The organism is Actinokineospora spheciospongiae (assembly GCF_003182415.1).
Taxonomy (GTDB): domain Bacteria; phylum Actinomycetota; class Actinomycetes; order Mycobacteriales; family Pseudonocardiaceae; genus Actinokineospora; species Actinokineospora spheciospongiae.
In genome coordinates this window covers 1-56,860 of record NZ_QHCP01000019.1, presented here as the reverse complement: position 1 = coordinate 56,860, position 56,860 = coordinate 1, and the positions used below count along the sequence as shown (strand labels likewise).

The following is a 56,860-nucleotide window of genomic DNA, read 5'->3' as shown; positions in this document are numbered from 1 at the left end:
CGAACACGCCCAGCACCACCAGGACCGCCCACAGGGCGGCGAAGTCGAACTTGTTCTGCGCGTCGCGCAGTTGCGCGCCGAGCCCGCCGTTCGGGGCGAACAGCTCGGCGACCACCACCAGCACCAGCGCCTGCGACAGGCTGACCCGCAGCCCGGCGAACACCTTGGGCAGCGCGGCGGGCAGCACCACCCCGAACAGCCGGACCGACCACGGCACCCGGTACACCAGCGCGGTCTCCACCTGCACCGGGTCCACCGAGCGCACCCCGTCCACGGTCGCCAGCAGCACCGCCCACACCGCGCCGAACACGACCACGGTCAACACCATCCGCGTGCCCAACGTGGTCAGCAGCACGAACACCGGCACCAGCGCGGGCAGCGGCAGCGACCGGAAGAACGCGAACACCGGCCCCGCGGCGACGCTCGCCGACCGCGAGAGCCCCAGCAGCGTGCCGAGCGCGACGCCGAGCAGCGAGGCCAGCGCCCACCCGCCGACGACCCGGCCCAGGCTGGCCAGCGGCCCGTCGACCACGGCCCCGGTGGGGAACCCCCCGGTGAACCACAGGCGCAGCGCGGTGTCCAGGATCTCCGCCGGGGCCGGGAAGAACGGGTGGTACGCGGCGGCGGCGACCCACTGCCACACCCCGACCACGGCGGCGAAGAACCCCCAGCGCAGCGCGAACGCCGCCACCCCCGCGCCGCACCGGGCGCGCGGCGACCGCACCGCCGTGGTCGCGCTCATCCCGCGCCCACCTCGGCGCCGCGCCAACCGAACCAGCGGACCTGCGCCCGCTCCAGGCCCTCGTTGATCAGGTACCCGAGCACCCCGGCGACCACCACCGCGGCCAGCACCCGGTCCATCCTGGTGGCCCCGCTGGAGGCCAGGAGGATGAACTCGCCGATGCCGCCGCTGGTGCCGGTCAGCATCTCCACGCCGACGAGCACCGACAGCGCGATCGCGGCGGACAGCCGCACCCCGGTCAGCACGAACGGCGCCACGCTGGGCAGCGCGACCCGCAGCGCCACCCGCGACCGGCTGAGCCCGAACGCCCTGGCGGTGTCCACGAGCAGCGGCTCCACCTCGTCGTAGGCGTACATGGTGGTGAACAGGACCGGCCAGAGCGCGGCGAAGGCGGTCAGGCCGATCTTGGTCTCCGGTCCGCCGCCGACGGCCACCACCGCCAGCGGGACCATCGCCACGGTGGGGATGGGCCGGAGGAACTCGACCACCGCCCGGCTCGCGGCGCGGGCCAGCGGGCGGGCGGCGAGCAGCAGGCCGAGCGGGACCGCGACCACCGTGGCGATCAGCAGCCCGATCGCCCAGGACAGCACGGTCGCGACGACCCCGAGCAGGAACTCCGGGTCCCCCAGCAGGTGCACGACCTGCGGGAACACCTGGCTGGGCGGGGGGAGGTACCCGTCCAGGAACAGCCCGGAGCGGCCCGCGGCCTCCCATACCAGGAGGACGCAGGCCGCTCCGCAGACCCGCAGCAGGGCGTCGCGCACGCGCTCAGCCCGCGGGGGTGGCCAGCACCATCGGCTTGATGTCGAACGGCTCGGCGATCAGGCCGAACTCCTTGAGCAGGTCCGGGACCCGCTGCAACCGGGTGACGTCGGTGGTGATCGGGTAGTCCGGCAGGTGCAGCACCGGGCCGATCTCCGGCTTGACGTTCGCGTTCTGGATCAGCGCCTGGCGCACGGCGTCGTCACCGGAGCGGGTGGCCGCCTCGCGGTGGGCCTTCTCCACCCCGCGCTGGAAGGCGGCGACGGTCTTGGGGTACTGCTGGGTGGTCTTCTCCAGCGCGGCGTAGCCGTTGAGCGCGATGCCCTCCAGCCGCCCGGTCATGGGCTGGAAGACCGTCCACACCCCGAGCTGCGCCTGGGCGATGGAGAGGAACGGCTCGACCAGGAACGCCGCGTCGATCTCGCCGGTGCCCAGCTTGGGCAGCATGTCCGGGAACTTCATCTGCTGCCACTGGATGCCCGCGGTATCGGCCTTGGCCGCCTTCATGCCCGCCAGCACGGCCAGGTCGGCCATGCTGCCGGTGGAGGTCACCGCGATCTTCTTGCCCTGCAGGTCGGCCGGGCTGCGCAGCGGGGAGTTCTTGGCCACCACCACCGCGGTGGTGTCCGGCTTGGCCGCCGAGGCGTCCGCGACGACCTTGATGTTCGTCGCGCCGCGGCCCTTCTGCTGCGCCTGCACCAGCAGCGGGTAGCTGGCGAAGGCGAAGTCCACGTCGCCGCCGAGCAGGCTGGTGATCACGTCACCGCCGCCGCCCTTGGTCACGAACTCGACCTCGATGCCCTGCTCGGTGAAGTAGCCCTGGGTCTTGGCCACCCACAGCGGCGCCATGTCGGTCGACGGGATGATCGCGACCCGGACCGTGGCCTTCTCGACCGGGCCGGTCGACGACCCGGCGTCGGCGTCGTCGGAGCCGCCGAGCAGCCCGCAACCGGACGCCACCAGGGCCACCGCGGTCACCGCGGCACCCGCCCGCAGCGTCCGGAACAGCCCGCGGGACCGGGCACCGTGCCCGGGGGAGCCGCCGCTTTGCACCACCGTTTGCTCCTCACATGGGAAGACTCATCGACTCGCCGAAACGTGGGTGCGTTCTCCACGCGGCCCAGGGGACTTTAGTCCGCTGTCAAGTCCTGTCGATCACGCTGCGGCATCGATACGCCGTCGAACTGTGGAGCGCGGGTGCATCCAGTCACGACGGTCATCGTGAGAATACCGTCCATTCACGTCCACTCGACACAATCTGAGCTGCGGATATGCGGCTCGTGCAGGGAGAATGCCCAGGTGGTGAATCAGTTGCGAAGCGTCACCGTACATCCGAAAGTGAACAACAGGTTCCTTTCCGGTCAGCACTGCGCCATTCGGGCCAATGATGGTTCGTCAAATCGAGGCGTGACAGTATCTGGCGGTGGAGAGCGCCCGAATCGGCGGCTTGCTTATTCGGAGCAATCCGGGTAACTGAACGCTGACAACGGTGGAGGACTCCACCGACTTGTCGGACGAACGCGCAGCAGAAGCCACCAGCGGAGAGTGCGGACTATGTGGACGAGGTGTCCGGAGACGACACTGCCCGGGGGTTGCGACCGGTGAGCGCCGAGGACGAGACCCGGTCCACCCAGGAGCGCCCCGACGGCGGGCGGGCGGGCGACCCCGCCACCGCCGAGCGCGAGCGCGCCATCCTCGCCCCCAAGCCCCGCGGGCCCAGACCCCGGCGCGACCCCGCCGCGGCGACCGGGGCCTGGCAGCCGAAGAACTGGCGGCTGCGCACCAAGATGACCGTGGTGCTGCTGGTGCCCGCGCTCACCGCGGCCGTCTTCGGCTGGCTGCGGGTGCAGACCGAGCTGGACAACGCCGACGGCTACCAGCGCATCGTCGACCAGGTCGACGTCTCCCAGCAGGTCACCGCCACCGTGCACGCGTTGCAGCACGAGCGCGCGCTGGTCGTCACCCGGGTGGCGGCGGGCGACACGGGGATGGCCGACAACGCGGGCATCCGCGAGCAGTTCACCCGCACGGACGAAGCGGTGTTCGCGCTGCGCCAGTCGCTCGGGGGCCTGCGGCTGCCCGACGCCGAGAAGCGCAACCGCTACCAGCTCGCCTTCGACCAGCTCCGCCAGCTCGACGCGCTGCGCCAGCTCGCCCAGGGCGCGGTGTACCCGGACCTGGCCGTGCTGAGCAGCTACAACACCATCATCGACCCGCTGGTGCAGCTCGGCCGGGAGATCTCGACGTCCGGTTCCGACAGCGGGCCGTCCCGGGTGAGCACCGCGGTGCAGACCCTGGGGCAGGCCAAGGAGCGCGGCGCGCAGCTCGACGCGCTGCTGCTGGTCGCCGCCGTGCACAACACCTTCGGCGCGGGCATCGTGCAGAACCGGGCCCGCTCGGTGGACGCGGGCTTCGACGCCGCCATCGCCGACTTCGTCGCGGTCGCCACCCCGGACGAGCGGCAGACCTACAACGACGGCTACAGCGGCCCGGAGGTCGACCGCCGCCGCGCGATCGCGCAGACCGCGCTGTCCAGCGCCGACCCGGTGGCCCCGCTCGACACCGACGTGGTGATGCTGTCGGACACCTCGGTCGCGGCCAACGACAAGCTGCGCGCGGTCGAGACGAACCTGATCGCCCGGCTGCGCGCGCAGGCCGAGTCCGCCGCCGACACCGCGATCGCCGCGGCCACCCGCGACGCGGCCATCGTGATCGCGCTGCTGGTGCTGGCCCTCGGGCTGATGTTCTACATCGCCTGGTCCATCCTGACCCCGATCCGCACGCTGCGCCGCGAGGCCCTCGACGTGGCCAGGGTGCGGCTGCCGGAGACGGTCAAGCGCATCCTCGACGACCCGGACCCGGTCGCCGCGTCCCGCAACGCCGTCGCCCCGGTCGCGGTCTCCGGCGGCGAGGAGATCGGCCAGCTCGCCCGCTCGTTCGACGCGGTGCACGAGCAGGCGGTGCGCATGGCCACCGAGCAGGCCGTGCTGCGCGACAACGTCAACGCGATCTTCGTCAACCTGTCCCGGCGCAGCCAGGCGCTGATCGAGCGCCAGCTCGCCGAGCTCGACCAGCTCGAGCAGAACGAGCAGGACCCCGACCAGCTCGGCCGGTTCTTCGTCCTGGACCACCTGGCCGCCCGGATGCGGCGCAACAGCGAGAACCTGCTGATCCTCTCCGGCAGCGGCCTGGCCAAGCGGATGGCCCGCCCGGTCCCGGTCGGCGAGGTCGTCGAGTCGGCGCTGTCGGAGGTCGAGCACTACACCAGGGTGCGGGTCAAGCAGGTCCCCGACCTGCTGGTCCAGGGCCGGGTCGTCAAGGACCTGGTGCACCTCATCGCGGAACTGCTGGACAACGCGGCCACCTTCTCCGCCCCCGACACCCAGGTACTGGTCAGCTCGGCCAGGGTGCGCAGCGGCGAGGTCGCCATCCAGATCTCCGACGAGGGCATGGGCATGACCGACGAGGAGCTGGAGGAGGCCAACGAGCGCCTGGCCGACCCGCCGGACTTCGACGTGTCGCTGTCGCGCCGCATGGGCCTCTACGTCGTCGCCCGCCTGGCCCAGCGCCACGCCATCCGCGTCCGCCTGCACGGCGGCGTCGACGCGGGCACCACCGCGGTCATCACCCTGCCCGCGGACCTGATGGCCAAACCCGGCCGCCGCGGCGGCCCGCCCACCAACCCCGGCGCCACCGGCGGCCTGCCCACCGTGGTCGACCCCCTGTCCCCCGCCCAGCAGGCCCCGGGCGGCTTCGCGGGCAACCTGCTGCCCGCCCGCGCCAACCCCGACGCCCCCTGGTTCAAGCCCAAACCCCAGGACTCCCCGGAACCGGCGGCGGCCGAGGAGGACTGGCGCGCGGTCCGGTCCAAACTGGACAACGTCCCGGACAGCGGCCAGGGCCCCGGCGCCCTGCCCCGCCGCTCCTCCGCCGCCCCCGGCGACCGCACCGCCGCCACCCGGGGCCGCCCCCGCCGCACCCTCCCCGACACCCCGTCGACCGGCGGCACCCGGGGTGAGCAGCCGCCGAGCGGACCGCGCCGCCCCCAGCCGGACTCCCCCTCGACCCCGGCGGGCGGCACCCCGACGCCCCGGACCGACCGCGCGAGCGCCCCCGGCGGCCCCCGGAGCAACGACAACGGCTCCCGACGCGGCGCCCGCGCGCTGCCCGGCGGCACGGACGCCACCGACACCCGGTCGCCACGCCCCGAGCGCGACGGTCCGGGCGACACCGGTCCCCGCACCGCGGGCACGGACCACGCGGGTACCTCCGGCAACGGCACCCGGGGTTCGGGCACACGCGCGAGCGCCCACGCCGCCGACGGCACCGGTACCCGAGGCCCGGGCGGCGCGGAAAGCCGGACGGGAGCACCCCCGAGCGCCCGCGGCGGTGCGGGCGGTGCCGGGAACAACGGCCCGGACACGGGCACCCGCGACGGTCGAGGCGGTGTGACGAGCATCAGCGGCCACGCCACCGGGAACAACACCCCGGGCCACCCCGGCTCCGGCGCCCGGAACGGCGGCGCCGACGGCCGCGGCGACGGCACGGGATCGCACAGCAGGCCCGGCGCGGGCGGCTCCGGGCCGCGCGGCACCGCCGAGCGCACCGGCACCCCGCCACAGGGCCTCCCCGCCCAGCGCCCCGCCCCGAACCGCGCGCCGGGCGGCACGGGAACCCACCGCATCCCCGCCACCGACCGCCCCGGCGCCACCGGGTCCGACCCGCGCCCCGCCACACCCCCGCACGGCCTGCCCACCCAGCGCCCGACCCCGGGCGCGACCGGCAACGGCAAGCAGGCAGGCGCCGGGAACGGCGGCGCACCCGAAGCCCCCGCCGAGAGCGGGCGCGGCCGCCGCGCGGGCTCCGACAGCGCCGACCCGACCGGCAACGGGTTCAGCGCAGGCACCGGGAACGGTGCCGGGAACAACTCCGACAGCGGGCGCGGTTCACGGGGCAACAGCCTCAGCGGTGACCTCGGCAACGGCGCGGCGGGCACCCACCCGGCAGGCCCCGGTGCCGCGAACGGCGCCCACGGCACCGCCGGGAACGGCGGCGGCTCCGACCACGCACCCGGCAACGGCAGCGGACCCGGCCGCACCCCCGGCAACCGCAGCGGGTCGGACCGCACACCCGACAACCGCACCGAATCCGGCCACCCACTCGGCAACGGCGCCAGGTCCGGCAACGCACCCGGCAACGGCAACGGGTTCAACCACACACCCGACAACAACGCCAGGCCCGGCCACACACCCGGCAACGGCGCCGGGTCCAGCAACGCACCCGGCAACGGCGCCGGGTCCAGCAACGCACCCGGCAACGGCAACGGGTTCGGCCACGCACCCGGCGGCGGTCCGCGCGGTGGCTTCGGCGGGTCCGCCGAGGACGGCCACCACGGCGCCGACGGGCAGGGCGGCTTCGGGGCGCCCGCGCAGCGCACCCCCGAGGAGACCCGGGCCCGGCTCGCGGGCCTGCAGCGGGGCCTGCGCCGGGCGCGCGGGTCGGACGTGGACGAGGGGCGCGACGATCGGGGCGAGCGGTGACCCGGCCGGGCCGGTCGCGGCGGGTCGAGGCGGCGGTGGCGCGGGCCGGGGTCCGGCACGACGACCTCGGCTGGTTCCTGGCCGAGTTCGTGACCAGGGTGCCCGACGCGGCGCACGCGCTGGTGGTGTCCTCCGACGGGTTGGTGCTGGCGTCGTCGGAGACGTTGCCGCGGGTCAACGCGCAGCAGTTGGCCGCGATCGTGTCCGGGTTGGCCGGGCTGACCGAGGCGGCGGCGAAGTGCCTGGACGCGGGGCGGGTGGTGCAGACCAGCGTGGACATGACGCTGGGGTACCTGTTCCTGATGTCCATGGGCGAGGGGTCGCACGTGGCGGTGCTGGCGGCGGCCGATTGCGAACTGGGCCTGCTGGCCTACGAGATGAGCACGTTGGTCGAGCGGGTCGGCGCCCGGTTGACCCCGGAGTTGCGCGCGTCGCTGGCCGCCGCCGCGCGGGAGTAGCGCCGCACACCTGTCCCATGCCGAGAGAGTGATCCATCGATGTTGCCCGTGCACGTGTTCACCGAAGCTGAGCGGAACTCGCTTCGCACCGCCCTGGGGTCCGTCCGCGCCGACCCGTACGCCGACCGGCCCGCGTTCGCTGCCGGGGTGGCCGGGCTGGTGGAGCGCGGGGAGGTGCCGCCGGTGCTGCTGGGCGTCGCCGAGCGGGTGCGGGCCGAACGCGCGGCGGGGGTGCACGCGCACGCGCTGCGCAACTGCCCGCTCGACCCGGACATCCCGCTGCTGGACCAGGACGACCCGCTGACCGACAAGTACGCGCGGAAGAAGACCTTCATCGGCGAGGCGTTCCTGGAGCTGTTCGGGCAGCTCACCGCCACGCCGCTGCTGTCGTACGCGACCCGGTTCAACGGCGACTTCTACGTCGACGTCATCGCCATCACCCGCTACCGGGGCAAGCAGACCGGCTACAGCGACGGCGAGCTGGCGTTCCACAACGACCGCGCCGCGCACCCGGTGCGCGCCGACCACATCACCCTGCTGGGGATGCGCTGCCCGGACAGCGAGGTCACCTACACCGGTTTCGTCAGCGGCGACGCCCTGCGCGCCTACGTCGGGGAGCACTTGGAAACGTTGCGGCAGGAGCACTTCGTCACCCCGTTCGACGTGGTGTCGCGGGACAACAACAGGGCGTTGACCGTCTCGGAGAAGCACGCGATCTTCTCCGGTGAGCGCACCGTGCGCTACGTGGACACGCACACGACCGTCGCGCCGGACGCGCCGCCGGAGGCGAAGGACGCGCTGATCGCCCTCAAGGACGCGTTGGTGCGCGCGGACAAGAGCAGGCACCGCATCCTCACCGGCGACCTGTTCACCTTCGCCAACCAGGACGGGCTGCACAGCCGCGAGCACCTGGAGATCACCGACCCGGAGCTGGCCGCGACCCGGTGGCTGCTCAAGACCTACGCCTTCCGCGACGAGGCGGCGGCCGCCGCGCACGCCGACCGCTGGGTCGACGGCGTGGTCGGGCGCGTCGGGGACTGATGATGCGCAACGAGCAGGGCGCGCGGCGCGCGCAGACCGTCGCCGTGGTGGGCAGCGGCCCGCGCGGGCTGATCACCGTCGAGCGGATGGCGGCCAGGCTGGCCGAGGAGCAGACCGACCGGCTGGTCGACATCCACCTGATCGACGCCGTCGAGGTGGGCGCGGGCCGGGTCTACCGGACGGATCAGCCCGGGTGGTACCTGATGAACACCGTGGCGGGCATGGTGTCGGCGTTCTCCGGGGTGCCGGACGAGGGCCCGGTGCGGGCGGGCGCGGGGCCGTCGCTGTACGAGTGGTGGGCCGGGGTGGACCCGGAGAACGCCAGCCCGGACGGGTACGCCTCGCGCGCGGACTACGGCCGCTACACCCGTTTCCTGCTGGACGCGGTGGAGCAGAACCTGCCGCGCGGGGTGCGGCTGCTGCGGGTGCGCGCCGCGGTGGAGGACATCGGCCCGGACGGCGACGGCTACCTGCTGCGGCTGTCCACCGGCGAGGACCTGCGCGCCGACCAGGTGGTGCTGACCACCGGGCACACCGTGCCGGAGCTGACCGGCCGGGAGAAGGCGCTGGCCGACTTCGCCGCCGACCGGGTGGGCCCGCGCTACCTGCGCGGCGACTCCGCCGCGGACATGCCGCTGGCCGACATCGCCCCGGGAACCCCGGTCGGGGTGATCGGGCTGGGGCTGTCGTTCTACGACGTGCTGGCCGCGTTCACCCTGGGCCGGGGCGGGCGGTTCGTGCCGGACGGCGACCGGTTGCGCTACCTGCCCTCCGGCCGCGAACCGGTGGTGGTGGCCGGGTCGCGCAGCGGGATGCCGCTGCCCGCTCGCGGGCGCAACCAGAAGCCGCCGAGGTTCGCCTACCGGCCGACGCTGTTCACCCAGGACAACATCCGCGCCCGGGTGCCGTCGGGGCCGCTGGACTTCCGCCGCGACGTGCTGCCCTGGCTGCTGGCCGAGGTGGACCTGGTCGGCTGCGCGACCCGGTTGCGGCTGCGCGACGGGGAGGAGGCCGGGGTCGCCTTCACCCACGCCGTGGCCCGCGCCGTCGAGGGACTGGCCGACCCGGCGGTGCCGCCGGACGTGACCGCGATGGCGGCGGTGCACGGGGTGCTGGTGGACAAGGCCGACCTGGACGCGCTGGCCCGCCCGTTCTCCGGCCGCACCTTCGCCGACCGGGCCGAGTTCGACGCGGCGCTGACCGGGGCGGTGGCCGCCGACCTGGCCGAGGCCGAGCTGGGCAACGTCGACTCCCCGCACAAGGCGGCGATGGACGTGCTGCGCGACTGCCGGGGCATGATCATGCGGCTGGCGGACTTCTCCGGCCTGACCCCGCGCTCGCACCGCGAGGACCTGATCGACTGGTACGGCCCGCGCAGCGCGTTCCTGGCCGCCGGGCCGCCGCCGGTGCGGCTGCGGCAGGTGCTGGCGCTGCTGGAGGCGGGGGTGCTGCGGGTGATCGGCCCGGCGGCCCGGTTCGACCCGGACCCGGGGGCGGGCCGGTTCGTGGTGTCCTCACCGGTGGTCGGCGGCGCGGCGGTGCACGTCGACGTGGTGGTCGACGCCCGCATCCCCTCCCCCGATCTGGACCGGGACCTGAGCCCGCTGACCAGGCGGCTGCGCGAGCGCGGCATTTGGACCGCCTACGCCAACGGGGACTTCCGCACCGGGGGCGTGGCGGTGACGACGAGCCCGTACCACCCGGTGGACCGCGACGGCCGCGCGCACACCGGGCTGCACGTGGTCGGCATCCCCACCGAGCACACCCGGTGGTTCATGCAGGTGGGCAGCAACCGCCCGGGCCTGTGGGGGGACCTGGTGCACGACGCCGACGCGATCGCCGCGCACGTGCTCAAGGGCGGGACCTGACCGTGCCCCGCTCAGCGCGCGTCGGCCGGGGGCAGTGCGGCGTCGACCGTGGTGACCTCGGCGGTGCGGGCGATGATGCGCAGCGCCCACTCGTGCACGTCCGGGTCGCCGGTGGCGGTGGCGTCGGCCAGGACCCGCACGCGGTAGTCGCGGTCGTGCGCCTCGCGGGCGGCCGAGAGCACGACCAGTTCGGTGGCGACCCCGGTCAGCAGCACGGTGTCGACGCCGAGCCCGCGCAGCAGCAGGTCCAGGTGGGTGCCGTGGAACGGGCTCACCCGGCGCTTGACCACGACCGGCTCACCCGGGCGCGGCGCGACCCGGTCGTGCACGGTGGTGCCCCAGGTGCCCAGCGTGGGCTTGTCGTCGTCGGTGCGGGCGCGGAACAGCGGCGAGGCGGCGGGCCAGTCGGCGTAGCCGGGTTCGAAGCCGATCACGACGTAGACCACCGGGATGCCCGCCGCCCTGGCGCGCTCGACGGCGGTGGCGGCGCGGTCGAGGACGCCGCGCCCGTCGACGGCGCGGTGGTAGCCCTCCCCGGCCTTCTTGCCGTCGGGGTGGACCAGGTCGTTCATCAGGTCGAGCACCAGCAACGCGGAACCGGGCAGCACGGCGTCCTCCTCGCTCACACTTGCGACCGGATGCTCGCACAATGGGACGACAAAGGGCACGGTCCGGTGAGGATCGTGGATGACCATGCGGGAAACCGCCCGGGGAGGGCACCGTGAGCACACCGGACGACGACTTCGGCCACCTGGTCCACCGCACACCGGCGCGCGTGGTGCGCGCGGAGCGCACCGAGGACGTGGTGGCGGCCGTCACCGGCGCCCGGGCGGACGGGCTCCGGCTGGCCGCGCGGGGCGCGGGGCACTCGGTCTACGGCCGGTCCCAGGTGGACGGCGGGGTGGTCGTGGACGTGACCGCCCTGCGCCGGGTCGAGGCACCCCGGGACGGGCGGGTCACGGTCGCGGCGGGGGCCACCTGGCGCGCGGTCGTCGAGGAGACCCTGCCGCGCGGCCTGCTGCCCCCGGTGCTGCCCGACTACCTGGACCTGACGGTGGGCGGCACGGTCGTCGTCGGCGGGGTCGGCGGGACCACCCACGCCCTCGGGGTCACCAGCGACCACGTCCTGGGGTTGGAGGTGGTGACCGGCGCGGGCGAGGTGCGCACCTGCTCGCCCACCGAGTCCCCGGAGCTGTTCGACGCGGTGCGCGGCGGCCTCGGCCAGGTCGGGGTGGTCACCGAGGTGACGCTCGGGCTGGTCGAGGCCCCCGCGCACGCCCGCCGCCACACGATCACCTGCCCGGACCTGCCCACCATGCTCGCCGACGCGCGGGTGCTGCTGGCCGACGGCCGCTGGGACCACCTGCAGGGCGCAATCCTGCCGACCCCCGACGGCTGGAAGTACACGCTGGAGGGCGCGGAGCTGTTCTCCGACAAGGCCGATGACGCCCTGGACGGCATCGAGGGCACCGTGCAGACCTGCACCGTCACCCACGCCGAACTGCTCTCGCGGCTGGAGCCGCTGGAGACGGCGCTGCGCGGGCTGGGGGCGTGGGGGAACCCGCACCCGTGGCTGACCACGTTCCTCGGTGACGCCGCCGCCGACGACGTGCTCCCCCGGCTGCTGGACCGGACCGACCCGGCCGACCTGGGGCGGTTCGGCCGGGTCGCGCTGTCGCCGATCCGCGCGGGCGCCATCGCGACCCCGCTGGTGCGCACCCCGGGCGGCGGGGACCTCTTCGCGCTCAACCTGCTGCGCTTCCCGGCGGGCGACGCGGAGACCGCGCGGCGGCTGGTCGCGGACAACCGCGCGGCCTACGAGCTGGTCCGCGCGGCGGGCGGCGTGCTCTACCCGGTCAGCGCCCTGCCGATGAGCCCGGCCGACTGGGCCGCGCACTTCGGCGAGCGCTTCCCCGCCCTCGCCGGAGCACGCGCCGCGCACGACCCGGACGGCCTGATGACCCCGGGCTACGAGGTCTTCTGACCGCTACACCGGCGCCTTGTCACCGGCTCCCAGCACGCGGCCGGACGGCGCGTCGACCGCTTGCGCCGGGACGACGACGGCCACGGTGGCCGGGGTGACCGGCTCGGGCACCGGGGCGACGACCAGGTCCAGCGCCGCCAGCGCCCCGGCCAGCGCGGCGTCGAGCCCGGCCGGTTCGTCGGCGGACACGACCAGCCAGCCCAGCTTGCGGCCCGCCTCGGTGAACGGCAGCACCCGGTCGCCCGGTCCGACGAACAGGTCCACCCCGGCCACCGCGGGCAGCGCGCGCACCGCGTCGAGGTCCCCGACGGCCACCACCTCGCCCGGCACGTCCAGCGGTGAGGTCAGCACGTGCAGCAGCGTCGGCCGCGGCGGCGCCGGGTCGAACCCGAACGGCTCGCCCAGCACCAGGTCCAGCAGCGCTCCGACAATGTCCACACCGGACACGGCGGCGGCGAGCCCGGGCAGGCCGTTGCCGCTGAGCCGGGCACCGACCTCCAGCACGTACCGGGTGCCGTCGGGGCTCAGCACCACGTCGAAGTTCGCCGGGCCGTCGGGCAGGTCCATCGCCGCGCACAGGGCGGCGGCCTCGTCGAGCAGCGCGCGCTCCACCGCCGGGTCCAGCACCGCGGGCGCCTGGTGGCCGAGGATGAGGAAGCGCGGGCCGGGGTCGATCCGCTTCTCGGTGATCAGCGACCAGCCGACCGCGCCACCGCGCAGGAACACGTTGACGGTGAAGTTGCGCCCCGCCAGGAACTCCTCCACGATCACCTGCCCCGACGGGGAGAAGACCGCCGCGTTGGCCAGCGCCGGACCCAGGTCCGCCCGCCCGTCGACGCGCAGCACGCCGCGGCAGCCGGAGGCGTCGGTGGGCTTGACCACCACGGGGAACCGGAAGTCGGCGACGGTCGCGGCCAGCTCGGCGAGGTCGTCGGACTGCGCCCAGCGGTAGGTCGCCACGCCCGCCGCGGCGGCCAGCCGGTGGAACGCCGACTTGTCCATCGACGCGGCGACGGCCGCCGCCGGGTAGCGCCACGGGGTGGCGAACCGCTCGGAGAGCACCTGCCAGGACTCCAGGCAGGTGTCGGCCGCGGTGGAGACGACCCCGGCGACCGGCCTGCCCGCGAGCGCGGCGGCGATGGCGTCGTGGTCCGTCGTGGACAGCGGGAGGAATTCGTCGGCCAGCGCGATGCCCGGCCGGTCCGCGCGCATGTCCACCGCGACGGTCCGCAGCCCGCGGCGGCGCGCCTCCCGGTAGAGCACGACCTGCTCCTCACCGGCGCCGAGCACCACCAGCACCGGCTCGGCGCGGGTGGGCGGCGGCACCGGGGTGGCGCCGCCGTCGACCATGTCCGCCGGGTCGATGTCCACAGTGGCCTCCCTGACGTAGTAGTGCCTGCGCGGGCGGGCATCGAGCATCCGCCGGTGCAGGTAGCGGCCGACCAGGGCGGTGGAGGCCAGCCCCAGCGCGGTCACCAGCGTGACCACCGCCAGCAGGACCGAGTGCGCCACCAAACCGAACACGCCGAGGAGGGCCAGCAGGAGCGCGGCGGGGGCGGCCACGCCCGCGACCCCGTACATGATGTTCAGCGGACGCCAGGAGAAGCCCAGCAGCAGCTCGAAGGCGTCCCCGGCGAGGCGGCCGAAGCGGAACTTCGACGTGCCCGCCGTCCGGTCCCGGTGCGCCACCGGGACGCTGGTGTAGCGCGCACCGACCTGCGGGGCCTTCGCCACGAAGTGCGAGTTCGCCGTGGGCAGGTCCACGATGGTCCGCCCGACCGCGGTGCGCACCACCCGGAACGAGCTGGCACCCTGCGGCACCTCGATGCCCAGCAACCCCCGGGCGACCCGGTGGGTGCCCGCCGCGCCGACCCGGCGCAACCAGTTGTCCTTGCGGTCGCGGCGCACGCCGAAGACCACGTCGTAGCCCTCGGCCGCCTTGTCCAGCAGCGCCCAGGTCTCCTCCGCCGGGAACTGGAGGTCGGCGTCGAGCTGCACCGCCCACGGCTTGCCCGCGTACCGGAAGCCCGCGGTGACCGCGGCGGGCAGGCCGAAGTTGCGGGCGAAGGACACGTAGCGCACCCGGGGGTCGCGGGCGGCGACGGCCTTGATCCGGGCCAGGGTGTCGTCGGAGCTGCCGTCGTCGATGAACAGGACCTCCAGGTCCCCCACCGGGTCCAGGGCCGCGCACACCGCCGCGTGCGCCACCTCGACCTGCGCGCCCTCGTTGTAGCAGGGGATGATCGCGGTGAGCCCGGTCGCGGTCGCGGTGTTGATCGCTCTGCCCGTCACATCAGCCTCCGCGACCAGGTCTCCGGCGTCAGCTCGTTGACGATCTCCAGGTCCAGGTTGTAGTTGAAGTCCTTGGGGCCGGTCGCGGCGATCCACTCGACCATGCCGGTCAGCCCCTCGCGCAGGCCGACCTCGGTGCGGTAGTCCAGCAGCCCGCGCGCCTTGTCCGAGCTGCACGTGGCGTGGTGGACCTCCAGCGGCCGGGCGGGCATGAAGACCGGGTCGCACGGCACGCCGATGATCTCGCAGATCAGCTCGGCCAGCTCCAGCACGCTCACCTCGCCCTCGTCCGGGCCGACGTTGACGACCTCACCGGTGATGCCGGGGTCGGTGCCCAGCCGGGTCAGGCAGGACAGCACGTCGCCGACGAAGCTGAAGCAGCGCAACTGGCTGCCGTCGCCGTAGACCACCGGCGGCAGCCCGCGCAGCACCCGGTTGATCATGATGGCGGCGACGTTGCGGTACGGGTCGTCGAAGCGCTGCCGGGTGCCGATGATGTTGTGCGGCACCGCGATGTTCCACTCCATCCCGTGCACCCCGGCGATCGCGCGCACCTGGAGGTCGGCGGCGTACTTGGCGATGCCGTACGGGGTCAGCGGCTCGGGGGTCATGTCCTCGGTGAACGGCGGGACCAGCTTGCCGTAGCGCGACATCGACGAGCAGTGCACGAACCGGCGCACCCCCGCGCGCACCGAGGCCGACAGCATGGCCACGGTGGCGCTGGTCGTGTGCTCGTGGACCAGGTAGGGGGCGAACACCGACAGGCCCTCGTACGGGGCGGCTGCGCAGTGGTAGACCAGTTCCACCCCGTCGAAGAGGTGGTCGAGGTCGAGGGCGTCGCGGCAGTCGAGTTCGTGGAAATCGACGCCCTCGGGAATGTTCTCCTTGAATCCGTCCATCATGTTGTCGATGCCGCGAACGGAGTAACCCCGGCCGAGCAGGTCATCGGCCAAATGGCTGCCCAGAAAGCCCGCCACCCCCGTGATGAGGACCGGATTTCCCATCGAAGACCCTTCCCTAGAACCCGCCACCAGCCGTGGTCACGCCTGGTTGAGACCCCCTGGGCCCCGATCGGGACGACGGGGGCCGGACGACTCGCGCCGCGCGGCCCGGGCACGGCGAAAAGACCACCGGAGCCGGAATCGGTGGCACACCCGGGTTGGGAGCGGACGAGAAGTGATCGGGACTATAACCCCGGGCCGACCAGGGGAAAAGGTTCTTCTTAAACAGATCTTTGCCAGATGGGGCTTTTGTCGCCGCGTTACTCCGAGCGGAGCACGGTGCACTGGTCGTGGATGAGCAGCCAGGCGCCGCCGACCCGGGTGAAGGTGAGCCCCATCCGGAACCGGGACGGCTCGGCGCCGGGTCCGCCGACGTAGGTCACGTCCACCACCGCGGTCGCGGTCGCCTCCGTGGCGGTTGACCGACGGTGGTCCACTGTGTACGTCCAGTCACCACCGGCGAACCACTCGCGGTGGAACCCGACCACCTCGTCGGCCCCGGACAGCATGTCGCCGCTGGGGATGATCACCGTGACGTCCGGGTGCACGGTGGCCCGATAGGCCTCCAGGTCGCGGGCGACGACCGCGCCGAGGTGGCGCTCGATCGCCCGGTCGGCCGTCTCGCCGGTGTTCGGGTCCTGGACATCCACGGTGCGCCTCCGGGAGAGTGTGGGCCGCGCGGGCGGGGGCGCGGTGAGCGTAGCCGCGGGCCGGTTCCGCGAGAAGGTCTCCTGGAGGGCGGTCCGGTGCACGCGGTACTCCTCGACCCGCTGGTCGACCCGGTCCCCGACGCCTGGGACGGGCTGGTCGCCGCGACCGGCGCCCCCGCGCTGTGGCGCTCGGCGCTGCTGGTCACCGCCGCCTGGGCCGCGCAGGCACCGACCGTGCTGGGCGTGGTGTCGGACGGGTCGGAGCCGGTGGCGCTGTTCCACGGTCGGTTCCAGGGGCCGACCGACGTCCGCCGGTTCGCCCGGCCGGGGGCGGTGCCGGTGGCGGGGGTGTTCGAGTGCCGCCTGGCACCCGCGTCGGTCGCCGGGTACCGGTTCGCCCGGTCGCTGGACGCGGCGGGCAGGCGGGCGGCGGTGGTGGCGTTCGAGTCGGCGGTGCGCGCCCGCTTCCGTTGGCGGGTCGCGGGTTTCTGCTACCGGCACGTCACCGAGGACGTGGTGCCCGCTGTGTCCGGCCGGTTCCGCGGGGCGATCGCGGTCTCCCCCGACACGGTGCTCGACGTCGAGTGGACCGCGGTGGCGGACTACCTGCGGGTGCTGCCGCCGAAGTGGCGCTCGCAGCTTCGCAAGATCCGGGCCACCGTCGCCGAGGACACCGCGGTGCGCCGCGAGGTGGCCGCCGCCGTCCCGGCCGGGCAGGCCGCCCGGCTGGTCAACCAGGTCCGCGACCGCCACCGCTCGCCCGGTGTGGTCCGGCCGCCGATCCCGGAGCGCTACTTCACCCTGCTCAACGACGACCCGTCGACCCGGTTCACCGCCTACCGCGCGGGCTCGGACCTGCTGGCCGTGTCGACGGTGCACGACACGGGCGCGGAGCTGGTCATGAGCTACTGGGGCATCCGGGACCGCACCGAGGGCGGTCGGCCGAACCTGTACTTCGACCACTACGTGGCCATGGTGGAGCTGGCGATCACCTCCGGTCGCCGCGCGCTGCTGCCGGGCAAGGGGATGACGCACATCAAGGAGCGGTTCGGCGCGCGCACCGTGCCGAACTTCGTGGTGGTGGGCCGGTGAGCCGGGCGCGGGCGCTGCTGCGCCGGGTGGCCGTCACCCTCGGCCGCTCCCCGGACCGCGACACCGCGTCGGCCACCTGCGCCCAGTGCGGCAGCCGCTCGTCCACAGTGGTGCACCGCCTGAGCCGCCGCCGGGTGAGCTACTGGTGCACCGCGTGCACCGCCGTGGTCACCACGGGTGACCTGTCCGTGTTGGACGAACCACCGCCGGTGCCCGCCGAACCGGTCGACCCGCACGCGGCCGTCCTCGCCCCACCGGTCCTGGCCTGGGCGCGCACCCACGCCGCGCGCCTGCTCGACCGCCCGGTCCTGGACCGCGCCGCCTACAAGGAACTGCACACCCGCTTCGACCGCGCCGAGTCCCCCGGCCTGCCCGGCGTCTCGGCGGTCGTCGGCAGGCTGCACGAGTCCTGCTACCGCGCCGACCGGGTCACCGCCTCGTTCCCCGCCGCCCCCGGCCTGGCCGAGCGCGTCGAGCACGCCCGCCGCTGGCTGGCCCGCGACGCCCGCGACCTGTGCTGGGTCATCAGCGCCGAGACCGCCGACCACCCGCCGCTCGACGAGGTCGAGAAGGCCGGCGCCGCGTGGGCCGAGGGCGGGCCGCTGGACCGCGAGCAGGCGAGCGCGCTGCGCACCGCCCTGTTCGGCACCGACGGCGGCCCCGGCTGCAAGGTCCTGCTGCGGTCCTTCGACGACACCGAGGTCACCGCCGCCCTCGACGCCTACCTGCGCACCCGCGCCCGCCCGCTGCGCGCGGCCACCCTCACGGCGCTGGATCGCTGAGCAGGACCGGGGTCCGGTGCCTGCGGCACAGGTCCACGCGGGCGAAGTCCCCGGCCGGGACGGCGATCCGCGACAGCGTGGGCCGCCGCCTGCGCAGCGCCGTGACGACGAGGGCACCGCCGGTCGCGGTGACGTGGAAGCAGCGCCACAGCACGTGCCAGTGGCCGCAGACCGGTGAGCGGCCCGCGAAGTAGCCCAGGTGCGGGTCGAACAGCACGGCCGCCCTCCCCCGGTGCCCCGAGACCTCGGCGGCGGCCAGGCGCAGGACCACCGGGCCGACGTGGTCGAGCCGGGCGGTCAGCTCCGCCACCGCCGCCGGGGGCGCCACCAGCACCGGCCGCGCCGGGGTGCGGGCCCGGGCGGGGCCGTCCAGGTCCGGGGTGGACACGACGACCGGCGCGTAGGCGGGACCGGCCGGGGTGAGGCGGGTCCAGGGAACCCAGGCGGGGCGGGCCTCCACCACCGGCGTCGCCCGGCCCCACCGGCCCGCCAGGCGGACGGCGGCGGCGAGGTCACCGGGGACACCGGTCCACAGCGTCGGCTCCCGCGCCGGGGTGAACGGCGACGCCAGCGGGCACAGCGCCCACAACCGGTCCGCCAGCTCCGCCGAGGGCACCGGCCCACCGCGCGCCCCCGCCCCCACCAGCCGCTCCCGGTAGAACGGGACCTCGCGCAACGCCCGGTCGGCGACCGCGTCCGCCGCCTCGGCCCACCGGGGCCCGGAGAAGACCAGCACCGTTCCACCTCTCCCGGTGCCCGGCCCCGGCAGTGGGCCGAATGGCCGCGCCCCCTTGGGCCGAGTCGCCGATTTTGCTTTCCCGCAAGGAATTCATCCGTAGTATGCCGGTTCTGGATTCGGGCAACACCATCGTTGGAGCCACAGCCCATGAGCGATACCGACACCGGCCTGCGCACGCACCGGAAATTCATCGTCCTGGCGGTCCTCACCGCCGTCGCCGCCGCCGCGGTCTGGGTGGGCTTCCCGCACCAGAAGGCGATCCCCAACGTCTGGGTGCTGCTGGCGAAGCTGGTGCCGTTCGTGCTCGCCGTGGAGACCATCGCGGCGATGCGGTTCGGTCCCGAGGTCCGGCGCCGGATCTCCCTGGCGGCCCTGCCGGTGTGCTTCCTGGTGTTCTTCACGTTCTTCGTGCCGCAGATCTTCTTCGCCGCGGCGAACGAGAAGAGCTTCTACTACCTGGTGCTGACGCTGACGCCGTTCATCATCCTGGCCCTCACCCTGGCCCACCGGCTCGGCGGCGGCGCGCCGGGCACCGCGCGCAGGCACGGCTACGCGATGCTGCTGCTGCAGCTCTCCGGCCTGGAGGACCTGGCGTTCCTGACGATCAACCCGCACACCGACCCGGCCTGGACCCCGATCCCCGAGGTGTGGACCTGGGCCGACCACATGACCGTCCGGCTGGGACACCCGGCGAGCAAGTACGAGGCGTTCACCCTCATCGCCGTCCACGTCGTCCTGGCCGTCCTGGTGCTCACCCTGCCGGACCGCTTCTGGCTGCGCCTGGTCGGCAAGGGCAAGCAGACCCCCGGCGCCGTCGCCACCACCCCGGCCCCCGGAGCGGGCGCGGGCGCCACGGCGGTGACCACCGGCACCCCGGCGGGCGGGTCCGAGAAGCACCCCGAACCCGCCGGTCACTGACCCGGCGATGACCGCACCGACCCAACTCGCCGAACCGACCGCCCCGCGCGGCCGGTTCGGCCGGGGGCTCGGGGGCAAGGTGCGCGTCGTCCTCGGCCGCGGCGTGGCCCGCGGCGCCATCCAACTGTCACTGCTGGGCCTGCTCCCGGTGTGGGGCGCGGACGCGTTCGGCCGGTACGTGGCCGCCACCGGCGCGTTCACCTGGGTGGTCGGCGTGGTGCTCGGGGTGGAGAAGGCGGCGCTGACCGCGGTCCCCCGGACCAGGCTGCTCGCCGCGCAGACCACCCGGATGCTGATCGGCCGCGCGGCGGCGCTCTTCGCCGCGGGCCTGCTCGCCGCGGCCGCCCTGTCCCCCGTGGGCGGCGCCCCCGCCCTCTACGGCCTGGCCGCGGCCAACGCGGCGGGCATGGGCCTGCTGTCGGTGCTCGCCGCCGTCCACAGGTTGGCCGACCACCCGGAGCGCGACAGCTACGGCTACGCCGGGTACGCGGTGTGGGTGCTGGGCATGGGCGGGCTGGCCCTGGCCGGGGTGCTGCGCCCGTACGGCTACCTGCTCGCGCTGACCACCGGGCTCGTCGTCGCCTGCGCGGTCCTGGCCTGGCTGGTCCCCGCCCTGCGCACCCGCCCCACCCACCGCCGCGACCTCGCCCGCCTGCTCAACCGGCGGGTCGTCCTCCTCGGCCTCACCGACGTCACCGACTCCGCCGGGGTCTCCATCCTGTTCGTGGTCCTGGCAGCGGTGGACAAACCCGCCGACAGCGCACTGGTCTACCTGATGCTGCTGGTGTCGAGCACCCTCGGCTCCTTCGGCATCCTGGTGCTGCGGCTGATCCAACCGAGCACGTCGCTGCGCCTGCGCGGCACCGGCGGCGCGAGCGGCAGGCTGCGCGCCCGCACCATGCTCGGCCGGACCGCGATCGGAGCGGGCGGCATCGCCGTGGCCACCACCGGGGCCCTGCTCACCGCGCGGTCGGCACTCGGCCCGGACGCCCTCGCCGCGATCGGACGCCACCCACTGGCGATCGGCGGCCTGGTCCTGGTGGAGATGACGTCGTTCTGCATGGTCGTCTACGCGGTGTTCCTGCTGGAGAACACCAACGGCGCGGTCCTGTCACTGACGACGTCGGCGGCCCTGGCCAGCCTGGTCGCCACGGTGGCCACCGCACTCGTGGTGGTGACCACGCTCGGCGCGGTCGGCGCGTTCCTGGCGCTGGTGGTGGGCTTGGCGGTCAAGGCGGCGGTGCTGCACGCCCGCCTGCGCCCCCACCCGGTGATCGACGTCCCCCTGCCCGACTGACACCGCCACCGGGCGACGTCATCACCGAACCACCACCAAGCGCGACCGCCAAGCCCCCGCCGTCCGTTGCAACCCCCTCCCAGGTGCGGCCGACCAGTCCATGGACCTCTTCAGCCGCCTGACCCACGTGAGTTTGGGTAGCTGGCATCTACGTAGATCCTCTCCACCCAAATAGATCCTCTCCACCCAAGGTCCGACGACTGGTTCATCGGATGAGCCGCCGAACCCAACCCACACCACAGGCGTCTCGACAGCGTCCCCAACTCCTCTCATCCCACCCGGTGTTGTTGCTCCTCCTGGGCAGTGACCTGCACATGATGGAACGGCTCACCGCCTACGACCGGCCCCTCTTCGGCCGCGCCGACAACATGACCCCGGGTCCGCTCAACCCCGCCGAGACCGGCCTCGCAGGTGCCCAGGCACTCCCCTGGCCCGACATCACCAGCATCGGCGACGACCGCGCCTCGTCTGGGGACCCGCCGACGTCCTCACGCCTGGACCGCCACCGCGTGACCATCGGGCGCCCCCGAAGCCCGACGGCCCGAGTGGAGTGGTCGGCAGCCGGTCACCACCAGCGCGTCGGCACGGCCAGTGCGACCTGTTCGGTCGGTTCGGCGCCCAGTGACTCCTTCTCCCGGGACTTGCCCTTGCCCAGTTCCAGGCCGAGCCTGCCCTCGTCGATGCTCCACCCGACCACACTCGACAGGTGGTGGAAGTACAGGTCGCGGATGCCGCCCCGGTCGAGGGGCAGTTGCGACCAGCTCCGCACGACCGGCCGCTGCGGGTGGTCGAGGACGTGGCCGAACGCCAGCAGTCTGCCGGTGGAGCGGTCGAGGTAGCTGTAGCTGCGCACGTCCGGCTGCGCGGACAGCTCCCGCAGGTACCCGCCGAGGACCCGGACGCGCGGGATCAGCGCACCGCCGTACTTGGCGTCGTTCCAGCGCATGACCTCGGCCACCGGGCGGTCGTCGATGACCGCGCCGGTCTGCACCCGGACCTCCAGGTTGTCGTCGGCGGTCATCCGCTTGACGATGCCGCGCAGGTTGCTGCGCCTGCTGCGCGACAGCGCCATCAGCCACTGCTCGCGGTCGGTCCAGCGTCCGGTGTGGATGGTCCAGAGCGGTTCGGTGGTCAGGGCTTTGCCCACCCGGTGCTTGATCTGGTCCACCTGGTCCGGTCGGACCTGGCGCCACACCACCCCGAGCGCACCCGGCCCCAGCGCCGCGCGCACGGCCCTGGTGTAGGCGTCGGCGAACTCGGCCAGCGGCACGTGCTCGGCCGACCACCAACCGGGCACGGCGGCCGAACCGGGGCCGCGCACGTGCAGCGCCCCCAACCGGGGCCGGGACCCGGCGCGGGCGAAGGAGAACCGGCCCGCGGGCAACCCGAGCCACCCGGCGTTCACCGCGGCGACCGGCTCGGCGCCGTCGAACAGGACGGTGACCAGTTGCGGGGTGCGCGCGCCCCACGCCTGCACGGCGAGCACCGGCCACGCCCAGTCGGCGCGCAGACCGGCCTGGGTGCGCAGGTCGTCCCAGTATGCGGGTTCGGGGTCGGTGCGCGGGTCCAACACGTCGGCTCTCACAGCTCCACCACCGGTTTTCCGTGGATCGGGCAGGCGCCGACGGCCCCCTGCGTGCCGGGGGCGATGTCGACGAGCATCGGCGACCGCTGCCGCAGCAGGGTGAAGGCCAGGCCGAGCGGGGTCGCGCGGGCGTACACGTCGCGGTGGCACAGGTGCCACCGGCCGCAGTCGGCGCGCACGGCCAGGACACCGAGGAGGTCGTCGCGGATGATGCCCGCTCCGGGGTGGTCGCGGGCGGCGGCGAGCGGGACGGGGTGTCCCAGGGGGGCGGTTTCGAGGCCGCGGTACGGGTTCGCCTCGGCCGGGCCGCCCCGGAGGGGGACGAGGTCGGGGAGGCGTTCGACGGCGACCTCGGCGGGGGTGGCACCCGCGTGGGCGCCGGTGCGGCCGGGTACGAGGGTCGGGTCGGTGCGGCCGTGCAGGGCCCACAGTTCGCGGTAGTGCGGGACCGTGGCGAACGCGGTCCGCACCACCCGCCGGTAGGTCGGGGTCCAGAGCAGCGGTCGCACGGTGAGGCAGTGTGCCACGGTGGACCGGCCCGGGAAGTCCGCTGGGTGGAGGAATTCCGGGCGGGTGTCGGCTTCCGGTGGCTGTGTCGGAGCCCGGTCTCTTGCCGCGGGTCCGCTTCGCCTGGACTGCGCCGTGTGCTCCGGCTCAAGAGCCGAGATCTTTTCCGGGGTGCCCGGCCTGCGGTTCGTCGGGCGGTTCGGCACGGCAGGCAGGCGGTTGGCGGGGTTCGGCGTGGCCGGCGGTCGGCGGCGTGGTCGGCGGTTGCGCAGACGAGTCCGACATGTTCGGTGGCTGCGCCGATCGGCTCGGCGTGGCAGGCGGCTGCGTCGGGGGGCGCGGTGGCTGGTTGCTGGCCCGGCGGTTTTCGAGGCGGCCGCTTGTCGCTGCGCCGATGGGGTCCGGGGTGGCTGAATTGGTGGGGGTTCGGGGGCGGTTGGCGACCGGACCCGCGGTCGGCGGAGTGCGGGCCGCTGGGCCAGTGGGTTCGGTGACCGCCGGCCGGGCAGGCGGTTGTGGGGGTCGGCGGCGGCGCCCGGGGTGGCCGGCCGCCGGGCAGGCAGTTCTCGGGGTGGCCGCCTCCCCGGACGCGCCCCGAGCCCGTGGTGGGCTCGGGGCGCGTCCGGGGCCGAGCAGGCGGTCGCGGGGTGGCGCGGGCCCGTGGGCGGGTCAGCGCCCGGCCACCGCGGCGGGTGGGGTGAGGCGGGCGGAGGAGGCGCCCAGGCCGGTCGGGCCGCGCAGGCTCGCCACGACCGTCGGGCCGGAGGTCGACACCGAACCGGTCGCCGGAACCGCCGCTGCCGCCACCGCACCCGGGGAGGCGGGGCCGAACTGGCGGAGCAGGTCCTCCTCGCGGTAGCGGCGGCAGTCCTCGTGCCAGATGAGGATGCCCGCGATCCAGTGCTTCAGCTCCTCGGCGTAGTGCAGCAGCATCGCCTGGGCGTCGGCGTCGAGGTCGTAGTCGGTGAACAGGGCGGGGAGTTCGACCTCGATGACGTGGAGGAACTGGGCCAGGCGGTCGGCGAGCATCCGGCCGACGACGGCGGTGGCGCGCTCCAGGTCGGTGTCGAGGAAGTGCTCGACGACCCGGATGAGGTTGTGCACCTCGCCCTCGAACTGGATCTCCTTCTGGTAGGAGTAGATGTCGTTGATCATCCAGGCGACGTCGGCGGCGGAGTTCTCCAGGGCCTGCACCGGGCGGGTCTGGTAGATGTGGGCGGGGACCGTCTGGCCGTGGCCGATCCGCGACAGGGCCATGGTCAGGTCCGAGCCGAAGGTCCTGCGGCGCATCTCGATGTAGTCCACCGGGTCCGGGATGCGGTTGAGGTGCATGTTCTCCAGCTCCCACAACCAGCTCTCGGTCATCACCACGATGGTCCGCCGGAACGTCTCCCTGGCCTCCGGGGTCATCGGGGCGGACGTGCGCTGCCACAGGTCGACCAGCGACCGTTCCAGCGCGCTCACCGGCACGATGGTCGGCGCGCCGTCGATCGGCATGCACTCGGCCAGGCGGGCGGTGGTGACCTTGGCGGCGGTCATGTCCGGGGTGCGGCCGAACACGACCGGGTACAGGTCGTCGCCGTAGGTGCCCCAGGCCAGCCAGCCGGAGGTGATGTCGAGCTGCTCGGCGCTCGCGTCCGGGTGGATGCCCGCCGCGCACAGCGGCAGGTCGTAGTCGCGGATCTTCTCCTCGGTCCACACGCCCTCGTGCGCCGGGCCGCCGGGCACCGGCTCGAAGATGCCCATCCGCGCGGCCCAGTCGACCACGTTCTCCCTGGCCCGGGCCAGGTGCGGGCTCAGGGTGGTGCCGAACGGGAGGTCGATCGGGGGCTTGCGGAGGGCGCCGACCGGGCGGAACGGGACGTTCGCGTGCCGCCGGGCGCGCACGGCCAGCGACTCCAGCAGCGCCGGGACCAGCCGGGCGGCGGAGGTGCCCAGGCCGGAGGGGCCGAACGGGAACGGCGACCGGGTCGCCTGGGCGTTCTTGTTCATGTAGCGGCTCGAGCGCATGTGCCACTCGTGGCCGCCGGACTGCCAGTCCTGCAGCCCCTTGACGTAGGCGAGGACCTTGAGCCTGCCCTCGGGGTCGACGCCGTGCTCGTCGAACAGCGGCTGCAACTCCGTCAGCGTGGTGTGCTCGAACTGGTGCAGCCGGGAGGTCAGCAGGTCGTTGACGGCGTCGGCGGCCTCCTGGGTGCCGACGTCGAGGAACTTCTCGAACACCAGCACACCGTTGCTCAGCTCACCCTCGTCGTGGACCTCGCGCTCGTAGGAGAACAGGTCGTTGCGCAGGTGCACCGCGTCGGAGAAGGTGTCGCGCAGCACGTGCATCGGCCGGGAGGCGGCGATGACGTGCGGGACCTCGGCGCCCGCCGCGTGCTCGACCAGGTTGGCCGACCAGGGGGCGCCGCCGACCTTGCGGCGCATCTCGATGTACTCGATCGGGTTGGACAGCCGACCCTCGTTGATGTTCGCCAGTTCCCACAGCGACTCGTCGAGCAGGGCCTTGGTGCTGTCGACGAACCGGCGCCGCCAGTCGGCGGTCATGGTGGGGACGGTGCGCACCCACAGGTCGGCCAGGCCCGCCTCCACCGGGTTGGTCGGGACCTCGGTGATCGCCCCCTCGACCGGCATGAACAGCGGCAAGCGGTCCAGGTAGGCGCGGGCGCCCGCCATGTCGTGGGTGCGCTTGAACAGCTCCAGGAAGTGGTCGTCGAAGTAGAAGACCCAGACGTACCAGTCGGTCACCAGGTCGAGTTCCGGGCCGGGGCAGTCCGGGTGGGTGTAGGCGCAGAGCAGGGCGTAGTCGTGGGAGTCGAAGTCGTGTTCGTCCCAGATGACCGTCCCCTCCTGCGGGACGTCGATCATGTCCATCTCGTACGCCCAGGCCTTGCTGTGCACCCGCGCACCGTCGAGGTCGGGGTTCAGGCGCGCGGGGTAGGGCATGTAGAACTCGGGCAGCTCGAACGGCTGCATACGGCACCCGACCTCTCTCGTGCGGTGGCCCGTGGGCCTAGGGCTTCGCGTGCAGACAACCAACTCGCACGCCCCGCGCCAAGATCTTTTGCAGCATTCCACTCGTTTGGGCAACAGAACACGCTGCGTGATCATGCAACAGGACGCTCTCGATGACCGAGGTTTGCCGGATCGGCAACGATCTTTGCCAGACTTCTAGATCGGGGGCAGGCTGGTGCCATGCACAACCACAAGGCGCACGGACCGCACGGCCACCACGACTACTCCCACGAGGTGATGGGCGACATCCTGGAGCAGGAAGGCGCGCTGCACCGCGGTTTCAACGCCGACGCCGCCGCCTGGCTCAGCGGCCTCATCACCGTCCCGGTCGCCCGCGTCCTGGACGCGGGCAGCGGCCCGGGGCTGGCCGCCTGCGTGCTCGCCGAGGCCTTCCCCGACGCCGAGGTCACCGCTCTCGACCCCCAGGACGGGCTGTTGGCCAGGGCCGCCGCCCGCGCCGAGCGCCTGGGCCTGGGCGGCCGGTTCCGCACCCACCGCGCCGAACTCCCGGGCGGCGTCGACGGCTTGGACCCGGTGGACCTGGCCTGGTCCAGCCGGGCCCTGCACCACGTCGGCGACCAGCAGGCCGCGGTGGACGCGCTGGCCGCCACCCTGCGCCCCGGCGGTGTCCTGGCCGTCGTCGAGGGCGGGCTGCCGCCGCGCTGCCTGCCCCGCGACCTCGGCCTGGGCACCCCCGGGCTGGAGGCGAGGATGGACGCCGCGGCCCAGGACTGGTTCAGCGACATGCGCACCGACCTGCCCGAGACGGCGGCCGCGGTCGAGGACTGGACCGGCATGATCACCAAGGCGGGCCTGACCCCGGCGGGGACCAAGACCTTCCTGGCCGACCTGCCCGCCCCCCTGTCGGCGGAGGACCGCCGGTTCGTCCACACCCGCCTCACCATGACCAGGGACCAACTGGCCGACGCCCTGCTCCCCGAGGACAAGGCCACCCTGGAGACCCTGCTCGACCCCGATTCCCCGCACGGCGTCCTGCACCGCCGGGACGTCTTCTTCCTGCACGCCCTGACCGTCCACACAGGACGCAAGGAGTAAGTCAGCCGAGGCAGAACTCGTTGCCTTCCGGATCGGCCAGCACCACGTGGTGGCCGTCGAATTCCGCCAGCCGCCGAGCCCCCAACCCCTCGATCCGCTCGGCGGCGGCGCGAATCCGCGCCCACCGCTCCTGCGGCGTCCCCGTTCCGGCGACCCGGAAGTCCAGGTGCAGCCGGACCTTCTCCACCTTCGGCTGCTTCACCTGCTGGAAGAAGATCCGCGGCCCCACCCCCTCCGGGTCGTGCAGCCACGCCCCGTCGTCGGCGTCGTCGTGCGGGTCCTCGGGGAAACTCGCCACCCACTCCGCCCGCGTCGTGAACGGCGCGGGCGGGGGTTCGTCCTCGTAGCCGAACGCCGCCTTGTAGAACGCGGCCAGCGGTGTCGGTTGCGCGCAGTCGAGCGTCAGATCGATCCGGATCGCCATGCGGGCACGCTAGCGCCGACCCCCGACAATCCCGTGCTCCCGATCCGGTCGGCGCGGGAACGCAGCGATCCGCCCGGGAACGCCCGCGGGCCAGGGGAAACAGCCGTGGCCCTCCGTCGCGGAGGGCCACGGCGCGGGGTCAGGCCGGGTCGCCGCCGTTGTTCTGCCAGGCGTTGACGACGCCGTTCTGGTCGACCACGAGGTAGTCGTCCAGTCCGTCGCCGTTGAGGTCGGCCAGGTGGACGGCGCCGGGGGCGCTGGTGCCCGTGGCGATCCGGCCCATGGGGATGAAACCGGCCTGCCCGTCCCGGTCTCCGCCGATGTTGCGCCAGGCGTCGATCCTGCCGCCGTGGCCCAGCAACGCGTAGTCGGCCAGCCGGTCGCAGGTGAGGTCGGCGAACAGCACGGTGTCGCTGGACGTGCCCACACCGGAGGCGATCCGCCCGCGGGGAATCCAGCCCGCGTGCCCGTCGTGGTCTCCCCCGTTGTTCAACCAGGCGTCGACCGCGTTGGTCTGGGAGACGACGAGGTAGTCGTCGCGCTCGTCGCCGTTGACGTCGGCCAGTTCGATCTGCCTGCTGGTGACGACCTCGGGCACGCCCGTGGCGATCTGCCCGAGCGCGATCCAGCCCTGCGGACCGTTCTGGTCACCGCCGTTGTTGCGCCAGGCGTTGATCTGGCCCTGGGTGCCGATGACGAGGTAGTCGTCGCGGTGGTCGCCGTCGAGGTCGGCGAAGGTGACGGTGTCCGAGGGGCCCGAGCCGGTGCCCCCGGCGACGCGGCCGATCGGAATCCAGCCCGCGTGCCCGTCGTGGTCGCCGCCGTTGTTGCGCCAGGCGTCGACGGCACCGCCGGGGTGCAGCACCAGGTAGTCGTCCCTGCCGTCGCCGTCGAGGTCGGCGAAGCGGACCGAGGGGCCGGTCGCGAAGCCGGTTCCGGAGGCGATCTGACCCCGGGGCAGCCAACTGCCGCCGGGGGTCGGGCAGGACGGCGGCACGGCGCCCCCGGGGGTGATCCAGCCGTCCTGCACGGCGCCGATGATGGCGTGGTGGAAGGCGTCGGCCATCTTGTGGTAGCCGGAGTCGTTGGGGTGCAGGGTGTCGTCGAGGTCGGCGGTGGTCACCCCGCGCATGTCCACCAGGCCGACGTGGTGCCCGTCGGCCTGGTGCCCGGCGACCACCTCGTGCAGCGTCTGGTTGAACGAGTCGATGCGGGCCTGCACGGTGGGCGAGGTCGACGGCACGAGCGTGGCGACCAGCACGACGACGCCGGGCGAGTCCGCGAGCACCCGGTTGATCAGGTGGTTGATCCGCCCCGGCGCCGCGATGGCGTCGCCGCGGTCCATGTCGTTGGTGCCCGCGTGCAGCGTGACGACGTTCGGGCGCAGGGTGGCGACGGAGAGGTCGGCCGCCGCGGTGATCTGGTCGATCATCCAGCCGCTGTGGCCCTCGTGCTGCGGGTCGGACATCGCGCCCGAGCTCAGCGAACCCACGAAGTCCAGGGTCGTGACGTCGCCGCGGAGCTGGTCGTAGAGCTCCGAGCGGTAGCCGGTGTGGTTGGAGCTCCCCACGCCCTCGGTGATCGAGTCGCCCAGCGGCATGACGCGCAGGCTCTGCGTCGGCGTGGGGTCCGGCTGGTCGTCGGGCGGGAAGGTGTACCGCACCGCGAGGTGGTCCGACAGTTGCACGGCCAGGACGGTGCCCTGCAATTCGACGCCGTTGTCCCGCACCATGTAGTCGTAGTGGCTGGTGGGCGCCGTGGCCGGGTGGGTGGGACCGGCGGTGGGGTTCACCACGAAGGGGATGCCGCCGTTGCGCGAATCCCGGTTGAAGTCCCCGAGCGCGTACCAGCGGTAGTCCGCGTGGTCCGCCTGCCGGTGGGCGCCCACCCGCTGGTTGATGTTGTTCAACAACGTCGGCACGTCACCGCCGCTGCCGGAGGCGCCGTGGGCGCTGAAGTACCAGGCGCCGCGCTGGCGCACGCCCAGGGCTGGGCGGTAGGGACCTGCGACCACGTCGATCGCATCGACCCGCTCACGGGTGATGATGGCGAGGTTGACCCGGTGGCCGTTCGGGTCCGTCTCCAGCCAGTAGACGTAGGAGTTCGGCCTGCTCTCCGTCCCGAGCCACCTGAACTCGTGGACCCGCCACTCCCGGCCGGTGCCGTCCGGGATGGTCACGACCTGCTGCTCGATCGCGCTCTCCGGCGGGGAACCCGCTTCCTGCAGGGCCAGGAGGCGGTACTCGCGCATGAGCGGCCCCACCCCGGTCTGCCACTTGTTCTCCGTGCTGTGGCTGGCGCCCTGGAGGTTCCAGGTCCCCACGTTCGGCAAATCCCCGGGGGCGGCCACCGCGGAGCCGGGCGAAGCGATCAGCGCCATCGCCAGGGCGAGCGTGGACACCAGGGCAAGCAACGCCCGCAGAGGTCTGGACACCGGATTCCTCTCGGAGGGGGCGGGGGGGCAGGTACATCCCCGCCCCCGGCAGGAGGGTGCGCAACCAGCACCCAAGAGTGAAGCTATCCAGATAATAGCGTTCTTCGAGGGTCGGCGGTAGACCTCAGGCGGCGGTCAGAACCACGTCCGCATGACACCGGCGCCCAGGAACAGCATGAGGACCGCCGCGCCGATGATCGTGGCGCCCTTCCAGCGGCGCGGGATCTCCCAGGAGGAGGTGAACGGCCGCCGGGCCAGGGCGACGACGCCGAAGGCGGGGAGCCAGGCGATCATCGACAGGATGCTGGCGTAGATCCCCGCGAAGTACCCGATGTGCATCGCTTCCGCGTCCAGGCCGGGGAAGGTCACCAGGCCGATCGCGCCCAGGACGATCGCGGTCGTGGCGTGGACGCCCTGGCGCGGCTGCGGGATCTCGTCCCAGAACATGACCAGGACGCCGGTGTAGACCATGGCGAGCCCGCCGGGGAGCCAGCCGACGATCGTGTCGAGCACCGGGACGGTGCCCACCGCGTCGCTCAGGGCGGGGGCGATGACGAACCAGAACAGCGGGAACAGGGCGATCCAGCCGACGACCGCGGCGATCACCAGGGCCACCCGGGTGCCCGACTCCGCCTCGCGCGGCGGGCGTGCGGCGTACGCCGCGGACGTGGTGGGCGATCCCCCGTGCCGGTTGCGCTTGCGGTTCCTGCGCTTTTTCTGGCTCGCCATGGCGGCAACCCTACAAACCGGACATCGCGCCCGGACCGGTGCCCGCGGATCAGGCGGGCACCGGTCCCGATCACCGGTTCCGATCACCCGGTCACGATCACCCGGTCACGATCACCCAGCGGCCACCGCGATCTTGCCGATCATCGCGGAGCCCTCGACCGCCTCGTGGGCCGCGCGCAGGTTCTCCGGGGTGATGGGGGTGAGCTTCCTGGTCATCGTGGTCCGCAGCACCCCCGCGTCCACCAGCCGCGCCGTCTCCGCGTAGGTCTCCACGTTGCCCTCGGAGAACGGGGAGAAGACCCGGTTCACGTCGGACACCTCCGCGCGCAGCCTGCGGTGGTCCACCACGCGGTGGGCGCCGAGGGTGAGTGCCCACTCGCGGGATTCCGGGCGGGAGGCGGTGGCGACGACGGTCACGCCGGTGAGCCCGCGGGCGAGCTGGACGACCATCGAGCCGACGCCGCCCGCGCCCCCACGACGAGCAGGGTGCCGGTGCTGTCGGCGGTGAGGCCCATGCGCTCGAAGAGGGTTTCCCAGGCGGTGATGGTGGTGAGCGGGAGCGCGGCGGCCTCGGCGCCACGGGCGGGTGAAACGCATTCCCCGTGGCGCCGTATAAAGGGAAGTGAATCCGTCGGGAGCGGGACACGCGAATAGGTGGGGAACACCCGAACAATTCGACCGAATCATTTCCAACCGGTCAATCGAGAATCACGGGGATCAGATGCGCAAACCGGACAGGTTGGGCGTGCTCGCGGCGGCCGTGGCCGCCGCCCTGCTGCTGGGCGGCTGCACCTCCGACACCGGCACGGGCACCGCGGGCGGCGGGCAGGCGGCGGACCGGACCACGCGGGCCGCCGCGGCGGCCGGGGTGGTGGTGGCGCCCGCGGCGGGTGAGCAGGTCGCGCCGACGACACCGATCGTCGTGACCGCGGAGCAGGGCACCCTGGACGCGGTCACCGTGACGAACGCGAAGAAGGCGACCCAGGTCAAGGGCGCGCTGTCGGCCGACCGGAAGACCTGGACCTCCGCCGAACCCCTGGGCTACGCCTCGACCTACCAGGTCAAGGCGACCGTGGTGGACGCCGACGGCCGCAAAGTGGACCGGACGGCCGATGTGACGACCGTGTCGCCCAAGGCGCAGGCCTACCCGTCGTTCATCCCCGCGCCGAGCATCACCGACGTCGGGGTGGGGCAGCCGCTGGTGGTGAAGTTCGACCAGGACGTCACCGACAAGGCCGCCGCGGAGAAGGCGCTCACCGTCACCTCGACCCCCGCGCAGACCGGCGGCTGGTACTGGCTGTCCAAGCGCGAGGCGCACTACCGGCCCAAGGAGTACTGGCAGGCCGGGACGACGATCGCGCTGCACGCGGGGATCTACGGCGTGGACCTCGGCGGCGGCGTGTACGGGCAGACCGACCGCGACCTGACCCTCAAGGTGCACGACTCGTGGGTGGCCAAGGCCGACGGCGCCACCGAGAAGATGGACGTCTTCCAGAACGGCGCCCTGGTCAAGTCGATGCCGATCAGCATGGGCAAGGACGCCACCCCGACGCACCTGGGCGCGCACGTCATCTCGGACAAGAAGCAGAAGTACACGATGGACTCCTGCACCTACGGGGTGTGCCCGCCGGACCCGAAGGCGTACCGGTCGGACGAGAACTTCGCCCTGCGGATCTCCAACGACGGCGAGTTCGTCCACGAGAACCCCAACAGCGTCGGCTCGCAGGGCAGCGCCAACGTCAGCCACGGCTGCATCAACCTCAACGCGGCCAACGCCTCCTGGTTCTTCGACCACTTCAACCTGGGCGACGTCGTCGAGGTGGCCAACTCCGGCGGCCCGCAGCTCCCGGTCTACGACACCTACGGCGACTGGGCCGTGCCGTGGGACGCCTGGGTGGCCGGTTCCGCCGTCAAGTGAGCGGGCGCGGTCAGGTGCGCGTCAGCGGGTGGTGGGACGTCTTGCGCTTTTGTGGCTGGGGTCACCGCACACTCGGGTGCGGTGACCCCAGCGAGCACAGGAGCGCACACGATGACCCGAACCGGCACCCCGGCCCCCACGCTGTTCGTCCTGTTCGGCGGCACCGGTGACCTCGCCAGGCGCAAGCTGTTCCCCGGCCTCTACCGCCTGTACCGCCGGGGGCTGATACCCGGCGGCTTCCGGGTGATCGGCTCCGGCCGCACCTCCCCCGGCACCGACGAGGAGTACCGGTCGCTGCTGGAGGACTGGGTCCGCAAGTTCGCCGGTGACGACTTCGACGACGACGCCTGGGCCCGGTTCGCGGCCAACGTCACCTTCCGCACCTCGACGGCCGCCGACGGGGAAGCGCTCGCCGCGCGGGTGCGGCAGGCGCGCGCCGAACTGGGCCCGGGGACCGAGACCGTGCTGTACCTGTCGGTGCCGCCGACGACCACCGAACCGATGGTGTCCATGCTGGGCCGCACCGGCCTGGCCGAGGGCGCGCGGCTGGTGCTGGAGAAGCCGTTCGGCAGCGACCTGCCCTCGGCGCGGTCGCTCAACACCGCGCTGCACGAGGTGTTCCCCGAGGAGCGGCTGTTCCGGATCGACCACTTCCTGGGCAAGGAGGCGGTGCAGAACATCCTGGCGTTCCGCTTCGCCAACGGCGTGTTCGAACCGCTGTGGAACCGCGACCGGATCGCCTACGTGCAGGTCGACGTGCCGGAGCTGATCGGCATCGAGGGCCGCGCCGCGTTCATGGAGTCGACCGGCACCTTCCGCGACATGGTGTGCACCCACCTGTTCCAGGTGCTCGGCTTCCTGGCGATGGAACCACCGGCGGCACTGACCGCCGACGCGCTGCGCGCGCGCAAGCGCGAGGTGTTCGACGCGCTGCGCCCCATCACCGCCGACGACGTGGTCTTCGGCCAGTACGACGGCTACCGCGACGAGGACGGCGTGGCCGGGGACTCGGCGGTGGAGACGTTCGTGGCGCTGCGGGTGTGGGTGGACAACCCGCGCTGGCGGGGCGTGCCGTTCCTGCTGCGCACCGGCAAGGCGATGGCCGAGTCGCGGCGGACGATCACCCTGGGGCTGCACGAGCCGCCCACGCGGTTGTTCGGGTCGACGGGTGCGCCCAACGAGATCGTGTTCGACCTGTCGGACGACGCCAGGGTGCGGGTGGAGTTGCGGGTGAAGCAGCCCGGTCCCGCGCTGCGGGTGGGGCAGGCGCAGTTGAGCCTGGACGTGGCCGAGGCGTTCCCGGGGAGCCAGGCGTTGGAGGCCTACGAGCGGTTGCTGCTGGACGTGCTGAACGACGACCAGACGTTGTTCACCACCGCGGCGGAGGTGGAGCGGTTGTGGGCGTTGGGAGATCCGGTGCTGGCGGGGAGGCCGCGGGTGCACCGGTATGCCAGGGGTTCCTGGGGGCCGGGGGCGGCTGACGGGCTGCCGGGTGGGCGGGGGTGGCGACTGCCTGAGTGATCCCCGGGGGCTGTGCTGGTTCGGCGCCTGGGACTCTGGTGCCGTGGGTGGATTCGCCTGCTGTTCCAGGAATCGGGGACTTTGGTGGTGCCTGGCTGGGTGGATTCGCTTGCTGTGTGGCGAGATTTGGTGGGGGTGCCCGGCTGGGTGGATTCGCCTGCTGTGTGTGAAGAACCGGGGATTTGTGTGGGGTGCCCGGCTGGGTGGATTCGCTTGGGTGGGGCCCCTACGGCGATCATGTGCTCCAGCGTGTCAGGTGGGGCTGAAAAGATGCCCCACCGCCCAGAGAGGCTGTCACATGATCGCCACCCCCACCCAAGCGAATCCACCCAGCCGGGCAGTTGCTCGTCGGGCCTGCGGTTGCGGGGGTGGTCGGCGGCTGCGCACGGTGGGGTTCCAGGTGGCTGGCCGCCGGGCGGCGGTCGTGGGGGTGGTCGGCGGCTGCGCCGCTGAGCGTTCGGTGAGCCAGCCGCCGGGCGGCGGCTGCAGGGGTGCTCGGCGGCTGCGCCGCTGAGCGTTCGGTGAGCCGGCCGCCGGGCGGCGGCTGCAGGGGTGCTCGGCGGCTGCGCCGCTGAGCGTTCGGTGAGCCGGCCGCCGGGCGGCGGTCGCGGGGGTGGTCGGCGGCTGCGCCGCTGAGCGTTTGGGTGAGCGGGCCGCCAAGCGGCGGTTGTGGGGGTGCTCGGCGGCTGCGCGTGGTGGGGTTCGGTGTGGTGGGGCGCCGAGGGGGCGGTGGGCGGGGTGGTTGCTCGCTGCGCCGGTCGGGTGGCTGGTGGCCGGGTCGATCTCCGGGCGGGGCGCCCTCGGGGGTGCGGGGTGGTGGGCGGTTCGCCGGTGCCGACCGGCGGCCGGGGTCGGGTGCCCGGGTCAGCCTGCGGATTGGGCGCCCGACTGGGCGTCGGTGGGGACCGGGCGGGGTGGGATGGGGTCGCAGGGGACGGCCGCCCAGACGGTCTTGCCCTCGTGGGCGGGGGTCGCACCCCAGGCCAGGGAGAGGCTTTCCACCAGGAACATGCCCCGGCCGGTCACCGCCTCGATGTCCTTGGGCATGACCACCGGGAGCACCGGGCTGTGGTCGTCGACCTCCACCCGCAGGACGTCCGGTTGGGCTGTGCGGCCGACCCGGACACCCCGGACACCGCCGCCGTGTTCTCGGGCGTTGGCGAGGAATTCGCCGCACACCAGGTGCAGTACGTCGAGCCGATCGGGGCCGAGGTCTGCCAACCGCCGGGTCAACTCGCGTCGCAGGTCCGAGGCCGGGGGCACTCCGGGTGCCTCGACCCCCAGGACGACCTCCGCCATCGCCGGTCCCCCGTCGGCCCCTGGCTCATCCGGGCCGTCCACCACCGTGCCACCTCCGTCCGCGCTCGCATCCGCACGTGCGCTCGCAGCCTGAGTACCCCGGTGCCGGGTGGGTGTCACGCCCCACACCGCGAAATCGCTTTCACGTCACCCCGGTGCCGCGGGGGACGCGCGGGACGGGGGCGCGTGAGTTCCCACGATCGGGGGTACTTGACGGGCATGACTTCCGACCACCGGGATCGTCGCCCCTCGCACGACGACCTCACCGCCGGGTTGCGCGGATACCTGCAACTCGTCGCCGACCTCGTCGGGGCCGACCACCGCGCGGGCACCACAGACGTCGGCTCGGTGGCCGCCGCGCTGCTGCCGCTGCCGCACCGGCTGAGCTGGTTCCCCGAGCGGGCGCTGGCGCTGGGCTGGGACGAGGAGCACGGGTGGGCCGCCCAGCTCGCGGGTGCGGACGGCGTCGACCAGCTTCCGGTGTCCTACCTCGGGGTGGACGCGCTCCCCACGCCCAGGGTGGTGGCCTGGTTCCTCAAGGACCTGCTCGCCGGGGGCGACCCCGGGTCGCCGTTCCCGCCCGCGATGCGCGACCGCGGCGAGCGCGACGACTTCGAGGAGCGCCTCAGCGCCTACGCCACCCACTCGGACCACTGAGGCAGGCCACCGGCGGCCAGACCGGCGAAGCCCCACCCGGACCGGCACCGAGCACCGGACGCGGCGGGTACCGAGGTGGTGCGCACGGGCGCAGCGGGTATAAGGACGACATGAGGCTCGGTGTCATCGATGTCGGTTCCAACGCCGCCCAGTTGCTCGTGGTGGACGCGCGGCCGGGTTCGGCGCCGCTGGCGTCGTACGCGTTCAAGCGGCCCACGGTGCTCGGCACGGAGATCGGCCGGGACGGCACGATGTCGACCGAGGGCGTGCGCCGGGTGGTGCGGGCGACCACCGCGGTGGTCGCCAGGGCGCGGTCGCTCGACGTCGCCGAGCTGTACGTCTTCGCCACCTCGGCGGTGCGCGACGCGGCCAACCGGGACGTGATCGTGCGGGCCGTGGAGACCGCGACCGGGTTGCGGCCGCAGTTCCTCTCCGGTGAGGACGAGGCCCGGTTGACCTACCACGCCGCGCACCGCTGGTACGGCTGGTCGGCGGGCAGGCTGCTGCTGCTCGACATCGGCGGCGGCTCGATGGAGATCGTCCTGGGCCGCGACGCCGAGCCGGAGCTGGCCATGTCGCTGCCGCTGGGGGCGGGTCGGATGACCCGCCGGTTCCTGACCGAGGACCCGCCCACCGAGCGGCAGCTACGCAAGCTGACCCGGCACGTCCGCGAGGGCCTGCGCGAGGCGGTGGAGCGGCTGCGCTGGGAGGGCGCCTTCGACCGGGCGATCGCCACCTCCAAGACGTTCAAGCAGCTCGCGCGGCTGGCCGGGGCGCCGCCGCAGAGCGCCGGGCCGTTCGCCAAGCGCGCGCTGAGCGTCGCCGACCTCGACCATTGGCTGCCGGAGCTGGCCGCGATGACCACCGCGCAGCGGGCCGGGCTGCGCGGGGTGTCGCCCGCGCGGGCCGGGCAGGTCGTGGCCGGGGCCGTGGTCGCCAGGACGACCATGACCGCGCTGGGCGTGAGCACCGTGGACATCTGCCCGTGGGCGCTGCGCGAGGGGATCATGCTGCACCAGTTGCAGACCGCCCTGTCCCCCACCGACCCGATGGCGCTGCGCACCGTCCGCCCGATGGCCGACGGCGAGACCTGGCAGCGGACCTAGGCGGTCGTGCCGAGGACGTCCTCGAGGGCGTCGGCGACGGTGAGGGTGGAGTCGAGCATCGTCAGCGCGAGTGCGCGGCGGGCCGGGCCGGTGGCGACCACGGTGAACGGCAGCGCGGCCTCCTCGGCCTCGTTGCGGGCCACGACCAGCGCCGAGAGCCCCGCCGAGCCGAGGAAGCCCACCCCGCTGAGGTTGGCGACCACGCCCTCGGCGGCGGGGGCCTTCGTGGCCTCGGTCAGCGCTTCGGACAGTTGCGCCACGGTGGCCAGGTCGACGTCGCCCACGGCGTGCACGACCACCGTCGGGCCGATCTGCTCGCGGTGCACGGTCAACAGCGGGCTCGTCACCGGTTGGGGTCCTCTCACGCACTGGTCCCGGTGCTTTCCGCACCGCGTGGGACCGGGCTACCCGTATCCGGCCCCGGCAAACCCCGGGCGCGGAACCGGTGTCCATAACCCTGCGCTATGACCCGTTGGGATGGGTGCGGGCCGGTGCGATCGGGGATGCTCTGAGGACCCTGCACCACTCGACGGAGTTCCCCGGCAGCCGCCGAGGGCTCCGGGCGCCGGACCCGCCCCCGTGGGTGGTCCCGGTTCAGGGCCGGACACGCGCCCACGCCCTGCGTGTCCGGCCCGGCCGGGTGCTCCGGCCGGTCAGACCCCCGCGTCGGCCCACAGCGGGGTCCACGGGTCCAGCTCGACGTAGCGGCGCAGCTCGGCGAAGCCGCTGATCCAGCCCATCCAGCCCGCCCAGGGCATGTCCTGGGGGTCGAACCCGCTCTGGGAGAACGTCAGCCGGGTCTTGCCGCCGGACTCCGCCAACTCCCAGGTGGACTGCCCGAGCCCGGCGCCGAAGTCCACGGTGATCCTGCGGTCCGGCTCCAGCTCGGTGATCGTCGCCGGGTTCGGGTTGTGCTCGAAGCCGCCCATGGCCCACCGGCCGCCGACGCGCGGTTCCAGCTCCATCGGGGCGTTGAACCACTCCACGAACTCCGCCGGGTCCATCAGCGCCCGGTAGACCTTCTCCGGGGCGGCGTCGATCAGGTACTCCGCGCGCAGGTCGGTGGCGGTGAAGTCGGGCAGCGGGCCCAGCTCGCGACCTGCCAGGTGGTCGGCGAGGTTGGCCAGGGCCAGCGCCCAGAACGTGCCGGTGAGCCCGATCGTGCCGCCGTCGCCGCCCGCGACGGCGCCCCAGCCGGGGAACTCGGTCTGGGTCAGCGACAGCAGGGTCTCGTCGCCCTCGGGCTTGAGGGCCAGCTCCACGGTGGTCTCGGTGCCCTCGATGGTCCAGGCGAAGCGGACGGTGGTGGCGTCCACGGTCAGCGGGCGCTGGGCGGGTTCGGCGCCCGCGACGGTGTGCCTGCCCCAGAACGCGTAGGTGTCGGGGAGGGCGACCTCGGCGTGCTCGGCGAACCAGGTGCGCAGCTCGGCCGGGTCGGTCAGCGCGGTGTGCACCCGCTCGACCGGGGCGGGCAGGCGCAGGGTGAAGGCCAGGGTCTCAGTCATCGGGGGTTTCCTTCGGGTAGCAGGCCACGACCAGGGAGAAGGCGTCGCCCTCCGCCCCGCCGTGGCGGGTGAACAGCTCTTGCAGGGTGGTGCGCAGGTCGGCGAGGAACTCCGCGCGGTGTTCCGGGGCGACGCGGATCTCGCCCGCGACGCCGACCGAGGGCAGCTCCGGGCGGGACCGGTCGAGGGCGGCGATGTCGACCTGGACCTGCTCGACCAGGTCGAGCAGGTGCCCCAGGTTCAGCTCGTCGCGCTCGCGGCGGGTGCCGATGCGCCCCACCAGGGCGGGCGAGAGCCAGTAGGACCGCGCCGTCGCCTGGAAGACGCCCTCGGTGACCCCGCGCACCCGCCGGTCGGAGACCTGGGTCACGACCCCGGCCTCGACCAGCTTCTTCACGTGGTAGTGGACCCGCTGCGGCGTCTGCCCGAGGGCGGCGGCCACCTCGGTGCACGACCGGGGTTCGGCGAGCTGCCGGAGCACGTCCACGCGCGCCGGTTTGAGCAGGGTCTCCGCCTGCTCGAGCTGGTCGAGGTACAGGATGTCTCTCATCGCAAAAATGATTTTGTACGTTCAAAAAGATTTTGTCAATAGCCGTGACCAGCACTGATGCACACCGGCTGTTCAGGACCGGGTCGCTCGCGGGCCGCCGGGTTGTGGCAGGATCAGACCGCGTGACCACGCTTCGGATCGCCGTGCCCAACAAGGGATCGCTCAGCGTCCCCTCGGAACAGCTCCTCACCGCCGCCGGCTACCGGGTGCATCGGTCCAACCGCGAGCTGATGATCGACGACACCCGCAACGACGTGCAGTTCTTCTTCCTGCGCCCGCGCGACATCGCCGTCTACGTCGGCTCCGGGACGCTGGACGCGGGCATCAGCGGGCGCGACCTGCTCATCGACGCCGACACCGGCGCGCTGGAGATCATGCCGCTGGGCTACTCCGCCTCCACCTTCCGCTTCGCCGCCCGCCCCGGCACCCTGACCGCGCTCGCCGACCTCGACGGCAGGCGGGTGGCCACCAGCTACCCGACGCTGGTGGAGAAGTACCTGGCCGAGCACGGGATTTCGGTGCGGCTGGTCAAGTTGGACGGCGCGGTGGAGACCTCCGTGCAGCTCGGCATCGCCGACGCGGTGGCCGACGTGGTGGAGACCGGCACCAGCCTGCGCAACTCCGGCCTGGTCGTGTTCGGCGACCCGATCCTGGAGTCCGAGGCGGTGCTGATCCAGCGCCCCGAACTGGAGGAGGACGCGCTGACTTCCTTCGAGCGGCTGCGGCGCAGGCTCAAGGGCGTGCTGATCGCCCGCCAGTACGTCATGGTCGACTACGACTGCCCGGTCGAGGCCCAGGCGGCGGCGTGCGCGCTGACCCCGGGCATCGAGGCGCCGACGGTCTCCCCGCTGGCCCGCGAGGGCTGGGTGGCGGTCCGCTCGCTGGTGCGGCGCGACCGCGCGCCGTTCGTCATGGACGAGCTGTGGGAGGTCGGGGCGCGGGCGATCCTGGTGACCCCGCTGGAGTCCAGCCGCATCTGATGCCCCGATACGGCCCGCACCCGAGCCAGTTCCTGGAGCTGAGCACCCCGGTCGGGCCGTCGCGCGGCACCGTCCTGCTGCTGCACGGCGGTTTCTGGCGCGCTCGGCACGGGCTGGAGCTGATGCGCCCGCTGGTGCCGTCGCTGCTCGCGGCGGGCTTCACCGTGGCCAATGCCGAGTACCGGCGGGTGGGCGGGGGCGGCGGCTGGCCCGCCACCCCCGACGACGTGGTGGCCGCCCGCGCGGCGCTGGGCACCGACGTGATCGCCGTCGGCCACTCGGCGGGCGCGCAACTGGCGGTCTGCCTGGCCCGGCGCGGCGGGGTGCGCGCCGTGGTGTCGCTGGCGGGGGTCCTCGACGTGGTGGCCGCCGCGCGCGACGGCCTCGGCGAGGGCGCGGCGGTGGCGTTCCTCGGCGGCCTCCCGGACGAGGTGCCCGAGGCCTACGCCGCCGCCTCGCCCATGGCGCTGACCCCGGTCGGCGTGCCGGTGACCTGCCTGCACGCCCCGGCCGACCAGCGCGTCCCGTTCGCGCAGAGCGCCGCCTTCACCGACGCCACCGGCGACCGGCTGGTGACCGTGGCGGGCGACCACTTCACCCCGATCGACCCCGGTTCCGCCGCCTGGGCCTCGGCCCTGGCGGAGGTCAGCGCACTGGCAGGTCCCAGGCCATCGTGACGGTCGTGCCGTCGGCGCGGTGGGTGGTGACCCAGCGGTGCGCGAGCTGCGAGATCAGCGGCATCCCCCGCCCGCGGGTCGTGTCGGTGGGGTCCGGCGGCTTCCAGGTCCCGTGGTCGGTGACGGTGAGCACCAACCGGCCCGGCCGGTGCTCGGCGAGCACGTCGAGGACGCCGTCGGCGGTGTCGCGGTAGCCGTGCTCCACCGAGTTGGCCATGGCCTCGTAGCCCGCCAGCACGATGTCCTCGGTCAGCACCGGCGGCGCGCCCCGCTCGGTCGCCCACGCGGCCAGCTCGCCGCGCAGCGGGACGAGGGTGTGGGCCCGGGCGGCGACGCTGCGGTGCAGCCGGGCCAGCGGATCGGCGTGGTGCACGTGGATGAGGGCGATGTCGTCGTCGTGGGTGCCGCCGGTGAGGTCGGCGATGAGCCGGTCGCAGGCCTCGGCGGTGTCCGCGGCGGCGCGCACGCCCGGCAGCCGGGCCAGCAGCGACTCCATCCCGGAGACCAGGTCGCGGGAGCCGCGGGTCTCGACCAGCCCGTCGGTGTAGAGGAACAGGTCGGCGCCGGGCGGGAAGGCGGTGGTGCGGGCGGTGAACTCGCGGCCGACGCCCAGCGGCTGGGCCATCGCCTCGCCGATCTGCTCCAACCGCCCGTCCGGGTGCACCAGCACGGCGGGCAGGTGGCCCGCGTTGGCGTGGACGAGGTCGTCGGTCACCGGGTCGTGCACGGCGTAGAAGCAGGTGATGAAGCTGGGTTCGACGAGCTGGGAGACGTTGCGCAGCAGCTCGGCGGGCGGCAGCTCCAGCAGCGCGTACGAGCGCACCGCGGTCCGCACCTGCCCCATGACCGTGGCCGCGGTGACCCCGTGGCCCACCACGTCGCCGATGACGAAGGCGGTGGCGCCCGAGGGCAGCGGCAGCACGTCGAACCAGTCGCCGCCGACCTTGTCCCCGGTGGCCGCGGGCAGGTAGCGGGTCACCACGTCCAAGCCGGGGACCTCCGCGGCCGCGGGCAGCATCCGCCGCGACAGCTCCCGGGCCAGGTTGGCCTCCCGGTCGTAGAGCCGGGCGTTGTCCAGGGCGATCGCGGCGTACCCGGCGATGCCCTCGGCCACGTAGGCGTGCCGCTCGGTGAACCGGCCGGTCTCGGGGTGGGCGAAGAAGAACCCGCCGAGGACCTTCCCGGTGGTCGGGCTGATCGCCGACACCGCCAGGTAGCTGCGCACCGGCAGGTGCCCGGAGGGCATCCCCCGGTAGGGCTCGTTGTGACCGAAGCGCGGGTCGGCGGTGATGTCGTCGCTGCGGACCGTGCCCATGCCGTCGAACGTGGGCCCGAAGACCTGGGTGTTGCGCGGCATGGGGAAGCGGGAGAACGCCTCCCTGGGCACGCCGGAGAGCGTGTAGAGGGTGTAGGACTCGCCGAACTCGTTGATCAGGTTGTAGAAGAACGCGCCGAACGCGGCCCCGGTGGCGGTGGTCGCGGCGTCGGTGGCGTCCTGCACCAGCACGTCGATGTCGAGCTGCGCGGTCAGCCGCCGCCCCACCGAGTGCAGCGCGTCGAGCACCGCCGCCTCCGCCCGCAGCGCGCGCACCACCTCGACCAGGTCGGCGGTCGCGGCGGCGACGGCGGCGGCCACGAACCGGTGCTGCTCGCCGACCGGGTCCACGGTGGACAGCAGGACGGCGTGGTCCCCGTCGGCGACCAGGACCGCGCCGGTCACCGGCTCACCGCCGGTCAGCCGCGCCAGCGCCGCCTCCCCCGGCACCCGCACCAGCGGTCCGGCGGTGGCGTCCTCGAGCACCAGCGCCGGGTCCAGCGCGCGTTCCCGGACCGGCACCGGCGCGCCGTCGGGCCCGGCGAACCCGGCCCGCACGGCGGCGACCAGCTCGGCGAACCCCGGACCGGTCGAGGTCATCACCGGCCCGCCACGGCGGCGTCGAGGGTGGGGTAGATGTCGAGTTCGTCGGTCAGCCGGGTGATCTGCAACGGCCGCAGCACCACCCGGCCCTCGGCCACCACGCGCATCCCCGGCTGCTCCCGGTGCGTGCGCACCAGCACCGACATGCCCGCGGAGGCGAGGAAGTCGACCTCGGTGAGGTCGACCACCAGCACCCGGTCGCCGTGGCGCACCGCCCGCTCCACGAGCTGCTGCAGCTTCGGCGCCAGCGCCAGGTCGAGCGCGCCGGTCACCCGCAGCACGGTCGGCCCGTCGGTGGTGATCAGCTCCACGGAACCCGCGGCGCTGGTCGCCTTGCCCACGTCGTCCCCCTGGCCCGTGTCGTCGTCCATGGGTCACATCCTGCCGCCCCCGCGCCCCGCTGTCGCCGCTCGGGGGGCTGACCAGCGCCGACGGCCCGCCGCGACGGGCCGTCGGCGCTGCTCGCGCGCCGGGTCAGTCGCGCGGGGCCAGTTCGGTGCCGTCGGCGCCGGTCACCACGATGGCCGCCGCCGGGCAGGAGTCCGCCACGTCGAGCAGCCCCTCGTCCGGCTCCACCGAGTCCGCCAGCACCCTGGCGTGCGCGCCGTCGAGGGCGAACACGTCCGGGCGGGCACCCGCGCACATGCCCGAGCCGAGGCAGGCCTTGCCGTCGACCGCGATCGTCCAGCTCATGCTCACCAGTCCACCATCATCCGGCGCGGACCGCGCACCAGCATCTGCGTCTTCCACTCCGGCTCCGCCGCCTCGCGCAGCCCGGGCAGCCGGACGGCCAGCACCAGCAGCGCCTCCTGCAGCTCCAGGCGGGCCAGCGGTGCGCCGAGGCAGTGGTGCACGCCGTGCCCGAAGCCCAGGTGCGAGGTCTCGGTCCGGTCGAACTTCAGCTCGTCGGGGTCGGGGAACCTGTCGCCGTCGTGGTTGGCCGAACCCACCGACACCAGGACCGGCTCCCCCGCCCGCACCAGCACCCCGCCGACCTCGACGTCCTCGGTGGCGTAGCGGGAGAAGGCCGCACCGGCCCCGAGCGGGACGAAGCGCAGCAGCTCCTCGACGACCTCCGGCGCCCTGGCGGGCTCGGCCACCAGCTCGGCGAACCGCTCCGGGTGCGACAGCAGGACGTGGACGAAGTTCGGGATCTGCGTCGCGGTCGTCTCGTGCCCGGCGACGAGCACCCCGACGCACAGGTCGACCAGCTCCAGCTCGGTCAGCCGGTCCACGTTGTCGGCGCGGGCGGCGATCAGCGCCGACATCAGGTCGTCGCGCGGCTCGGCCCGGCGCTGCTCCACCAGCTCGCCCATGTAGGCGCGCAGCTCCGCGTGGTTCTGACCGAACTCCTGCTCGGTCAGCGAGGAGGTCGACAGCAGCGCGTCGCTCCACACCCGGAACCGGTCGCGGTCCTCCGCGGGCACCCCGAGCAGCTCGCAGATGACCTGCACCGGCAGCGGCAGCGCGAACGCGTCGACCAGGTCCACCGGTCCACCCGCGGCGACCATGTCGTCGACGAGCCTGCCCGCGATCTCCCGCACCCAGGGCCGCAGCTTCTCGACCCGCCGCACGGTGAAGGCGCTGGCCACCAGCACCCGCAGCCGGGTGTGGTCGGGCGGGTCCATGGCCAGGATGCCCCCGGGCCGCCGGTAGGGCTGGCTGCGCGGCTCGTCGTGCGCGGCCGCCGCGGCCCGGCTGAACCGCCGGTCACCGAGCACCAGCCGGACGTCCTCGTACCGGGTGGCCAGCCAGGCGGGCTCGCCGAAGGGCAGCCGCACCTTGATCATGCCGGGCGCCTCGCGCGCCTCGCGGTAGCGCGGGGACAGCTCCAGCCCCTCGGGCTTGTTGAACGGGTAGGTCTCGACGCGTTCGTCCGCGGTGGTCAATTCGGGGTCCCCTCGACGATGACGGGTATGGCGTAAGCACCCGCTGACAACGTACGTCCGCCGGAGCGCACCGTCAACGCGCGAGCGCGGACAGTGATGCCGCCGGGCGCGCCCCGCCGAGGCGGGTGAGCTGGGGCGATGCGCCCCCCGGTCCACAGAGGAGGTCAGCGGGCACTTCCGGGGGCGATCCGGACGGCGGGGGGCGAACCGGTCGGATCGCCCCGGGAGGTGCCGGGTCGGCGGGTGCGGGCGGTCAGCCGTCGGTGAGCAGGCGGGTGACCGCGTCCAGGACCACCGGGGTGACCTCGGCGGGGTCGGTCTTGGCCACCGGCCCGTCCAGGCGGATCTGGCGCACCAGGGCGATCCCCAGGAGCCAGGCGCAGACCAGTTCCGCGCGCAGGTCGGCGGACGGGTCGTCGGTGAGGCTGCGCAGGGCGGCGCGCAGGGGCGCGGCCACCTCGCGGTCCAGCGCCTCCGCCGCACCCCCGTCCTGGGGGCCGCTGAGGGCCATCAGCAGGAGGTTGGCCCCCGGGCCGCCCGGTTCCCCGGCGAAGATCTCCCCGACCAGGCGGGTGAGCAGCTCCTCCGGCGGGGTGGTGGCGACGATCTCGCGCCCCGGGGCGGTGAGGACGGCGCCGAGCAGTTCCTCCTTGGAACCGAAGTAGCGGAACACCAGCGCCTGGTTGACCTCGGCGAGCGCGGCGATGTCGCGCACCGAGGTGCGGTCGAAGCCGCGGGCGGTGAACAGCTCGGCCGCGGCGGCGAGCAGGGCCTGCCTGGTCGCCGCCGCGTCGCGCCTGCGGGTCCGGTCGCCCTCGGTCATCTCGTCCCCGTTCGTTCGGCGGCGTCGCGGCGGTGGGCGCGCGGCGGTGGGGCGCCAGGGAACCACACGGGCGGACCGGGGCAGGATGTCCGGGTGAAGTGGAACCGCGCCGTGCACCACGTCGAAGCCCTGGCGACCACCTGCGCCGACATGGCCGCCAAACCCGACTCGATCTTCCCGCTCAGGGTGACCGGCCTGTGGGTGGCCGGGGACGTCCTCGGCCCCGCCCGCGACCTGGAGACCATCCTGGTCGCCCTCACCGTCGACCTGCCGGTGCCGGAGGTGCCCTGGCTGACCGAACCCGCGGGCTCGCGCCACTGGGGCAACGCGGTCCGCCTCCCCCAACTGCCCTTCCGCGTCTGCTGGCGCTCCGCGCACGCCCCCGTCTGGAACCACCTGATCGACCGCCCCGCCCGCGTCTGGTCCGTCGAGGACGGCACCGACCAGCACGTCCTCGACGCCCTCCGCGACGGCCGGGGTGCCGACATCCGCATGGAAGCGCCCGCGGACCTCCCGGCCCGCCTGGCCGACGACCTGGCGATCAGCCACCAGGCCCTCACCACCCGCACCGCGGAGTACGCGGACCGCCGCTGGCGCCCCGGCAAGATCGAACCGGTGGCCGACGCCCTGTGGCAGGCAAGCACCGGCTACCTGGACCTGCTCGCTGTGACCAGCGCAACCGCCAACTGAGCGAGACTTTCTGGGCCGATCAGGTGTGAACCCGGACCGGAACGGTTACCCATGCTCGTCACGACCAAGCCGAGGAGGCGACTGTGCTGGAGACCGACCCGAACCCGATCTACACCGAACTCAGCCGTGAGCAGGGTGTGAGCCCGGTCCCCGAGCAGCAGGACCCGCCCGCGGAGAAGATCAAACCCACCAAGAAGTAACCCGGGGCGATCCCCACCCCGGCCCCACCGCCCATTCCCCCACCCGCCAGGCCACCAGGGCACCAGCGGGCCTTCGGCGATCCCCGCTCCGCCGACCGGCCCCGGCCGACCAGGCGACCCACCCTGTCGACCGAGCCGCCCAGCCCCACAAGCGGCCCAGCCTTACCGGCAGCGCAGGGTTACCGGCGGCGCAGGGTTACGGGCGGCGCAGCCTCACCCGGCGGCGCAGCCCCCACAAGCGGCGCAGCCCCTACAGGCGGACCCAGTCCTACGGGCGAGGCAACTCCATGGGTGGCGCAGCTCAACCCGGCGGCCCAGCCCCCACCCGGCGGCCCAGCCCCCACCGGCCAGGCCGCCCCTCTCCCTACACCACACCGACCAATCCCGCTATCAAGATACGAAATAGCGGATCGCCGGTTACCGCTTCTTGAACTCCGCCACCGCTCGGCGGACCGTCGGGTGCGTGAAGATGTCCGCCACCGGCAGCGGCAGCGGGATGCGCCAGTTCGGGTACTGGTCCACCGTGCCCGGCAGGTTCGGCTGCCGGGCCTCGCCGATCAGGTCGGCGGGCGCGGCGAACACCAGCGCGCACGGGGTCCTGGCGAGCAGGACGTGCAGGGCGTCCACCACCTCCTCGGCGGACGCGCCCGGTGCCACCAGCCCCTCCGATTCCAGCAGCCCCACGATCTCGGCCCGCTCGTCGGCCGCCCGCAGCTCCTCGGCCGCCGGGTCGGACAGCAGGCCCAGGTCGGCCCGCACCCGCACGTGGTCGCCGGTGAGGAAGCCCAGGGCCGTGGGCAGGTCGTGGGTGGACACGCTCGCCGCGGCCTGGGCGGGCCAGTCGGCGGGCGGCCGGGGCCTGCCGTCGGCGTCGCGCTCGAACCAGGCCACCGAGCAGCTCAGCACGCCGCGGGCGCGGAGGGTGTCGGTGACCTCGTCGGGGACCGTGCCCAGGTCCTCGCCGATGACCACCGCGCCCGCCCGGTGGGCCTCCAGCAGCAGGACGCCCAGCATCGCCTCCGCGTCGTAGTGCACGTAGGTGCCCCGGTCGGCGGTTTCGCCCGGCGGAATCCACCAGAGCCGCCAGAGGCCCGCCACGTGGTCGACCCGGATGCCGTCGCCGTGCCGCAGGACGGCCCGGATCATGTCGCGGAAGGGGAGGTAGCCCGCTTCGGCGAGGCGGTCCGGGCGGAACGGCGGCAGGACCCAGTCCTGGCCCAGCGGGCTGAACGCGTCCGGCGGGGCGCCCACGGTGACCGAGGTGGCGAGGACGTCGCGCAGCGACCAGGCGTCCGCGCCGCTGGGGGTGACGCCCACCGGGAGGTCGTGCACCACGCCCACCGCCATGCCCGACGCGGCGGCGTGCACCTGCTCCAGTTGCCGCGAGCACAGGCCCTGCACCCACACGTGGAAGGCCACCCTGGCGGACAGGCGGGCGCGCTCGGCGGCGACCTCGGCGGAGCCCGGCTCGCGCAGCGGTTCCGGCCACTCGCGCCAGTCCTCGCCGTGCTCCTCGGCCAGGGCGGCGAAGGTGGCGTAGTCGAGCAGGCCGGGGTCGGCCTCGACCGGGTCGGCGGGGGCGAACAGCAGTTCCAGCGCCGCCGACTTCGCCCGCCAGACCGCGTCGTGGTCGACCAGTTCCGGGTTGTCCGGGCGCAGGGCGCGGACCTGCTCCCGCACGTCGGCCGACGCGGCCCGGAACGCGTCGGTCTCGGTCACCGACAGGTGGATCGGGTTGAGGAAGCGCCTGCTCGACGGCGAGTACGGCGACCGCTGCACCGGGTGCACCAGGCTCGGCGCGGCGACCGGGCTGACCAGCACCGCCCCGGCGTCGTCCGCGGCCGCCGCGGCGACGAACGAGCGCAGGTCGGCGTAGTCGCCGACGCCCCACGAGTCGGGGGTGTGCAGGGCGTAGAGCTGGGTCATCCACCCCCAGGTGCGCGGTGCGGGCGGCAGCGCGGCGGGGGTGACCGCCAGCGACGTCTCCCGCTCCCCCACCCGCAGCCGGTGCCAGCCCAGCGGCAGGTCCGCGGGCAGCACCCCGGACACGGGCACCTCACCGCCGTCCTCCAGCAGCACGACGCCGGTGCCGACGTCCACCCGCACGCCTCGGCGCACCACGGTCGGTACGCCCGCGCCCGGCGCGACCGGCGGGTCGCCGGGGTCGACGCCGAGCTGGGCGAGGACGGCGACGACCACGTCCGGGTCGACCTCGACCTGTTCGCGGTCACCGTTCTCGTAGGAGACCGCGACGCCGTGCGCGGCGGCGAGGGCGGCCAGGGATTCATCCACTGTGGACCCTTTCGGAGATCAGCGGGCAGCGACCGGGCCCGGGGCCCGCTCGGCGGCGTTGGCGATGCCGCGGGCCATCATGCCGAACACCACGTCGTGCGCGGGCTTCTGGGCCAGCCAGTACAGGGTGCCGGGCAGGCCGTCGGGCACGAAGGTCACGGTCTGCTCGAACACGCACTCCCCCGGCGCCGTCCCGGCGATGGCGCGCAGCCGCAGCCACGCCCGGCCGGGCAGGCGCATGTCCGCGCGCAGCAGCAGCGACCGGTCGGCGTCGTCGCGGCTGACGACGGTCCAACTGTCCACCGCGTCGCCCGGGGCGAGTTCGGCCGGGCGGCCGCGGTGCAGGCCGATGCCGCCGAGGAGGTGGTCGAGGGCGCCGCGCAGGGCCCAGGCGCCGGGCACGGTGTGCCAGCCGCCGCGGCCGCCGAGGTCGGTGATCACCCGCCAGAGCGCGGGTTCGGTGGCGTGGACGCGCAGTTCGCGGCGGTCGACGCGGGTGCCGGGGGCGGTCGTGGGCGGGCCGACGGGCACCGGCAGGCCGAGGGCGTCGCGCAGCGCCCGGTCGAGGCCGGTGGCGCCGCCGGGCGGGGCGGGGGCGACGTTCGCCGGGTCCGGCACGAGGTCGTGGCGCAGCGACTCCAGCAGGGCGCGCACCAGCGGGCGGGGCAGGTCGCTGAGCGCGGCGGCGGCCGCGGCGGCCGGGCCGGTGGGCACGACGAGCACCGGCACCGGCAGCCGCCACGGCAGGCCCGCGACGCGGGCGTAGCGCTGGATCAGCTCCAGGTAGGTCAGCGTCTCCGGGCCCGCGAGGTCGACCACCAGGTTCACCGGTTCCCGGTCCGCCGCGTCCACCAGGTGGAACAGCACGTCGGCCAGGGCGATGGGGCGGCTGCGGTTGCCCATCCACGGCGGGCGCAGCACCACCGGGGCGAAGCGCGCGGCGTGGCTGAGCAGGTCCAGGCTGGCCGAGCCCGCCCCGATGACCATCGACGCCTGCAGGACCAGCGCGGGGGTCGGGGCGGCGAGGAACGCGTCGCCGACGTCGGCGCGGGAACCCAGGTGCGGGGAGACCTCCGGGCCGGTCGGGCGGGGGCCGCCTAGGTAGACCAACTGCCGGATGCCGACCGCGGCGGCGGCCTCGGCGACGGTGTCGGCGATCACGGTGTCGGTGTCGGCGAAGTCGGCGCTGTCCATGGAGTGCACGAGGTGGTAGACGACGTCGACGCCCGCCATGGCCGCCGACAGCGCCATCGGGTCGCGGGCGTCGGCGCGGATCGGGATGACGTCGAGCGGCAGGTGCGCCGGGTCGAGGGACCGGGCCATCGCGCGGACCTCGTGCCCCGCGGCGCGCAGCGCGGCGACGAGGGGCTTGCCGATGTAGCCGCCCGCGCCGATGACCAGACATGTGCTCACCGGACCAACTATCGCAGCGGGCGCGCCCGTTCGCCGGGCGTGATCAGGCGGGGTCGGCGGTGCCGAAGCGGGCGAACGGGTCCGGGGAGGACAGCCAGCGCCGGACCCCCTCGGGGTCGCGGCGCTCCAGTTCGTCGAGGCACCGCGCGCGGTCGCGGACCACGGCGGCGGCTTCCGCCGGGGTGCTCACCTCGGCCAGTGCCCGCCCGCCCGCCTCCCAGCGCCCGCGCAGCTCAGCGGTGTCGAGGAAGCGGTGGCGCGGTCCCAGCAGCGGCAGGCCGGTGGCCGCCAGGCACACCAGCAGCGCGACGGCGGCACCGCCGAGGGCGAGCACGAGCCCGGTCCCGGCGACGAGCACCGCGGCCGGCAGCGCCACCAGGGGCGGCAGGCGCACCGTCCGGTCGGCGAGGTCCTCGGCGGCGGCGCGGCAGGCCACGGCCAGGCAGGTCGCTGTGGCCAGGATCATCACCAGCGGCCAGGTCCCGGTGAGGACCACACCGAGCAGCAGGCCCGCGAAGCCGGTCATCCCGGCCACGCCCGCCCAGGCCAGCCGGTAGCCGCGCGCGGAGAGCAGTGAGGTGACCACGCTGCGTGGGTACCACGGCCGATCGGTGGCGAACCTGCGACCTTCGGGTCAACCCGCGCACGCAGTTGCTTGCCCTGGGGCAAACGTGGCCTATGCTGCCGGTGCCCCCTCTCGCCCGATCACCCGAGGAACCGAGGACGTCATGGCTGCTGCCGCACCCGGGGGCGGGCTGCCCCGTCCGCGTCGGGGCGGGCGCCCCGCGCTGGCGGTCCGGGTCTCGGCCGAGGGCCGGTGGGCGGTGCTGGTGACGGTCTCCGGCGAGGTCGACCTGGGCACCGCCGTGCGGCTGCGCGAGCTGCTGGAGCGGGCACTGGACACCGGCGACCCGCTGGCCCTGGTGGTCGACATGTCCGAAGTGGACTTCCTGGCGGCGGCCGGGCTGTCCGCGCTGGTGCGCGTGCGCGACCGGGCCGAGGCCAGGGCGGTGGAGTTCCACGTGGTGGCCGACCGGCGCTCGGTGCTGCGCCCGATGGAGATCACCGGCCTGCGCCCGAGGTTCCGGGTCCACCCGGACCTCGGCAGCGCCTTGGCCCGCTACGCGTCCGCCAGCTCCCGGTAGGGCGTGCGGTACCCGTCGCGCAGCAGCCGCCGGACGTGGTGGCGCTGACGCACGGCGGTGATCAGGGCCAGCACCAGGTAGACGCCGGACAGCGCGATCAACTCGATCCCCTTGACCGACGCGGGCAGCACGGCGGCGAGCACGAACTGGGCGAGGAACAGCCCGAGCAGCGTCAGCGCGCCGCGCACGGTGATGGTCAGCCCCAGCAGGAGCGTCACCGCGAACAGCGACTGCGCGGCGGTGAGCAGCAGTTCCTCGCGCTGCGGCCCGTCGAGCGGCAGCCCGTTGAGCCCGCCCGCGGCGATGGCGAACACGATGGGCAGCGTGCCGACCAGCAGCGTCCACTGGTTGACCTTCGACGACACCAGCGTGGCCAGCGCGTCGGTGGTCTTGAGCCGCCAGGCGTACAGGCCCGCCACCAGCAGTTCCGGTGCCTCCGAGGCCAGCGGCGCCACCCACTGCACGAGCAGGAACTGGCTGACGCCCAACTCGGTGCCGGTCTCCACCAGCGAGTGCGCGAAGTTCTCCGCCACCAGCAGGATCACCGCCGCGGCGAAGGCGAACATCGCCAGGCACCACACGCGGCGGGCGGTCTTCGACTGCCCGCCGACCACCGCGGCGACACCGTCGAGTTCCGGGTCACCCGCGGGCGCCCTGGCGACGCGCACGGCGTAGAGCACGAAGATGCCGACCAGCACGACCGCGTCGACGAGCGTGATGGTGTGCCGCAGCGGCAGCGTCAGCGAGTAGAGGGTGGCCAGGGCGAGGAACGCCAGCGGCACGGAGTCGGTGCGCTCCAGGGAAACCGTGGCCTGCTTGGGTGAACGCGCCTTGCGCTCCGGGTCCCCGGGGGTTTCCCCGGCGACCCGGTTGCGGTGGATGCGCCAGGTGGCGATGAGCACGACCGCGGCCCAGCCGATGCCGACCAGGATGCGGTTGGCGCCGGTCATGTTCGCCAGCGCCAGCCCGCAGGGCGACTCGGTGCCCTCGGCGGCGTCGGGCGGGAGGCAGGTGGGTCCGTGCTCGGCGAAGGCGCTGCCGCCCTCGGCGGTGAAGACGAAGTCGACCGCGTACTCCGGCAGCACGGCGATCAGCGCCAGCAGGGTGATCGCCAAGCCCGGGGAGATGTCGAGCTGGACCGCCTCGGCGACCCAGGACAGCACGAACGCCGCGCCGACGACCGCGATCCCGAACAGGACCGCGTCCACCGGCGGGGCGATGTGGGTGCCGGTGGCGCCGAGGAAGACACCGGGGACCGTGAGCGCGACCGCCGCCCACAGCGGAATCGCGGCCCGGGAGAGCATGGACCGCGATTCCTGGAGCCTGCCGGCGTTCAGCGCGTTTCCGGCAGGATCGGGCGTTCGATGGGGCCGCGCCGCTCCTGGACCGTGGTGGGGATCTCCGGGTCACCCGGCTGCACGGCCTTGAACCGCGCGGGGGTGGTGGGGTCGTTGGTGATCACCGGCTCGTGCCGCACCGGGACGTCCGGGTTGGGCGAGACCGGGCGCTCTTCACCGCGGGCGCCGTAGCGCTTCTTGGTGAGGTTCTCCGCGTCCAGCCGGTCGCGCATCCGGTTGAGCATCTTGAGGGTGACGAAGTGGGCCAGCGCCAGCAGGATCAGCACGATGCCCAGCTTGAGGACGACGACCTCCATCACGCTGTCGCCGCCGACGTCCAGCGTGGAGATCAGCAGGAGCAGACCGATGACGGCGATGTGGAACAGGACCGAGACCATCCGCGCCATGGACTTCGCCGACTGCTGCTCGCTGCCCTCGGTGTCGGTCAGGTAGCGCAGACCGCTGCGGTAGATCACCTGGCCGTCGACCAGCACCAGGGCGATGCCCACTATCAAGAACAAGATGTACGCGCTGTCGTCCACGTCCCAGCCCCTTTCGGTGGAGTCCCTGCCGAAAGGGGATTACCCGGGGTGGCCCACGACGAAACCGGGTTCACCCCGGCAGGTGGGGCCCCTTCGACCCGCACAGCCTGGCCCAGGCCGCGACGAACTCGGCCTCCGCGGTGTGGGCGCGGGTGTCCTCCCTGGCCCACAGCAGGCCGTAGGTGAAGGCGTTGTCGCCCTCCAGGTGCACGCGGACCCCCAGGTCCCGCAGGGCTTCGCGGGCCACCACGGCGTCCTGGTGCACCCCGAGCGCGGTCTGCACGCCCTTCACCCGCTTGCCCCACTTGCGCAGCTCGCGGCCGAGGACCGGGTCGACCGCCTCGACGGTGTAGCGGGCCTTCTTGGCGTCCTTGCGGGCCTGGTGCAGCGCGGTGTCGCGGTCGGCGGGGGACGCGGCGGTGTCGGCGGCCTCCACCGAGGCGGTGAGCCGGTCGGCGGACTTGCGCACGGCCTTGCGCAGCTCGCCCGCGGCGGGCCGGGCGGCCTTGGCGGTGAACGGCGGGTCGGCGAGCAGCGCGGCCAGGTCGACCAGCACGGCCTTGTACCGGTCGCCGTCGAGGACCGCCAGCGCCGAGCCGCGCGCGTCCGCGCCGACCCTGGCGAACTCGGCGCTCAGCCGGGCGGACACCCCGCCGAGGACGACCTCGGTGGGCAGCCGGTCGACCTCCGCGCGCAGGTGCTCCTCCAGGACCTCGGCGTCGCGGGCGGGGGCCAGCTCCGCGCCGAGCCAGCGGAACTCCTCGCGCAGGGCGGCCACCCGGTCGGCGTCGAACAGCGGCCGGAACGCCTGCAGCGCGCTGCGCATCCGCCGACAGGTGACCCGGAACTGGTGGATGGAGTCTTCGGCGTCGAGGCGGACCCCGGTGTCGTGCGCGCGCAGGTCGTCGAACCGCGCGCGGACGTATTGCAGGGCCGCATCACCGGCGGTGGGGTGCTTGGGCAGCTCCGGGGGCTGTTGGCGGCGGGCCTTCTTGCCCAGGGTGCGGACCAGTTTGGAGGTCGACGACGACGGCCGGGCGCCGAGCGCCTCGCCGATCGGGTCGAGGGCGGCGGCGTCGGCGGCCTCCACCTCCAGCTCGCGCCAGGTGGTGGCCTTGCCGTCGGTGGGCACGGCGGTGACGTGGTCGTCGGCAAGCAGCGCGACCTGCTCGCCGTCGGCGTCGAGCAGGGTCCACTCGTCGCGGCGGGTGACGATCCGGGCCACCGGCACCAGCGGCTCGTCGAGGGTGTGCGCGCGGACCAGGGCGGTCAGCGCGGCGGGCACGGTCTTCTTGGCCCGCCCCAGCGGGAAGCGGACCTCGTCGCGGGTGTCCGGGCCGACCGGCAGCTTGGCGTGCCAGCCCGCGTCGGCGCCGCCGGTGCGCCTGCGCAGCGTGATGCCCGCCCGGGCCAGGCGGAGGTCCTGGGTGTCGAAGTAACTGGCGTCGAGGTCGCTGCGCTCGGGACCGCGCACGGCGGTCACCCCGCCCACCCCGACCAGTTCGGGGAGGCGGAAGTCGGCGTCGGCCTCGAATTTGCGCTCGGTCTCACGGACCACCTTGGCTCCCATCCCTCCACTATGACACTGATTCGGACATCGCGTGCGCCTGCGCCGGGGCGGGGATCTCCGGGGTTCACACCCCTGTCGAGTGAGGAGCGGCCCGGCCTGCCCGGCACCGACCGTCCACGATGGTCAGTACCGGCGCCTTCCGCGTGCCCCTGCGCGCTGCGGGCACCGGTGCTGGATCGATAAAACGCAGGGGGCGGGACAACCCGGTTTCCCGGGTTGTCCCGCCCCCTGTCGGGCCGATGGACCGCGCGCCCGCTGACCGACCGGCTCCGGCTACCGCGATCCGATGCCCGCGGTGTTCACCGCGAAGCACCCACCGAGCCGGACCCCGACATGCTCGTGTCCGCCGTCTGCGCGGCGAGCATCGCCACCACGCCGTCGATCCCGGCGGCCCGCTGGCGGGTCGCGCCGTCGCCCGTCTCCTCCAGGGAGGACAGCGTCGACCGCACGAACTCCAGCTCGTCGGAGCGGCGCAGCGCGGGTGCGTGCCTGGCGATCAGGTCGGCGAAGATCTCCGGCGCGGGCCGGTGCCCGTCGGCCCACGGGTCGGGCACGACCGCGCCCCACCCGTCCTTGGCCGCCCGCCACTGCGCCGCGCGCACGACCTGGGTGGGCACGCGGGGGAAGTCGCGGTCGCTGTCGAGCGCCTCGGCCACGATGGTGCGCACCAGCACGGCCAGCAGCGCGGCCTCGCGCGGGGTGGGCGCGACGTCGCTGATCCGGGTCTCCACGGTCGGGTGGTCGTCCGACGGGCGGACGTCGAAGTAGACCATCTTGCGGTCGAGGATCGCCCCGGTGGCCAGCATGTCCTCCACCAGCTCCTCGTACTGCTCCACGGAGTCCAGGTAGGGCGGCGGGCCCGCGGACGGCCAGCGCTCCCACAGCAGGTGCCGGGTGCTGGCGTAGCCGGTGTCGCGCCCGTCCTGGAACGGCGAGTTGGCGCACACGGTGATCAGCGCGGGCAACCACAGCCGCAGGTGGTTGGCCGCGCGCAGCGCCGTCGCGGTGTCCTCCACCCCCACGTGGACGTGGCAGCCGCAGGTCATCCCGGAGAACATGAACTCGCCGACGTGCGAGGTGATCCGCCGGTAGCGGGCCCCGGGGCCGACCGTGGCGAAGTCGGGCTGCTGGTGTGGCACCGTGCCGGTGGCGACCAGCAGCGCGCCCTGCTCGCGCGCCGCGCCCGCCAGCGCCACCCGCAGCTCGGTCAGCTCTTCGGCGACCTGCTGCGCGCTGTGGCAGATGCCGGTGGCCGACTCCACCATGGCCCGCAGCAGCTCCGGCTTCAGGTCGGGGTCGCCCTCGACGGCCGCGGCACCGCGCTCGGCGGTCTCCGGCCCCTGGTCCACGAGCCTGCCCGCCGGGTCGACGAGGAAGAATTCTTCCTCGATGCCCAGGGTTAGGGTGGTCGAGTCGATCGTCACTCGCTGTCCTCCTCGTTTTCAACTGCTGGGATGAGGAGTACCCGCTCAGCGCCCGGCGTCACACCCACGGCCGGGTTCGTGATCGGCCACGCGCCCACCGCCTCCGCCCCGCCACAGTCGACGCCATGGGCGAGGTGGCAGCCGTCGCGACGCGTCTTCACCGCGTTGGGCACAGTGCGCGACCACAACCCAGGTGGCGCGTGGTTCAACCGAAATTCCTGACAATTGATCGAAAGAACACCAATCCGAACCACGACAACTCGAACCCGAGACAAAGGAGAACCGGTGGCACCTTTCCACGGAAAGGTGCCACCGGTCCGCCCGGTGAATCAGAGCAGGTCGATGAAGATCTTGCTCACGTCGATGTCGTCGATGACGTTGATGTCGTCGATGACGTCGACGAGGTTGTTCTTGAAGACGAGGTTGTCGCTGATGGTGTTGTTGTTGAGGAAGTCCTCCAGGGTGACCTCCAGCAGGTCCAGCTCGTT

Annotated in this window: 49 protein-coding genes (1 of these 49 cut by a window edge); 18 read left to right on the top strand and 31 right to left on the bottom strand. The window is 73.7% G+C overall.

Annotated features, from left to right (window positions below; genetic code table 11):
* The 3 genes in view from DFQ13_RS31640 to DFQ13_RS31630 are tightly spaced (at most 4 nt apart) and all read right to left on the bottom strand, a layout consistent with a single transcriptional unit that may run on beyond the window.
* Positions 1-742: the 5' portion of an ABC transporter permease gene (locus DFQ13_RS31640; protein WP_110082458.1), read on the bottom strand. Its footprint begins 89 nt before the window's first position; the window shows 742 of its 831 coding nt (coding positions 1-742); the start codon lies at positions 740-742; the stop codon falls past the left edge of the window.
* The gene (locus DFQ13_RS31635; RefSeq protein ID WP_052021532.1) at positions 739-1,506 is read right to left on the bottom strand and encodes an ABC transporter permease; all 768 of its coding nucleotides are present in this window, start codon (positions 1,504-1,506) and stop codon (positions 739-741) included. The genes DFQ13_RS31640 and DFQ13_RS31635 overlap by 4 nt, the downstream gene beginning before the upstream one ends.
* Positions 1,507-1,510: 4 nt before the next feature.
* The gene (locus tag DFQ13_RS31630; protein ID WP_052021534.1) at positions 1,511-2,560 is read right to left on the bottom strand and encodes an ABC transporter substrate-binding protein; all 1,050 of its coding nucleotides are present in this window, start codon (positions 2,558-2,560) and stop codon (positions 1,511-1,513) included.
* 545 nt (positions 2,561-3,105) lie between these two features.
* On the opposite strand from DFQ13_RS31630, the gene DFQ13_RS35725 reads away from it, so the two are divergent.
* Genes DFQ13_RS35725 through DFQ13_RS31610 form a run of 4 tightly spaced genes read left to right on the top strand, consistent with a single transcriptional unit; the run spans position 3,106 to position 10,411 of the window.
* Entirely contained in the window at positions 3,106-7,044 is a 3,939-nt protein-coding gene (locus DFQ13_RS35725; protein ID WP_146241425.1) for a nitrate- and nitrite sensing domain-containing protein, read from the top strand.
* Between the two features lie 35 nt (positions 7,045-7,079).
* Positions 7,080-7,502 carry a roadblock/LC7 domain-containing protein gene (locus tag DFQ13_RS31620; RefSeq protein WP_035285788.1) on the top strand — a complete coding sequence of 141 codons (423 nt, stop codon included), beginning with the start codon at positions 7,080-7,082 and terminating at the stop codon, positions 7,500-7,502.
* 39 nt (positions 7,503-7,541) lie between these two features.
* On the top strand, positions 7,542-8,543 hold the full coding sequence (locus DFQ13_RS31615; RefSeq protein WP_110082456.1) for a TauD/TfdA family dioxygenase: 1,002 nt from the start codon (positions 7,542-7,544) through the stop codon (positions 8,541-8,543).
* Between the two features lie 2 nt (positions 8,544-8,545).
* A complete protein-coding gene (locus DFQ13_RS31610; RefSeq protein WP_181400244.1) occupies positions 8,546-10,411 on the top strand; it encodes an FAD/NAD(P)-binding protein in 1,866 nt (621 codons plus the stop codon).
* Positions 10,412-10,422: 11 nt separating this feature from the next.
* Here DFQ13_RS31610 and DFQ13_RS31605 read toward each other — a convergent pair whose 3' ends face one another.
* Positions 10,423-11,037 carry a cysteine hydrolase family protein gene (locus DFQ13_RS31605; protein WP_181400243.1) on the bottom strand — a complete coding sequence of 205 codons (615 nt, stop codon included), beginning with the start codon at positions 11,035-11,037 and terminating at the stop codon, positions 10,423-10,425.
* Positions 11,038-11,132: 95 nt separating this feature from the next.
* Between DFQ13_RS31605 and DFQ13_RS31600 the strand changes: the two genes are divergently transcribed.
* On the top strand, positions 11,133-12,395 hold the full coding sequence (locus DFQ13_RS31600; protein WP_110082453.1) for an FAD-binding protein: 1,263 nt from the start codon (positions 11,133-11,135) through the stop codon (positions 12,393-12,395).
* A 3-nt stretch (positions 12,396-12,398) separates the two neighbouring features.
* Here the strand turns inward: DFQ13_RS31600 and DFQ13_RS34275 are convergent, their stop codons facing one another.
* The 3 genes from DFQ13_RS34275 to DFQ13_RS31585 form a co-directional block, all read right to left on the bottom strand.
* Positions 12,399-14,687, bottom strand: a complete 2,289-nt coding sequence (locus DFQ13_RS34275) for a glycosyltransferase (protein ID WP_181400242.1) — start codon at positions 14,685-14,687, stop codon at positions 12,399-12,401.
* Positions 14,684-15,691, bottom strand: a complete 1,008-nt coding sequence (locus DFQ13_RS31590) for an NAD-dependent epimerase/dehydratase family protein (RefSeq protein ID WP_110082452.1) — start codon at positions 15,689-15,691, stop codon at positions 14,684-14,686. The genes DFQ13_RS34275 and DFQ13_RS31590 overlap by 4 nt, the downstream gene beginning before the upstream one ends.
* A gap of 257 nt (positions 15,692-15,948) precedes the next feature.
* On the bottom strand, positions 15,949-16,338 hold the full coding sequence (locus DFQ13_RS31585; protein ID WP_110082479.1) for a YybH family protein: 390 nt from the start codon (positions 16,336-16,338) through the stop codon (positions 15,949-15,951).
* A 96-nt stretch (positions 16,339-16,434) separates the two neighbouring features.
* Between DFQ13_RS31585 and DFQ13_RS31580 the strand changes: the two genes are divergently transcribed.
* Together DFQ13_RS31580 and DFQ13_RS31575 are read left to right on the top strand one after the other, a co-directional pair.
* A complete protein-coding gene (locus DFQ13_RS31580; protein WP_110082451.1) occupies positions 16,435-17,430 on the top strand; it encodes a hypothetical protein in 996 nt (331 codons plus the stop codon).
* Positions 17,427-18,212: a hypothetical protein gene (locus tag DFQ13_RS31575; RefSeq protein ID WP_110082450.1), complete on the top strand. Its 786-nt coding sequence runs from the start codon at positions 17,427-17,429 to the stop codon at positions 18,210-18,212. The genes DFQ13_RS31580 and DFQ13_RS31575 overlap by 4 nt, the downstream gene beginning before the upstream one ends.
* On the opposite strand, the gene DFQ13_RS31570 is transcribed toward DFQ13_RS31575, so the two are convergent.
* A complete protein-coding gene (locus DFQ13_RS31570) occupies positions 18,193-18,948 on the bottom strand; it encodes a hypothetical protein (RefSeq protein WP_110082449.1) in 756 nt (251 codons plus the stop codon). The two genes, DFQ13_RS31575 and DFQ13_RS31570, sit on opposite strands and share 20 nt — an antisense overlap.
* Positions 18,949-19,098: 150 nt before the next feature.
* Between DFQ13_RS31570 and DFQ13_RS31565 the strand changes: the two genes are divergently transcribed.
* Positions 19,099-19,869 carry a hypothetical protein gene (locus DFQ13_RS31565; protein ID WP_110082448.1) on the top strand — a complete coding sequence of 257 codons (771 nt, stop codon included), beginning with the start codon at positions 19,099-19,101 and terminating at the stop codon, positions 19,867-19,869.
* A gap of 7 nt (positions 19,870-19,876) precedes the next feature.
* Complete coding sequence (locus tag DFQ13_RS31560; RefSeq protein WP_110082447.1) at positions 19,877-21,166, top strand: hypothetical protein; 1,290 nt, start codon at positions 19,877-19,879, stop codon at positions 21,164-21,166.
* 565 nt (positions 21,167-21,731) lie between these two features.
* Here DFQ13_RS31560 and DFQ13_RS33395 read toward each other — a convergent pair.
* From DFQ13_RS33395 to DFQ13_RS31545, 3 genes are all read right to left on the bottom strand, one after another.
* Complete coding sequence (locus DFQ13_RS33395) at positions 21,732-22,751, bottom strand: GNAT family N-acetyltransferase (protein WP_146241424.1); 1,020 nt, start codon at positions 22,749-22,751, stop codon at positions 21,732-21,734.
* A complete protein-coding gene (locus DFQ13_RS31550; RefSeq protein ID WP_233427789.1) occupies positions 22,748-23,260 on the bottom strand; it encodes a hypothetical protein in 513 nt (170 codons plus the stop codon). The genes DFQ13_RS33395 and DFQ13_RS31550 overlap by 4 nt, the downstream gene beginning before the upstream one ends.
* A 667-nt stretch (positions 23,261-23,927) precedes the next feature.
* A complete protein-coding gene (locus tag DFQ13_RS31545) occupies positions 23,928-26,234 on the bottom strand; it encodes a terpene synthase family protein (protein ID WP_110082445.1) in 2,307 nt (768 codons plus the stop codon).
* A gap of 219 nt (positions 26,235-26,453) precedes the next feature.
* Here DFQ13_RS31545 and DFQ13_RS31540 point away from each other — a divergent pair, with 219 nt between their 5' ends.
* Positions 26,454-27,329 (top strand): class I SAM-dependent methyltransferase, encoded by an 876-nt coding sequence (locus tag DFQ13_RS31540; RefSeq protein WP_035285765.1) that lies wholly within the window; start codon positions 26,454-26,456, stop codon positions 27,327-27,329.
* 1 nt (position 27,330) lies between these two features.
* Here DFQ13_RS31540 and DFQ13_RS31535 read toward each other — a convergent pair whose 3' ends face one another.
* The 4 genes from DFQ13_RS31535 to DFQ13_RS31520 form a co-directional block, all read right to left on the bottom strand.
* On the bottom strand, positions 27,331-27,753 hold the full coding sequence (locus DFQ13_RS31535) for a VOC family protein (RefSeq protein ID WP_110082444.1): 423 nt from the start codon (positions 27,751-27,753) through the stop codon (positions 27,331-27,333).
* Between the two features lie 139 nt (positions 27,754-27,892).
* Positions 27,893-30,187: a GDSL-type esterase/lipase family protein gene (locus DFQ13_RS31530; protein WP_146241423.1), complete on the bottom strand. Its 2,295-nt coding sequence runs from the start codon at positions 30,185-30,187 to the stop codon at positions 27,893-27,895.
* A 135-nt stretch (positions 30,188-30,322) separates the two neighbouring features.
* Positions 30,323-30,916, bottom strand: coding sequence for a hypothetical protein (locus DFQ13_RS31525; protein ID WP_110082442.1), 594 nt, complete (start codon positions 30,914-30,916; stop codon positions 30,323-30,325).
* 111 nt (positions 30,917-31,027) lie between these two features.
* The gene (locus DFQ13_RS31520) at positions 31,028-31,366 is read right to left on the bottom strand and encodes an MDR/zinc-dependent alcohol dehydrogenase-like family protein (protein WP_219994719.1); all 339 of its coding nucleotides are present in this window, start codon (positions 31,364-31,366) and stop codon (positions 31,028-31,030) included.
* 271 nt (positions 31,367-31,637) lie between these two features.
* Between DFQ13_RS31520 and DFQ13_RS31515 the strand changes: the two genes are divergently transcribed.
* Both DFQ13_RS31515 and zwf read left to right on the top strand, forming a co-directional pair.
* The gene (locus tag DFQ13_RS31515; protein ID WP_110082441.1) at positions 31,638-32,834 is read left to right on the top strand and encodes a L,D-transpeptidase; all 1,197 of its coding nucleotides are present in this window, start codon (positions 31,638-31,640) and stop codon (positions 32,832-32,834) included.
* A 111-nt stretch (positions 32,835-32,945) separates the two neighbouring features.
* A complete protein-coding gene (gene zwf / locus DFQ13_RS31510) occupies positions 32,946-34,355 on the top strand; it encodes a glucose-6-phosphate dehydrogenase (RefSeq protein ID WP_110082440.1) in 1,410 nt (469 codons plus the stop codon).
* 864 nt (positions 34,356-35,219) lie between these two features.
* Here the strand turns inward: zwf and DFQ13_RS31505 are convergent.
* Entirely contained in the window at positions 35,220-35,654 is a 435-nt protein-coding gene (locus DFQ13_RS31505) for an ATP-binding protein (protein ID WP_063935876.1), read from the bottom strand.
* Between the two features lie 219 nt (positions 35,655-35,873).
* Here DFQ13_RS31505 and DFQ13_RS31500 point away from each other — a divergent pair, with 219 nt between their 5' ends.
* Together DFQ13_RS31500 and DFQ13_RS31495 are read left to right on the top strand one after the other, a co-directional pair.
* Positions 35,874-36,311, top strand: a complete 438-nt coding sequence (locus tag DFQ13_RS31500) for a DUF6292 family protein (RefSeq protein WP_052020621.1) — start codon at positions 35,874-35,876, stop codon at positions 36,309-36,311.
* Between the two features lie 110 nt (positions 36,312-36,421).
* Positions 36,422-37,417, top strand: coding sequence for a Ppx/GppA phosphatase family protein (locus tag DFQ13_RS31495; protein ID WP_110082439.1), 996 nt, complete (start codon positions 36,422-36,424; stop codon positions 37,415-37,417).
* Here the strand turns inward: DFQ13_RS31495 and DFQ13_RS31490 are convergent.
* From DFQ13_RS31490 to DFQ13_RS31480, 3 genes are all read right to left on the bottom strand, one after another.
* Entirely contained in the window at positions 37,414-37,764 is a 351-nt protein-coding gene (locus DFQ13_RS31490; RefSeq protein ID WP_052020622.1) for an STAS domain-containing protein, read from the bottom strand. The genes DFQ13_RS31495 and DFQ13_RS31490 overlap by 4 nt on opposite strands.
* 306 nt (positions 37,765-38,070) lie before the next feature.
* On the bottom strand, positions 38,071-38,922 hold the full coding sequence (locus tag DFQ13_RS31485; RefSeq protein WP_035278691.1) for an SRPBCC family protein: 852 nt from the start codon (positions 38,920-38,922) through the stop codon (positions 38,071-38,073).
* On the bottom strand, positions 38,915-39,472 hold the full coding sequence (locus DFQ13_RS31480; RefSeq protein WP_035278692.1) for an ArsR/SmtB family transcription factor: 558 nt from the start codon (positions 39,470-39,472) through the stop codon (positions 38,915-38,917). The genes DFQ13_RS31485 and DFQ13_RS31480 overlap by 8 nt, the downstream gene beginning before the upstream one ends.
* Before the next feature lie 122 nt (positions 39,473-39,594).
* On the opposite strand from DFQ13_RS31480, the gene hisG reads away from it, so the two are divergent.
* Positions 39,595-40,452 (top strand): ATP phosphoribosyltransferase, encoded by an 858-nt coding sequence (hisG, locus tag DFQ13_RS31475; protein WP_110082438.1) that lies wholly within the window; start codon positions 39,595-39,597, stop codon positions 40,450-40,452.
* Entirely contained in the window at positions 40,452-41,129 is a 678-nt protein-coding gene (locus DFQ13_RS31470; RefSeq protein ID WP_110082437.1) for an alpha/beta hydrolase family protein, read from the top strand. Before hisG ends, DFQ13_RS31470 begins: the two co-directional genes overlap by 1 nt.
* Here the strand turns inward: DFQ13_RS31470 and DFQ13_RS31465 are convergent.
* The 5 genes from DFQ13_RS31465 to DFQ13_RS31445 form a co-directional block, all read right to left on the bottom strand.
* Complete coding sequence (locus DFQ13_RS31465) at positions 41,098-43,044, bottom strand: ATP-binding SpoIIE family protein phosphatase (RefSeq protein ID WP_110082436.1); 1,947 nt, start codon at positions 43,042-43,044, stop codon at positions 41,098-41,100. The genes DFQ13_RS31470 and DFQ13_RS31465 overlap by 32 nt on opposite strands.
* Positions 43,044-43,418: an STAS domain-containing protein gene (locus DFQ13_RS31460; RefSeq protein ID WP_035278699.1), complete on the bottom strand. Its 375-nt coding sequence runs from the start codon at positions 43,416-43,418 to the stop codon at positions 43,044-43,046. The genes DFQ13_RS31465 and DFQ13_RS31460 overlap by 1 nt, the downstream gene beginning before the upstream one ends.
* A gap of 103 nt (positions 43,419-43,521) precedes the next feature.
* Entirely contained in the window at positions 43,522-43,740 is a 219-nt protein-coding gene (locus DFQ13_RS31455; RefSeq protein WP_181400241.1) for a ferredoxin, read from the bottom strand.
* Between the two features lie 2 nt (positions 43,741-43,742).
* The gene (locus tag DFQ13_RS31450; protein ID WP_110082435.1) at positions 43,743-44,936 is read right to left on the bottom strand and encodes a cytochrome P450; all 1,194 of its coding nucleotides are present in this window, start codon (positions 44,934-44,936) and stop codon (positions 43,743-43,745) included.
* 253 nt (positions 44,937-45,189) lie between these two features.
* The gene (locus DFQ13_RS31445; RefSeq protein ID WP_035278703.1) at positions 45,190-45,759 is read right to left on the bottom strand and encodes a TetR/AcrR family transcriptional regulator; all 570 of its coding nucleotides are present in this window, start codon (positions 45,757-45,759) and stop codon (positions 45,190-45,192) included.
* Between the two features lie 93 nt (positions 45,760-45,852).
* On the opposite strand from DFQ13_RS31445, the gene DFQ13_RS31440 reads away from it, so the two are divergent.
* Entirely contained in the window at positions 45,853-46,449 is a 597-nt protein-coding gene (locus DFQ13_RS31440; RefSeq protein ID WP_110082434.1) for a DUF7711 family protein, read from the top strand.
* A gap of 617 nt (positions 46,450-47,066) precedes the next feature.
* On the opposite strand, the gene malQ is transcribed toward DFQ13_RS31440, so the two are convergent.
* The 3 genes from malQ to DFQ13_RS31425 are packed head-to-tail and all read right to left on the bottom strand — an operon-like array spanning position 47,067 to position 50,940.
* Positions 47,067-48,941 (bottom strand): 4-alpha-glucanotransferase, encoded by a 1,875-nt coding sequence (malQ, locus tag DFQ13_RS31435; RefSeq protein WP_110082433.1) that lies wholly within the window; start codon positions 48,939-48,941, stop codon positions 47,067-47,069.
* An 18-nt stretch (positions 48,942-48,959) separates the two neighbouring features.
* Positions 48,960-50,354 (bottom strand): DUF2867 domain-containing protein, encoded by a 1,395-nt coding sequence (locus DFQ13_RS31430; protein ID WP_110082432.1) that lies wholly within the window; start codon positions 50,352-50,354, stop codon positions 48,960-48,962.
* 43 nt (positions 50,355-50,397) lie between these two features.
* The gene (locus tag DFQ13_RS31425) at positions 50,398-50,940 is read right to left on the bottom strand and encodes a hypothetical protein (protein ID WP_110082431.1); all 543 of its coding nucleotides are present in this window, start codon (positions 50,938-50,940) and stop codon (positions 50,398-50,400) included.
* 142 nt (positions 50,941-51,082) lie between these two features.
* On the opposite strand from DFQ13_RS31425, the gene DFQ13_RS31420 reads away from it, so the two are divergent.
* Positions 51,083-51,499: an STAS domain-containing protein gene (locus DFQ13_RS31420; protein WP_110082430.1), complete on the top strand. Its 417-nt coding sequence runs from the start codon at positions 51,083-51,085 to the stop codon at positions 51,497-51,499.
* On the opposite strand, the gene DFQ13_RS31415 is transcribed toward DFQ13_RS31420, so the two are convergent.
* The 4 genes from DFQ13_RS31415 to DFQ13_RS31400 all read right to left on the bottom strand — a co-directional run bounded on the left by DFQ13_RS31415 (position 51,475) and on the right by DFQ13_RS31400 (position 56,372).
* The gene (locus DFQ13_RS31415; RefSeq protein WP_110082429.1) at positions 51,475-52,803 is read right to left on the bottom strand and encodes a sodium:proton exchanger; all 1,329 of its coding nucleotides are present in this window, start codon (positions 52,801-52,803) and stop codon (positions 51,475-51,477) included. The genes DFQ13_RS31420 and DFQ13_RS31415 overlap by 25 nt on opposite strands.
* A 29-nt stretch (positions 52,804-52,832) precedes the next feature.
* Positions 52,833-53,378 carry a hypothetical protein gene (locus DFQ13_RS31410; protein WP_146241422.1) on the bottom strand — a complete coding sequence of 182 codons (546 nt, stop codon included), beginning with the start codon at positions 53,376-53,378 and terminating at the stop codon, positions 52,833-52,835.
* A gap of 70 nt (positions 53,379-53,448) precedes the next feature.
* A complete protein-coding gene (locus tag DFQ13_RS31405; protein WP_110082428.1) occupies positions 53,449-54,948 on the bottom strand; it encodes a CYTH and CHAD domain-containing protein in 1,500 nt (499 codons plus the stop codon).
* A 299-nt stretch (positions 54,949-55,247) separates the two neighbouring features.
* Positions 55,248-56,372: a carboxylate-amine ligase gene (locus DFQ13_RS31400; RefSeq protein ID WP_110082427.1), complete on the bottom strand. Its 1,125-nt coding sequence runs from the start codon at positions 56,370-56,372 to the stop codon at positions 55,248-55,250.
* Positions 56,373-56,860 lie beyond the last annotated feature (488 nt).

Excerpts from the sequence above, each read along its gene's own strand:
- DFQ13_RS31540 (WP_035285765.1), top strand. The coding sequence starts at position 26,454 with ATGCACAACCACAAGGCGCACGGACCGCACGGCCACCACGACTACTCC.
- DFQ13_RS31525 (WP_110082442.1), bottom strand. The coding sequence starts at position 30,916 with ATGGCGAGCCAGAAAAAGCGCAGGAACCGCAAGCGCAACCGGCACGGG.
- DFQ13_RS31405 (WP_110082428.1), bottom strand. The coding sequence starts at position 54,948 with ATGGGAGCCAAGGTGGTCCGTGAGACCGAGCGCAAATTCGAGGCCGAC.
- DFQ13_RS31535 (WP_110082444.1), bottom strand. The coding sequence starts at position 27,753 with ATGGCGATCCGGATCGATCTGACGCTCGACTGCGCGCAACCGACACCG.
- DFQ13_RS31480 (WP_035278692.1), bottom strand. The coding sequence starts at position 39,472 with ATGAGAGACATCCTGTACCTCGACCAGCTCGAGCAGGCGGAGACCCTG.
- DFQ13_RS31590 (WP_110082452.1), bottom strand. The coding sequence starts at position 15,691 with ATGGGAAATCCGGTCCTCATCACGGGGGTGGCGGGCTTTCTGGGCAGC.
- DFQ13_RS31445 (WP_035278703.1), bottom strand. The coding sequence starts at position 45,759 with ATGACCGAGGGCGACCGGACCCGCAGGCGCGACGCGGCGGCGACCAGG.
- DFQ13_RS31500 (WP_052020621.1), top strand. The coding sequence starts at position 35,874 with ATGACTTCCGACCACCGGGATCGTCGCCCCTCGCACGACGACCTCACC.
- DFQ13_RS31415 (WP_110082429.1), bottom strand. The coding sequence starts at position 52,803 with ATGCTCTCCCGGGCCGCGATTCCGCTGTGGGCGGCGGTCGCGCTCACG.
- DFQ13_RS31505 (WP_063935876.1), bottom strand. The coding sequence starts at position 35,654 with ATGGCGGAGGTCGTCCTGGGGGTCGAGGCACCCGGAGTGCCCCCGGCC.
- DFQ13_RS31515 (WP_110082441.1), top strand. The coding sequence starts at position 31,638 with ATGCGCAAACCGGACAGGTTGGGCGTGCTCGCGGCGGCCGTGGCCGCC.
- DFQ13_RS31565 (WP_110082448.1), top strand. The coding sequence starts at position 19,099 with ATGAGCGATACCGACACCGGCCTGCGCACGCACCGGAAATTCATCGTC.
- DFQ13_RS31455 (WP_181400241.1), bottom strand. The coding sequence starts at position 43,740 with ATGAGCTGGACGATCGCGGTCGACGGCAAGGCCTGCCTCGGCTCGGGC.
- DFQ13_RS31610 (WP_181400244.1), top strand. The coding sequence starts at position 8,546 with ATGCGCAACGAGCAGGGCGCGCGGCGCGCGCAGACCGTCGCCGTGGTG.
- DFQ13_RS31520 (WP_219994719.1), bottom strand. The coding sequence starts at position 31,366 with ATGGTCGTCCAGCTCGCCCGCGGGCTCACCGGCGTGACCGTCGTCGCC.
- DFQ13_RS31485 (WP_035278691.1), bottom strand. The coding sequence starts at position 38,922 with ATGACTGAGACCCTGGCCTTCACCCTGCGCCTGCCCGCCCCGGTCGAG.
- DFQ13_RS31615 (WP_110082456.1), top strand. The coding sequence starts at position 7,542 with ATGTTGCCCGTGCACGTGTTCACCGAAGCTGAGCGGAACTCGCTTCGC.
- zwf (WP_110082440.1), top strand. The coding sequence starts at position 32,946 with ATGACCCGAACCGGCACCCCGGCCCCCACGCTGTTCGTCCTGTTCGGC.
- DFQ13_RS31560 (WP_110082447.1), top strand. The coding sequence starts at position 19,877 with ATGACCGCACCGACCCAACTCGCCGAACCGACCGCCCCGCGCGGCCGG.
- DFQ13_RS31495 (WP_110082439.1), top strand. The coding sequence starts at position 36,422 with ATGAGGCTCGGTGTCATCGATGTCGGTTCCAACGCCGCCCAGTTGCTC.
- DFQ13_RS31465 (WP_110082436.1), bottom strand. The coding sequence starts at position 43,044 with ATGACCTCGACCGGTCCGGGGTTCGCCGAGCTGGTCGCCGCCGTGCGG.
- DFQ13_RS31470 (WP_110082437.1), top strand. The coding sequence starts at position 40,452 with ATGCCCCGATACGGCCCGCACCCGAGCCAGTTCCTGGAGCTGAGCACC.
- DFQ13_RS31460 (WP_035278699.1), bottom strand. The coding sequence starts at position 43,418 with ATGGACGACGACACGGGCCAGGGGGACGACGTGGGCAAGGCGACCAGC.
- DFQ13_RS31420 (WP_110082430.1), top strand. The coding sequence starts at position 51,083 with ATGGCTGCTGCCGCACCCGGGGGCGGGCTGCCCCGTCCGCGTCGGGGC.
- DFQ13_RS31545 (WP_110082445.1), bottom strand. The coding sequence starts at position 26,234 with ATGCAGCCGTTCGAGCTGCCCGAGTTCTACATGCCCTACCCCGCGCGC.